Below are 57,060 nucleotides of genomic sequence, written 5' to 3'. Positions count from 1 at the left end.
GTCATTTTCGATCCCAACCTGGAGATCAATACCGACGATATTCACATCATCGACGATAATTTCGACCGCATCCCGGCCATCTACCGCGACCGTAAGAAGAGCGAGATCTTCGCCCTGTTCCAGTCCGCAATTGAGTTCGCCCGCATCATGGCGCGCCGCAATTACAAGCTGGTGGTTCCCCAGTATTACATGGGTCAGATCCAGTTCCTCATGCCCATCTACCTCTCGGGCGAGTTCAGCGGGTCGCCGGACTTCGCCCTCGTGCTGCAGAAGATGGGCAACGTCTACCGGGGCAACACGATCCTCACGCTGGACATGGCCTACCAGAACGCGCGGCTCATCGCCAAGCCCGATACGACCTGGCTGAGCCCCGACAAGTGTTAATCCGTGAAATGGCCGGCCCCTCCCGCAGCGCGCGGAGGGGCCGGCTCGCGCGTGCGCGGGGCCTGCGGCGGGTGCTGCTCAGCGCGCGAGGTCCGCCAGGTCCCGGGCCAGCTCCTGCCAGATCCGGTATGACTCGGCCAGGGTCTCGGGCCTCGCCCCCAGCGCGACCGCCGCCAGCAGCCGCTCCTCACACCGGGCGGGCTTCTGCGCGAAGCCGGCGATGTGGTGCATGGAGCGCTTACGGCTCGGGAAGTAGGTTCTGTTGAGGGCGAAGAGCGCCTGCAGGAAGTGGTCGAGGGCCAGGTCCAGGACGAAGTGGTAGAAGAGCACGTCCTGCCTGCAGACCGCCCGTTCGAAGTCCTCCCGGTCGTCCACGCGGGGGAGGTGGTAGTCCAGGACGGCGCGCGCCAGCTCATCGGGGTAGACTGCGACCGCGTCCGAGACCCGCCGGAAGAGCCCGTCGGGGTCATACAGCGGCTCCGTCGACCGGAGCATGGCCAGGCGCCCGACCGGGTAGTAGTAATCGTCGACCCGCCTCACCGATTCACCCCGCAGGGTGGCCCCGATCTCGGCCCATAGCGCATCGACCGTGAAGTACATCACCCAGGTCTCGACGCCGCACAGGCACAGGGCGTCGGCCACGCCCCACGGCCCGTCGACGGGCGCCTCGATGTGCACCCGGGAGACCGCATCCCCGAGACCCTCCAGCCGGACCCTGCGATCGTCCTGCCGGGGGATCTCGGTGCAGTAGACGAACAGGTCGATATCCCCCTCGCCGGGCTCCGGGAGGGGCCGGTCGCCGCCGCTCCGGCCCACCGCCCGGACGGCCGGATTTGCCGCAACCGCGCGCACCAGGCGCTCGAGGGATCGCCGGGAATCATCGTCGCTCAAGGTTGTCGCCCCCTGCATGCTCCTGCGCCTCCGCCGGCGGTGGCGCCGGTCCTGGCCGGCGTCCATTCACCGGCCCCGGTCGGGCCGTGTCGGTCCGGTCCCGGCAGTGCGCCGTCTCCGTCCATCTTAGGGCACGGCAGGTGTGCCCTGGCAAGACACCAAGGGCTCAAATCGGGAGGCGTCTGCGGCGCCGCCGGGCCTATGCAATCCTGCATGACGCCGGCAGGAACCGGCGGGGGCGGGAGCCAATATACATGAATGAATAGAGTGGATGCCAGACTCGTGCAAGGAGGGATCCGCATGGAACAGACCACGCGGCATGTCAGGCTCGTAACCGCGATCCCAGGACCCCGCTCCCGGGAACTGATGGCCCGCAAGGAGCGCGTGGTGGCCGACGCACTCTCCATCCACGTGCCGGTGGCGATCCAGGAGGGGCACGGGGCGCTGGTGACGGACGTGGATGGCAACGTCTTCATCGACCTGGCCGGCGGCCTGGGATGCATGAACGTGGGCCACTCGCATCCCCGGGTGGTCGCGGCCATTCAGGAGTGCGCGGCCCGGTTTACCCACACGGACTTCTCCGTCATCATGTACGAGAGCTACGTGCGGCTGGCCGAGCGGCTGGTGGCCAAGGCGCCGGGCGACTTCCCCAAGAAGGCCTGCTTCTTCAACGCCGGGGCCGAGGCGGTGGAGAACGCCGTCAAGATCGCCCGCAAGTACACCGGCCGCAGGGCGATCATCGCTCTCGAGGGCGCCTTCCACGGCCGCACCAACCTGGCCATGGCCCTCACCTCCAAGGTGAAGCCCTACAAGGAGGGCTTCGGCCCCTTCGCCCCCGAGATCTACCGGGTGCCGGCGCCCTACACCTACCGGCGGCCGGTGGGGATGAGCGAGGCCGAGTACGTCCGCTATTGCGGCGATGCGCTGGAGCGGGCGCTGACGACCCAGGTGGCCCCCGAGGAGGTCGCCGCGATCATCCTGGAGCCCGTGCAGGGCGAGGGCGGGTTTGTGCCGCTTCACCCCGACTACCTGGCCAGGGTGAGCCAGCTGGCCAAGCGGCACGGATTCCTGGTGATCGCTGACGAGATCCAGTCGGGCTTCGGGCGCTCCGGCACCTTCTTTGCCTGCGAGCAGCTGGGGCTGGTGCCTGACCTGATCTGCGTGGGCAAGTCGCTGGCCGCGGGCATGCCGCTCTCCGGCGTCATCGGCCGCGCCGAGGTGATGGACGCCCCCGGCGACTCCACCATCGGCGGCACGTACGTGGGCAATCCGGTGGCCTGCGCCGCGGCCAACGCCGTGCTGGACGTGATGGAGGAGGAGGGGCTGGCGGACCGGGCCCGGGCCATCGGCGACCTGTTGCGGCGCCGGTTCCGCGACCTGGCCGTCCAGCTGGAGTCCATACCCGGGTCTGGGCTGCAGGTCGGTGAGATCCGCGGCCTCGGGGCGATGGTCGGCGTGGAGCTGGTCACCGACAGGGCCACCCGTGAGCCGGCCACCAGGGCGGCCGGCGAGGTGGTGACGCGCGCCTGGCAGCGCGGCGTCGTCGCCGTGAAGTGCGGCATCTATGGCAACACGCTGCGCATGCTGGTGCCGCTGGTCATCACCGACGAGCAGCTGAACGAGGCGCTGGACATCCTGGCCCAGATCTGCGTGGAGATCGCCCGCGGGGAGTAGCGGGCATCAGCGGTACATCCAACTGGGCGGTCCCGCCGGCGCGGCGGGGCCGCCCACATCGTCTGCGGCAGTGCGACTGCAGAAGCCATCGAGGCTGAGGACACCTTCCCCTCAGCCCCGATGGCTTCTTGGCCAGAGCGCCTGTTCACTCGTCTGCACGGGCGATCAGGTTGCAGAGCTCCCCGACGGTCTCGACATCCACCAGCAGCTCATCGGAGAGCTCCACGCCGAACTCTGCCTCCAGCGTCTCCACCAGGCTCTCCATGCTGGTGTCGTACTCCTCTTCGAGGGCGGTGAGCGACGTGGCGTAGCCGATCCCCCCGTCCCCAACCTGTTCACGGATGAACCTTAACGCCTCGTGTCTCAGATTCATCGGTCCAAGTGGCACCTCCGGGGCGTATTCTCCCCCCTCCCCAACGGCCTATACGGTGGTACTTTGGTACGAAAATACGAAACGCGCCCAGTCCAAAGTGCCTGGATATACGGCGGAAAACATGGTAAAATGCCTGAAATAGCTCTTATCATCCGATTCTCATTCGTCAGGGGGGATACGAGGAGTGGAACGTCCGTATCTCAAGGCTTATCCGCAGAGTGTGCGCTGGGAGATCGACCTGCCGGAAGTTCCCGTGTACCAGGCACTCTTCGACAAGGCGGCCCGCTATCCGGAACGTACCGCACTCATCTTCATGGGCAAGCGGATCAGCTACCGCGACCTGGTGGGGATGGCGGACCGGTTCGCCGCGGCGCTGCAGCGGCGGTACGCCATCCAGAAGGGCGACCGCGTGGGGATCATCCTGCCCAACTCGCCGCAGAACGTGATCGCCACCGTGGCCTGCCAGCGCATCGGCGCGATCCCCGTCCAGTTCAACCCGCTCTACGTGGCCCGGGAGATTGCCTACCAGGTGAGGGACTCCGGCTGCCGGGTGATGATCACGCTGGACCTCTTCTGGCAGAAAGTGCGCGAGGCCGGCGGCGCCGAGGCCTACATCTGGACGGGCGTGCAGGACTTCCTCAACTTCCCCCTCAACTTCCTCTACCGCCTGAAGGCCAAGCCGCCGCGCATCCCCGCCTCCGATGCCGCCCACTTCATGGACCTGCTGCAGGAGAGCGCCGACGGCCTGCAGGTGCCGGCGGTCGACCCCAAGGAGGACCTGGCCGTCCTGCTCTACACCGGCGGCACGACGGGCGTCTCCAAGGGCGTCATGCTCACCCACTACAACATCACCTCGAACATCACGCAGATCCGCGAGTGGCTCAACCTGGATGAGAGCCGTCACCACACCGTGCTCTGCGCGCTGCCGATGTTCCACTCCTACGGCTTCACGGCGGCCGTGAACATGGGCCTGGCGCACGGATGCACGCTGATCCTGGTGCCCCGCTTCGACCCCGGCGACCTCCTCAAGACCATTGCCAAGTACCGGCCGACCCTGTTCCCCGGGGTGCCCACGATGTACATCGGTCTGTTGAACCACCCCGACATGGCCAAGTACGACCTGAGCTCCATCGAGCTCTGCGTGACCGGCGCCGCCGCCATGCCGGTGGAGCTGCTGCAGAAGTTCGAGCAGGTGACCGGCGCCACCATCATGGAGGGCTATGGCCTCACCGAGTCCTCCCCGGTCACCCACGCCAACCCGCGCGTCGGCACGCGCAAGCCGGGCAGCGTCGGTCTGCCCTACCCCTGCACCGACGTGCGCATCGTCGACCTGGAGACCGGCGCCGATCTGCCCCCCGGGGGGGAGGGGGAGGTCCTCATCCGCGGCCCGCAGGTGATGAAGGGGTACTGGAACAAGCCGGAGGAGACGGCCGAGACCCTGAAGGACGGCTGGCTCCACACCGGCGACATCGGCCGGATGGACGAGGACGGCTACCTCTACATCGTCGACCGGAAGAAGGACATGATCATCGCCGGCGGGTTCAACATCTACCCCCGGGAGATCGACGAGGTGCTCTACCAGCACCCGGCGGTGCTGGAGGCCTGTGCGGTGGGGGTGCCCGACGCCTACCGCGGCGAGACCGTGAAGGCGTTTGTGGTCCTGAAGCCCGGCGCCCAGGCCACCGAGCAGGAGATCCTCGACTTCTGCCGGGAGCGCCTCGCCGCCTACAAGCGGCCCCGGTCGGTGGAGTTCCTGCCGGAGCTGCCCAAGTCGACTGTCGGCAAGGTGCTGCGGCGCGTGCTGGTGGAGCGGGAGAAGCAGAAGAGCAAGTCCGCCGTGTCGTGACCGGCGGCCCGCGGGTGACGCAGCGCAGAACAGTCGGAGGCACAGGACCGGGTCCTGTGCCTCTGTACGCGGGAGGGCGCTTCGCCGGGGGCGGGGCGACCGCACGCTCCCGGAACTCACCGTGCCGTTCGGGAATATTATGCAACGTATTTCTGTAGTCTTTGCCCACTTAACAAGGAGCTAAATCTATGCCGAACGGCTCAGAGTTCCGGCGGGACGACGTGCTGACAACCGTCACCCAGGATGGTCAGGCCGGATGGCAGTTCGTGGTGACCTCTCCCGACGGAGCGGTGACCCTCGAATCAGGGCCCGGACTTCCGCCCATCGGCAACGGCTCCATCCGCCTCGCCACCGGGACGAACGGGGACTGGTCTGCCGAGATCCGGAACACCGCCTTCAACGGCGTTCCGCTCCGGGAGCTGACCGACCTGCGCTACTGGACGTATGGCGTCCAGAACAACGGGCAGCAGTGGCCCTATATCATCCTTCAGATCGACCATGACGGGGACGGCGACGTGGACGACCTCCTCTTCTTCGAACCCGGCTTCCAGACGCCCGGCTCGGGAAACCCGAATCTGCCGGACCAGGGGCTGCCGGTGCTGAACACCTGGCAGGATTGGAACGCCCTGGCAGGGGGCTGGTGGTCGGAGAACGGAATCGGCGGCCTGACCCCAGGCACGGGTGTAGGGCCCCTCTCGCAGTACCTCGCTGCCGAGCCGGACTCCACCATCGTCAACTCCGCCTCGGGTCTGGGCGGGGTTCGGGTGCTGCAGGGGTTTGCCAGTCCCGATGACGTCTTCCTCGGGTACGTCGATGCGTTCTCCATCCAGACCCGGGACGCGGGCATCACCACCACCTTCAACTTCGAGCCGTTCCTGACGCCTCCGTCCCCACCCCGACCGCGGCCCGGCGGGTTGGCTCTCGCCGGGGCCCGGGGCAGCTGGCCGCTCTTCACGTGCGAGAAAAGCCTTTGGTCCGTGCACCGGAGCAGGCCGTTCATCGTTCCCGGAGGCTTCATCGATGCGCGGCGCTAACATGCAGGAGTTTCCTGCGGCTCTTGCCGAACAATAAGGCCCAGGCCCCGCGGCCGCAGAGGGTTGAAGGACGGAAGGAGAGAGGTACGATGACCATTGCGGAGCTGTTCGAGAACCTGAAGGCGCAGATCGCGGCGAATCCCGCGAAGATCGCGAACCTGAAGGCCAGCTACCAGTTCGAACTGACCGGCGAGGGCGGCGGCGTCTACCACGCCACGTTCGACAACGGCACCTACGAGCTCGGCGAGGGGCCCCTGCCGAACCCGGGCTGCACCATCACGATCTCCGTCGCAGACTTCTTCGCCCTGCTCGAGCGCAAGCTGAATCCGATGGCGGCCTTCATGTCGGGCAAGCTGAAGGTCCGGGGCGACATGGGCATGGCGATGAAGCTCCAGCAGCTGATCGGCTGAACGGGCTGAACACGTGCCCCCATCCCGCGGGTGGGGGCCGTTTCGCGAAAGCATGATCCGTTAGGGAGTGACCCCCTTGCTCCACCTGCTCGCCCTGGTGATCGCGCTGGCGCCGGCGGCCGCCATGCTCTGGTACATCCGTCATCTGGACAAGTATGAGCCCGAACCGTGGACGCACATCGCCGGCGCCTTCGTCGCCGGCGTGCTGGTCACCGTCCCCATCTACTTCGCCGAGGTCGTCATCGACCGGGTGAACCCGTTCACCGGCTTCATGTCCACCGTCTATCTCTCCTTCATCGTGGCCGCCCTCACCGAGGAGACCGGCAAGGGGGCGGCCGCCTGGGCCGTGAGCTGGCGCCGGTCGGAGTTCGACGAGGTGATGGACGGCATCGTCTACTTCGGCGTGACGCACATGGGCTTCGCCGTGGCCGAGAACCTCGTCTACGTCTTCGCCGAGAACGACATCTTCGACGGCCTGCTGACGGCGATGGTGCGGACCACCACCGCCGTGCCGATGCACGTCATCGTGGGCATGATCATGGGCTACCACATGGGCGTCGTCCGCTTCGCCAGAACCCGGCGGGAGCGGGTGCTCCACGTCATCGAGGGCTGGGTCCTGCCCATCCTGCTGCACGGCTTCTACAACCTCGGCAGCCTCAACCAGACCATGGCGCTGGAGACCCTGACCGACCTGATCCGCTACGGCTTCGGCACGGCGCTGCTGTACGCCGCGGTGGTCGCCCTGTGGCTGGCGCTCCTGCCGCGGGTCCGCAAGGCGCAGCAGGCCTCGCCCTTCCGCCCGGTGGATGCCTTCCCGCTGATCGCGGCGGACGTACCCTGCCCCTACTGCGGCGCGGTCTACCCGCAGGGGGCGCACTACTGCCCCAACTGCGGCTCCGCACTGGGCTAGGCCGGGCTAGGCCTCGGCCACGCGCCGCTCCTGCTCCCAGATGACCGCGCCGGCCAGCAGGAGGGCGGCGGGAACGACGAGATACCAGGGCCGGTCGGGCACGACGACGCGGTAGAGCAGCACCCACGCGCCCACGTGGCAGGCGAGCCGCCACTGGGCGTGCCAGCGGAGGGTGGCGAGGTTGAGCAGCCAGGAGAGGAGAATCAGCCCCGCCAGGAGGAACGTCCCGATGCCGCTGGCGGCCGCCGTGGCCACGGTGCCCAGCGCGACCGCAGCGAGGAAGGCGAGCCAGCCCGGCACCGTGCTGGGAAAGCCCGCCCGGTAGAGGAGATCCCGCACACACATCACCCCCAGACAGGCTATTCGCACCGGCCCGCGGGCATGCCCCGCCGGGCCGGTGCGCATTGGAAGGCCCAGCAAGTCTTTATGGAGAATAGACCGACCATAGAGGATATTGTGCTGAGCGGGACGAATATAGCGAGGCAGAATATGAATGGACATTCATTCAAGCGCAGCATGGGGGAGCTGGGACGGGTCACGTCCAGAGAAGGGGAGGCACAGAAATGCTGCTTGCGACTCGGGAAGTCTACTGGAACATCTCGAACGGCTACCTGCTCTACCTGGTCCTGATCGCCGCCTTCGCCGTCTTCGCGTACGGCATGTGGCAGCGCGTCCGCCTGTGGCTCATCGGGAAGCCCGAGGTGCGCTGGGACCAGGTGCGGGCCCGCCTCCGGCGGGTGTGGCAGCACGTGGTGCTGCAGCGCCGGCTCGCGCAGAACCCGGTGGCCGGGCTCTTCCACATCCTGTTCTCCTGGGGCTTCGTCATCCTCTTCATCGGCACGCTGGTCGTCATGGTGCACGAGGACTTCCGCATCCGCATCATGCAGGGCCAGTTCTACCTCTGGTTCCAGTCGCTGGTCCTGGACCTGGCGGGCATCCTGGCTCTCGTGGGCGTGGTGATCGCCTGGGTGCGGCGCGCCGTGGTCAAGCCCCGGGCGCTTTCCCGAGTCTCGCAGCCCACGTCTCCCCTGGATGACTGGGTCTTCCTGGCCCACATCTTCCTGATCCTGTGGACCGGCTTCTTCGTGGAGGGCATCCGTATCGTGGCCACCGAGGACCCGTGGGGCGCCTGGTCGCCCGTCGGGCTCGCCCACGGCCGCGCCCTGGCCGCCTTCATGTCGCTGGAGGCCATGCTGGCGCTGCACCGCATCCTCTGGTGGTTCCACATGATCATCTCGTTCACGCTCATCGCCTACCTGCCGTTCTCCAAGATGATGCACATCATCACCGGGCCGGTGAACATCTTCCTCTCCGACCTGCGGCCGGCCGGGATCCTCAGCACCACGGACCTGGAGTCGGAGACGCCGGTGCTGGGCGCCGCCTCGCTCTGGGACCTCTCCTGGAAGGACCTGGCCGACCTCGACGCCTGCACGGAGTGCGGGCGCTGCCAGGAGAACTGCCCGGCCTTCCTGACGGGCAAGCCCCTCAACCCCAAGAAGCTGATCCTCGACCTGCAGCACCACCTGCACGAGAGGGGCCCGCTGCTGGCGCTGGCGGCCATGCGGGGCGAGCGGCCCACCGAGCAGCCCTTCGAGTCGGAGCTGGTGGGGCCGGTCATCGATTCCGGGGCGCTCTGGTCCTGCACCACCTGTCGCGCGTGCATGGAGGTCTGCCCGGTCTACATCGAGCACGTGCCCAAGATCGTAGAGATGCGCCGCCACCAGGTGATGCTCCAGGGGGAGTTTCCGCAGGAGCTGAACCTGACCTTCAAGAACCTGGAGCGGCAGGGCAACCCGTGGGGCATGGGCGCCCACACCCGCACGCAGTGGACCGAGGGGCTGAACGTGCCGCTGCTGGCCGACAAGCCCGACGCCGAGTACCTCTTCTGGCCGGGCTGCGCCGGGGCGTTTGACCAGCGCGGGCAGAAGATCGTCCGGGCCATCGTGCAGCTCCTGGACCAGGCCGGGGTCTCCTACGCCATCCTCGGCAAGGAGGAGAAGTGCACCGGCGACTCGGCCCGCCGGGCCGGCAACGAGATGCTCTTCCAGCAGCTGGCCATGGAGAACATCGAGACGCTCAAAGCTTACGGCGTGAAGAAGATCATCGCCCACTGCCCGCACTGCTTCCACACCTTCGACAAGGACTACCGGGAGATGGGGCTGGACGTGGAGGTCATCCACCACACGCAGCTCCTGGCCCGGCTCATCAAGGAAGGCAGGCTCAAGCCCAGCAAGGCCGTCGCCCAGACGGTGACCTACCACGACTCCTGCTACCTCGGCCGCTACGGCGGCGAGTTCCAGGCGCCGCGGGACATCCTGGCGGCCCTGCCCGGGGTGGAGCTGAAGGAGATGGAGCGGCACGGCAGCACGGCGATGTGCTGCGGCGCCGGCGGCGCCCGGATGTGGATGGAGGAGCACCACGGAACCCGGGTCAACGTCGAGCGGAGCCGTCAGGCCATCGCCACGGGCGCCACCACCGTGGCGACCAACTGCCCCTTCTGCATGACGATGCTCTCGGACGGGATCGCAGCCGAGGACAACAGCGAGCAGCTGCGCGTGCTTGACCTGGCGGAGATGCTGCTGGAGGCGGTGACGCCGGGAGGGGAACCGGCCGCCGAACAGGTGGTTGCGGAGGCCGGCGAAAAACGGTAAAGTGAAAGGATGAGGCGCCGTGGGGGGCACGGCGCCTCACACTTCGGGAGGGTTACCAGGAGATGCTGCCGATTCACCAGATTCCGGTGCCCACGCCCTTCCCGGGGCTGGGCCCGGTGTACGTGTACCTTGTCCGCCAGGATCCCGTCACGCTCATCGACGCCGGCCTGGGCCTGCCCGACTGCCGGGACGCCCTGCAGGCCGGTCTCGCCGCGCACGGCGTGGGCCTGCGCGACGTCCGCCGCATCCTGCTGACCCACGCCCACGTGGACCACTTCGGCCTGGCGGCCTGGATCCAGGAGGAGTCGGGGGCCGAGGTCTGGATGCACCCCGACGAGCAGGCCAAGGCCGAGGGGGCGCCGTGGTGGAGAGACTGCCTCGTGCGCACCATGGAGGAGGCCGAGGTCGACGCCGCCGTCATCGCGATGGCCAGGGAGTTCTGGCGGATGGAGCGGCTGGTGGGCGGCCCGGTCGCGGCGTGGCAGCCCCTGGCGGACGGCCAGCGCTTCCCGTTCGAGGGCGGCGAGCTCGAGGCCCTGCACCTGCCGGGGCACGCGCTGGGCCACACCGGGTTCCTGGACCGGGAGGCGCGCACCCTGATCGGCGGCGATCACCTGCTGGAAGGCGTGACGCCCAACCCGATCATGGAGCCGGTGCTGCCGGGCCATCCCGACGCCGTGCCCCACGACCCCGCGCGGGCGCTGACGCTGGCCCAGTTCCTGCGCTCCCTGGACCGGGTGGCCGGGCTCGACCTGGAGCGGGTGCTCCCGGGCCACGGGCCCGTCATCACCGACCACCGGTCGGTGGTGGAGCGCTACCGGACGAAGCACGCCCACCGGCTGGATGCCGTCCTGGAGCGCCTGGGCGCCGGGCGGAGCCCGTGGGAGCTGACCCGGGAGTTCTACCCCCGGGTGCAGGGGTTCGACCAGTTCCTGGCCTTCTCCGAGGTCATGGCCCACCTGGATCTGCTGGTGGTCCAGGGGCGGGCCCGGTTCGACAGGCTCTCCGGGTTCAGCCGGTACAGAGCCGCTATGTAGGGCCGCGGGCCGCCCCCGCCCCGACCGGTTGAGGTGAACTGCAATGGCTTCAGACAGACACGCGGCCGCGCTGCAGGTCGCCGCCGAGGCCGGCGTCGTCCTGCTGCAGTCCGGGGCGGACGTCGCCCGGGTGGAGGACACGGTCGCCCGCATCCTGCGCGCCTACGGGGCGGGCGAGCCCGACATCTACGCCACGCCGACCGGCATCTTCATCAGCCGCACCGACGAGGAGACCACCGTCGTGCGCCGGGTGCGGCAGCGCACCATCGCCCTGGACCGGATCAGCTCGATCAACGAACTCTCGCGCACCCTGGCCGGACAGCCGCTGGACCCCGGAGAGGCCCTCAGGCGCGTGCGGCAGATCGCCGGGCAGCCCTCGCCGCTGCCCGCCTGGATGGACGTGCCGGCCAGCGGCCTGGCTGCGGCGGCGTGCACGATGCTGGTGGGCGGAACGCTGCCTGGCGTGCTGCCCGCCTTTCTCGTCAACCTCGTCGTGCAGGGCGGCGAGCGCATCTGCCGGTGGCTGGGGCTGCCGGACGCCGTCAGCGACCTGATCGCGGGGGCCAACGCGGTCTTCGGCGCGACGCTGCTCAACCGGTGGCTCGGGGTTCCAGTGGGACCCGTGGTGGCCGGCGGCATCATGATCCTGGTGCCGGGGCTGGCCTTCACCAACGCCCTGCGGGACGCGATCGCGGGCGACCTGGTGAGCGCCACCGCCCGGGGCCTCGAGGCGTTCGTCAAGGTGACGGCGCTGGCCGCCGGGGTGGGATCCGCGCTCTTCCTCGTGGGGGGAGGGGCGATCCTGTGATCACCTATCCCTTCGCCTTCATCACGGCCGCCGCCATCGCCGTCTCCTTCCGCTCGCCCCGCGCCACCGTTCCCTGGGCGGGCCTGTGCGGGCTCATGGCCTGGGCCGGGTTCGACCTCTCCCGCCGGATGGGCGCCCCTGAGCCGGCGGCGATCTTCGCCGGTGCGATCGTGCTGGGCGTGCTGGCGGAGGCGCTGGCCCGGCTGCTTCACCGGCCGGCGATCCTCTTCGTCATCCCGGGCCTCTTCCCGCTGGTGCCGGGGATCATCGCCTACCGGGGCATGCTGATGCTGTCGCGCAGCGACCTTGCCGGGGGCGCCTGGCAGCTCGCGCGGGCGCTCCTCTACGCCGGAACGCTGGCTGCGGGCCTGACCGTCCCGACCGTGCTGTTCCGGCGCTGGGCCCGAAGGCGCTGACGCGGGGCCCGGGGGCTTCCCCCGGCCCCGGCGGGGGCAGGACAGACATGTCACGAAGTGGTATCTATCGTGCAGGAGGTGGTGGTGACCGTGGCAGAGGTTACCTTCTATACCTATCCGACGTGAACCTCGTGTCAGAAGGCCAAGCAGTTGCTTGACTCGAAGCCGGTGCGCGTCGCCGAGCGGCGCTACTTCAAGGAGAAGCCCACCCCGGAGGAGGTGCGGTGGCTGGCGGCCCGCCTGCCGGGCGGTGCGCGCGACCTGCTCTCCACCCGGAGCCGGCGGTACAAGGAGCTGGGGCTGGCGGAGCGCGACCTCAGCGAGGACGAGCTGATCGCCCTGCTGGCGGCGGAGCCCGGCCTCTGGCGCCGCCCCGTGGTCGTGCGGGGCGACCGGGTGGTGGTGGGCTACGACGCCCCCAGCCTCGAGGAGTTGCTGGAGGGGCGGGAATAACGGCGAAAGCGAGATGATGACCGTGGCCGAGCGGAGGCGCAGCAAGGGCGGGGCCGCCCTGGCGGAGGCGCTGAGGGAGCATCCGGTGATCGCCTCCGTGCGCGACGAGGAGCTGCTCCCGGAGGCGCTGGCGTCGCGCTGCCGGGCCGTCTTCCTGCTCTCCACCAGCATCGGGCGCCTGAGCGCCGTGGGGGATGCGGTGGCGGAGGCGGGGAAGCTCCTCTTCGTCCACCTGGACTTCATCGGCGGTCTGGGGCGGGACGAGGAGGCCCTGGAGTACCTGGCCGAAAAGGCGCGCCCGGCGGGGCTCATCACCACCCGGACGGGCCTGGTGCAGACCGCCCGGCGGCTGGGGCTCACGCCCCTGCAGCGGCTCTTCCTGCTGGACTCCCAGTCGCTGACCACGGGGATCGAGGCCGCCCGGTCCAGCCGGGCCGAGGTGGTGGAGGTGCTGCCCGGGATCATCCCCCGGGCCGTGGCGGCCATCCGGACCCAGCTGCCCAACACACTGATCATCGCCGGCGGGCTGGTGCGCAGCCCCAGGGAGGTGGGCAGGGCGCTGCAGGCGGGGGCGTCCGGCGTCTCCACCAGCAGCACCGCCCTGTGGAACCTGGAGCCAGCGGCGTTCGCGGAGGCCGTCCGCTGCGGCGGATGAGCCGTCCCCGAGCCTGAACCGGACCGCAGCCACATAAGCGTAAGGCGGACCCTTACGGGTCCGCCTGGCGCGCAGACGACGAAACACGTGATGACTTACGGAGGGGGAGCGCGACGTGGGGGAGACCGAACTGATGCCTGATCTGTGGGAGCCCTACCGGACTCGTCGGGAGGGCCGCCATCGCCTCACCAGCGTGGAGATCACCGTCTCCAACTGGTGCAATCTGCGCTGCCGCCACTGCGCCGTGGGGGACTCGCTGGTGGCGCAGGAGCCCGACCGCCTGCCGCTGGACCTGATCCTCAGGCGCCTGGACGAGGTGGAGGGGCTGCTGACGCTCAGCCTGACCGGCGGCGAGCTGAGCGGCTCGCTGGCGGCCCTCCGCTCCTTCGTGCTGCCGCTGCTGCAGTACGCCGGGGACCGGGGGCTGAAGACGCAGGTCAACACCAACCTGACCTTCGAGCTGGGGCGCTACGAGCTGATCGCCCCGTACGTGGACGTCTTCCACATCACGTGGAACTACCGCGACGTGGAGCACTTCCACCGCACCGTCTGGGGGCACGGGCGGCAGGACGTCTCGCCGGCCGCCTCGGAGGTGCTCTACACGCGCATCGTGGAGAACGCCCGGGCCCTGGCGGCGCAGGGGTGCTTCGTCTCGGCCGAGTCGATGGTGAACCGCGAGACCGCCGGTCACCTGGGCCGCATGAACCGCTTCCTCGCCGAGCTGGGCTGCCGCCGGCACGAGGTGCACCCGATGTACCCGTCCGACTGGGCGGCCGACCTGCCGGTGCTTCCCCTGGACGAGTTCCGGGAGGCGGTGCGCCGGCTCCTGGCCGAGCGCGACCCGGACCTGTGGGTGCTGTTCGGCACCTTCCCGTTCTTCCCGTGCAGCCCGCTGCCGGAGGACCAGGAGATCCTGGCCGCGGTGCGGAAGGCGCCCAACGTGACCGTGCGCAACTGCCCCGACGGGCGGAACCGGCTCAACATCGACGCGTTCAGCGGCGACGTGCGGGTGACCGACTTCGCCGCAGTGCCCCCGCTGGGGAACATCCGCGCCGACCGGCTGGAGGACGTCTTCGAGCGGTGGCAGCGCCACCCGCGGTTTGCGCCCTTCAACTGCTACTGCCCCGAGGCGGGCTGCACGGGCCCGAACCTGCTGGTGGCTGAGATGTACTACCCGGGCGTGGACTTCCGCACGCGCCGCGCGGCGCCGGTCACAGCCTGAACTGCCTCACCTGGTCCCGGAGCGCATCGGCGGTCTGGGTCAGCGAGCTCGCGGCCGCCGAGACCTCCTCGGCCGCCCCCGTCAGCTCCTCCACGGAGGCGGAGACCTCCTGGGCGGCCGCCGCGTTGGCGCGGGAGACATCCCCGATGTGTGCTGCGCTCTGAGCCACCTGGCTCACGTCCTCCGCCATCTGCTCGGTGGCCGCCGAGTTCTCCTCGCTGTTGGCGGCGAGGGCGTCGAAGGCCTGCGCGAGGCTCGCGACCCGCTCGTGGATGGTCCGCACGCCCTCGGCGATCTGCTCGACCTTGGCCGCACCGGCGTTGGCCGTCTGCAGAATGCCCTCCAGCGCCTGCCGGGCCTCCTGCGCCGTCTGGTAGCCCGCGTTGGCCTCGGAGGCGGTCACCTCCGTTGCCTGCACCGCCTGCTCGGTGCGCTCCCGGATGTCCGCGACCAGCCGGTCGATCTCCGCGGCGGACGCGGCCGAACGCTCGGCGAGGGTCCTGACCTCCTGAGCCACGACGGCGAAGCCCCGGCCGTGTTCCCCGGCCCTCGCCGCCTCGATGGCGGCGTTGAGGGCGAGGAGGTTGGTCTGCTCGGCGATCTCCGAGATGGTGGCGGTGATCTGACCGATCTCCCCCGAGAGCGCGCTGAGGTCGCTGATGCGCCGGGCGGTCTCCTCTGCCGCCTGCCGGATGCGCTCCATGCCCGCGAGGGCGACGCCGATCGCATCGGAGCCGGTGCGAGCCGTCGCCGCCGCCTCGGCGGAGGCCTGCGCAGCATCGTTGGCGTCGTGTGCGGCCTGGGTCAGCGCCTGCAGCACGTCCGTCGCCATCGCGGCGGCGCGCTGCACCTCGTCGGCCGACGTCGCGGCGGCGGAGGCAATCTGCCGCACCGCCTGCTGCAGGTCGATCACCCGGGCCTGGACCGCGCTGGCCTCCTCAGCCTGACCTGCTGCGCCGCCGGCCACCTCGGAGATCGCCCGCGCGACCTCCTCCGCCGCACGCGCCGACTCATCGGAGGCGACCGCCAGCTGCTGCGAGGTTTCGGTCACGGCATCCGTGTTGCGCTGGATGCCCTCGATCAGTGTCCGCAGGTCGACGACCATCCGGTTGACGGCGCGGCCGAGGTCTGCGATCTCGTCGTTGCCCCGCACGCGCACCTCGGGCACCGTCAGGTCGCCTGCTGCCAGCTGCTGCGCCACCGTGGCCGCCTGGCGCACAGGGCGGGCGATGCTCCTGGCGAGGAACCGACCGTACAGCAGGCTCAGCAGCAGGCCGACGGCGACAGCCACAGCCGCGCCCACCTGTGCCTGCTGCGCCCGCGCCATGGCGGCGTCGGCGGCATCCGCAGCCGCTCGGTCCAGGTTCACCTGGAGCTGTTCGGCCAGGTCCCTCACCTGCTGGCTGAGGGGCTCACCTCGGGTCCGCATGACCGACGCACCGCCGCCGGGGTTCCCTGCCGAGATCTTGGCGAAGGCATCCGCGGCCACCGCCTGGTACTTGGCGCTGTTCTCCGCAATCAGGTCGACCACCTTGATGTGGTTCGGATCGTCCAGCGCGGCCCGGAGGGCCGCAAGCTCCTCTTCCAGCAGGAGGGTGGCCTCTTCGTAGTCGGTTCGGAACAGAACGTCCTGGTACAGCGCATACCCCCGCGCCCCCGACTCCTGGGCGTTGAGGGCGGCGATGACGTTCGCCATGTGTGTGGCTGCGGGCTGAATGCGCTCGACTACCGAGCGGTACTGGCCGCTGACTGCCTGCAGCGAAAGCGTGACGTAGACGGCAACAAGCGAGATGGCCACCGCCACGGCTGCAAAGGCGGCGGCCAGCTTGGCGGAAAGTGTGAACCGCACGTTGGCACCTCCTGCAGTGTGGGCTTCTCAGAAGCGTACACGGATCTGGCGCTGACAGTTATGTAAAACGTCTTACCAAAGTGCGAAGAGACCCCCCTTGCTGGGTTGATTTGGACCTCATGGAAATGCTATCACATATCTAATGGTTTGGCTATCACAATGCTGAAGTTATTGCGCGATCACGCGACAGGAGGCCGGGGGCTCTGGAGAGCCCCCGGCCCCGGGGATTAGCGGATCCTGTTGCGTGAAGGGTCTGGGAAGGAATGGTAGCGAACCGTACCGCCGTTCAGCCAGTGCGTCAGCGGCTCTAGCCAGGGGCGCCAGCGAATGTACTGCCCGACCTCGCTGGTCGGTACCCACTTCACCCCGGAGATCTCGCCGGGGGCGGGCGTGATGGAGCCACCGAGCAACGTCGCCCCGAAGAAGAACTGGACCAGATGCTCCCTGGCCTCATAGTTGCGGAACTCGGTGATGAAGGCGAGGTCGCCGATGGCCACCTCGAGTCCCGTCTCCTCGAGCACCTCGCGCGCCGCGGTCTCCTCCAGGAGTTCCCCGGGCTCCCAGTGGCCCTTGGGTAGGCCCCAGTGACCGCGCCGGTTCCGGACCAGGAGGATCGCGCCCTTGTTCAAGACGAGGCCGCCGGCGGAGAGGTGTCGTCGCAGGTGTTGCATGGCACACACCCCTCCATCTCTGTCGGGCCCTGTTTCGACCATGATACTACCCTGCGCACGGCGGAGCAAGTCGAACTGTTTGCCGCCGCGCCTTCAGGCGCGCCAGGTTAATAGTAAAGTCCCTGCACTGTACGGTTGGCGAAAGGATTGCCGGGTTTCTGGGCGAATCTTGCAGAGACGGGTTGAGCAACCGATAACGCAAGGGAGTGGGTTCCGTACATGCAAGTGTTCATGCGCCTCAGGCGCTTCTACCTTCCGTACCTGGCGTGGGGGCTGGGTTCGGTGGTGGCCATGGCGGTGCTCACCGCCGTCGGGCTGGTGCGTCCGTGGCTGCTGGAGCAGCTGATCGACCGGGTGATCAAGGGGCGGCAGTTCGCCGAGCTGCCCTACTGGGCCGGCGCCGTGCTGGCGGTGGCTCTGGTGCGGGCCGTACTCAACTTCGGCCGCCAGTATCTGGGCCAGGTCTTCGGCCAGAACGCGACGATGGACCTGCGCAACGCCCTGTACGACAAGCTCCAGTACCTGCACTTCAAGTTCTACGACAACGCCCACACCGGAGACCTGATGTCGCGCGTGACCGCGGATGTCGAGGCCTTCCGCATGTTCCTCTCCTTCGGCTTCGTCCACCTGATGGACGTCTTCTTCATGACGATCTTCTCGCTGGTCGTCATGCTCTCCATGTCGGTGAAGCTCACGCTGGTCACCCTGCTGGCCATGCCCTTCCTGCTGGTGGTGGTGATGCGCTTCGAGCGGCAGGTGCACCCGGCCTTCACCCGGGTGCGGGAGGCGCTGGCCGGCCTCTCCACCGCCACCCAGGAGAACCTGAGCGGGATGCGCACCGTCAAGGCGTTCGCCCGGGAGCGGTACGAGGTGGAGAAGTTCGCCGCCCACAACGAGGAGTACCTGAGGGCGAACCTGAACACCTCGGGGCTCTGGGCCCGCTTCTTCCCCGTGATCGAACTGCTCTCCAACCTGGCCCTCACGCTGATGCTCTCCTACGGCGGCCTGCTGGTGATCCGGGGCGAGCTCTCGCTGGGCGAGCTGGTCGCCTTCAACAGCCTGATCTGGTACTGGATCTGGCCCATGCGGGAGATCGGCTACCGCATCAACGAGCTGACCCAGGCCGTGGCCTCGGGTGAGCGGCTGCTGGAGGTACTGGACCACCCCGTAGCCGTGCAGACGGCGCCCGATGCGGTGCGGCTGCCGCGGATGAAGGGCCACGTGCGCTTTGAGGGGGTCACCTTCCAGTACGATACGCCCCGGCCTGACACGAAGGAGATCACCGACCACCCGGCGCTCGTGGACATCGACCTGGACGCCCCGCCCGGAAGCGTGATCGGGCTGATCGGCGGCACCGGCTCCGGCAAGTCGACGCTGGTCTCCCTGATCCCCCGGTTCTACGACGTGACCCGGGGCCGGGTGACCGTGGACGGGGTGGACGTGCGCAAGCTGGACCTGGTCGACCTGCGCAGCCAGATCGGCATCGTGCTGCAGGAGACCTTCCTCTGGTCGGCGACCATCCGGGAGAACATCGCCTACGGCCGGCGGTCGGCCACGATGGAGGAGATCGTGGCGGCGGCCAAGCTGGCCCGGGCCCACGACTTCATCATGGAGCTGCCGCAGGGCTACGACACCATCGTCGGCGAGCGGGGCATGGGCCTATCGGGCGGGCAGAAGCAGCGCATCGCCATCGCCCGTGCGATCCTTAACAACCCGCGCATCCTCATCCTCGACGATGCCACGGCGTCGGTGGACATGGAGACCGAGCACGAGATCCAGGCGGCCCTGCGCAATGCGATGGCGGGGCGCACGACGTTCATCATCGCACACCGGCTCTCCTCGCTGAAGCACGCCGACGAGATCCTGGTGCTGGACGCGGGCCGGATCGTGGAGCGGGGCACCCACGAGCAGCTGCTGGACATGGGCGGCGTCTACCGCGCCATCTACGACATCCAGTTCCGCGACCACGAGGAGCAGCAGGCCCGGAAGGCTGCCGGGGACGGGGGGTGCCGCTGATGGGGATGGGTGAGTACCGCACCGCCCGCGAGCTGCACCACCGGGGGCGGCCCGAGCGGAGCGAGAACGCAGACCGGTTCTACTACAAGGAAGAGCAGATCTTCGAGAAGCCCTTCGACTGGAACCAGCTGAGGCGGCTGGGCGGCTACGTGCTGCCCTACACCCGGCAGGTGCTCCTGGCAGGCCTGGCGATGCTGGCGGCGACGGTCACCCGGCTGGCGGTGCCCTGGCTCATCGCTCAGACCATCGACGCGGCGCTGGAGGAGGAGGTCCGGTTCACCGTCTGGACCCGCTGGCTGGAGCCCTTCGGGCGCACCGAGCGGCTCGCGCTGCTGGTGGGCGCGATGGTGGCGGTCCACCTGGTCAACTGGCTGGCCAACTACGCCCGGATCCGGCTCACCAACTGGGTGGGCCAGCGGGCGCTGTACGACCTGCGCACGCGCATCTTCACCCACGTGCAGTCGCTCTCTCTGCGCTTCTTCGACACCCGGCCGGCCGGGTCGATCCTCGTCCGCATCACCAACGACGTCAACTCGCTGCAGGACCTGTTCACCAACGGCATCATCAGCGTGCTGCAGGACCTGCTCACGCTGGTGGGCATCATCGCGATCATGATGTCGATGCACCTGCAGCTCTCGCTGGTGGTCTTCCTCTTCCTGCCGCTGATGATCGTCGTGACCGGCCGCCTGCGCACCCAGGTGCGGCACGGTTGGCAGCTGGTGCGCATCAAGCGCTCCCGGCTCACCGCCCACCTGGCGGAGGCGATCCAGGGCGTGCGGGTCACGCAGACCTTCTGCCAGGAGGAGCCCAACAAGGACTTCTTCAGCGACATGAACGCCGACAACCGCTACACCTGGCTCGCCGTGCAGCGGCGGAACGCCTGGTTCAACCCCATCGTGGAGATCATGGCAGCGCTGGCCACCGCGGCGGTCTACTGGTACGGCACGCGGGTGCTGCAGAGCGGGGCCATCACCGTGGGCGTGCTGGTGGCCTTCGCCACCTACGTGGGCCAGTTCTGGGAGCCGATCAACCGGCTGACGCAGATGTACGGCAACATCCTGGTGGCCATGGCCTCCAGCGAGCGCATCTTCGAGTACCTGGACACGAAGCCGACGGTGCCGGAGAAGCCGGACGCCCGGCCCCTGCCGCCCATCCGGGGCGCGGTGGAGCTGGACAACGTGGTCTTCGCCTACGAGGAGGGGCGCACGGCGCTCAGCGGCGTGTCGCTCAAGGTGGAGCCGGGCGAGACCGTGGCGCTGGTCGGCCACACGGGCGCCGGCAAGACGTCGATCATCAACCTGCTCTCCCGCTTCTACGACGTGAACGAGGGCGCCGTGCGCATCGACGGCATCGACGTGCGGGACGTGACGCTGGAGTCCCTGCGGCGGCAGATCGGCATCGTGCTGCAGGAGACCTTCATCTTCAGCGGCACGATCATGGACAACATCCGCTTCGGCCGGCTGGACGCCACCGACGAGGAGGTCATCGCCGCCGCGAAGGCCGTGCGCGCCCACGACTTCATCATGCGGCTGCCCCAGGGGTACCAGACGGAGGTGCGGGAGCGGGGCTCCCGGCTCTCGATGGGCGAGCGTCAGCTGCTCTCCTTCGCCCGGGCGCTGCTGGCTGACCCGCGGATCCTGGTGCTGGACGAGGCCACGGCCTCCATCGACACGCAGACGGAGGTGCTGATCCAGGAGGCCCTGGCCCGGCTGCTGAAGGGCCGCACCTCCTTCGTGATCGCCCACCGGCTCTCGACGATCCGGAACGCGGACAAGATCGTGGTGCTGGATCACGGCAAGATCGTCGAGATGGGCACCCACGACTCGCTCATGGCCCGGCGCGGCGTCTACTACGGGCTGATCCAGGCGCAGTTCAAGTTCTTCGAGGCGGGGTAGGGGGAGTGGGAAGACGGCAGGCTGTCGGTGGCGGTAGTTGAGGATTGAACGGCAAGGATTTGAGCCACCCCACGTCTGGGCGGTGGCTCAAATCCTTACCATTGGGTGCTGGGACGGGGCCTCAAGGGTCCGTGAGGGGCCGGAAAGGTCATTGACACTCTCAGGGACCCGGGGTAGAGGGGCGATCAGCCGGCGCCGGCGAGGTCGTTGAAGATTGAACGGCAAGGATTTGAGCCACCCCACGTCTGGGCGGTAGCCCAAATCCTTACCATTGGGTGCTGGGACGGGCCTCAAGGGGTCGTGGGGGAGGCCGGAAAGGGCATTGACACTCTCAGGGACCCGGGGTAGAGGGGCGATCAGCCGGCGCCGGCGAGGTCGTTGAAGATTGAACGGCAAGGATTTGAGCCACCCCATGTCCGGGCGGTGGCTCAAATCCTTACCATTGGGTGCCGGCCGAGGGCTGGGACGGTGCCCGAAGGGCCGTGGGGGAGGCCGGAAAGGGCAGTGACACTGTCACGGACTCGGGGGGGAGGGTCGATCAGCCGGCGCCGGCGAGGTCGTTGAAGGTTGAACGGCAAGGTTTTGAGCCAGTACCCACACCCAGCGTGGCTCAAACCCTTGCCGTTTACGCTTGAACTCATGCACCCGTGTACGGAGGGCCCCTTCAGCCCCCATCCTCGCCGGGCGGTAGGGAACGGTATGCGCCAGCGCTCGCCGATCGGGACCCGGTCGCTCTCGTACGTGTGGATGCGGCCCCCGAAGGGTGCCAGGACCCGGTCGGCGATCCGCACGGCGACAGCGGGGTTGGACGTCCGGTAGAACTCGGCGGCCATGTCGGCAAGCTCGGGGTCCAGTTGCCGGATGCGTGCCAGCAGCCGCTTGGGCTTGTCGGCCCAGGCACGGTTGAGGGCGCAGAACGCCTCCAGCACCTGGGGTACGAGGAGACCGGCGAGCAGATGCGCCTCCGGCGAGCCGGGGGGCACGTCCTCGATGTCCTGGGCCAGGTCGGTCAGCCGGTACCGCCAGGTGGCTGCCTGCCACGGCGTGAGGGGCTTGGGGCCCTCCTGCCAGAGCTGCCGGGCCCGTGCGGCCAGCGCCTTGCCCACCCCGGAGCGGTCCAGCAGCAACTGGCCGGTGGCGAAGGCGTGGATGGCGACGGCGTCACCTTCCTCCAGGCGCTCCCGCATCTTGGGCGCCGGGTTGAAGAACAGCTCCACCTGCACGCCGTCCACGACCCGGCCCGCCCTCCAGTACTCCCGGCCGGAGGTGACGACGTAGAAGTCCAGATCGGAGGTCGCCTGGCCCTCGCCCCGCTGCACGGAGCCGAAGAAGAGCACGGCATCGGTCCCGGGGAGGGCCTGAAGCTCTTCCAGGACCGTCGCCAGCGCCCTCTCATGCCTGTTCATCGCCACTCACCTTCCACTTCGGCTCCCTCACCCGGCGGCCACGCCGGACGGGTGCACGACCTTTCTGGCAATGACGGTCAAGGTCTGCCGGATGTTCCGGGGAAGGCGGCGGCCGTACACGGAGGCGGCTGCCGTAAGGTGAGGCGGCGGTTGAAAGGGGATGCGTCGGGCGTAAGGCGACGTGGCAGCTGTAAGGTGAGTCGGCGACCGTAAGGCAAGGCTAAGGTCGTTAAGCAAAGCGGCGGACGTCAAGCGAAGCGGCGGTTGAAAGGGGATGCGTCGGCCGTAAGGCGACGTTGCGGCTGAAAGGTGAGTCGGCGACCGTAAGGCGAGGCTACGGTCGTTAAGCAAAGGGGCGGACGTCAAGCAAAGCGGCGAACGTCAAGCGAAGCGGCGAACGTCAGGCGAAGCGGCGGGCATCAAGCGAGGTAGCGGTTGAAAGGGGATGCGTCGGCCGTAAGGCGACGCGGCGGCTGAAAGGTGAGTCGGCGACCGTAAGGCGAGGCTACGGTCGTTAAGCGAAGCGGCGGACGTCAAGCGAGGCGGCGGTCGTAGGGGGAGGTGGCGACCGTAAGGGGAGGCAAGCTGCCGAGTACCCTGGAGGGTGGTGATACGCCAACCGTTTGGCAGGCGGCCCGCGAACTACCGGGCACCCGGGCGTCATCTTCGTAACAGAGCGTGAAAGGAGCGATGCCAGGTGTACGAGTACAAGGTTCTCAAGCTGGCCACCGCCGAGGAACTCGAGGATACGCTGAATGCGTACGCCCGGGACGGCTGGCGCTGCAAGTTCCAGTATGTCGTTGAGGGGTTCGGTGGGTTCACGACGCTGGTGGTCACGCTCGAACGGAAGGTCGGCGCCGGTGAGGACTGCGAGTGACCACGGCGCTCTTCGGAGACATGAACGAGGGCGGCCCCGTCAGGTGTGGCGGGACCGCCCTCAATCCTTGCACGGCCTGTCAGCCTGTCCGGACCTGTCTCAGGGCACGGATGACCGATGGCTTCTCGCCTTGCGGCCCTACCCGCCGCGTTACCCCAGCATCATCCGGGCCATCAGCACTGCCCCGGAGGCGGGGCTGGCGGCGCTCGCCACGACCCGGGCGGCGGGCGCCAGTTCGGCCAGGCGGCGGATCAGGGCCTCCCGCACGGCTGCCACGCTCTCCAGCACGCCGCCGGTGGTGGCCACCACCGGCTCCGGCAGGGCCAGGCGGCGGAGGAGCGCCGCAGCCAGCTGCGCCAGGTCCCGCCCTGCCTGCGCCAGGATCTCGCGGGACACCGCGTCGCCCTCGCCGGCCGCCTGCACCACGACGGGTACCAGCGCGGCGATCTCCGTCCGGGCGGCGGCCGGGTCGGCGTAGACCCGGGGAACCGCCTGGGAGAGCTGCTGGAGGTTCCAGGCGGCGCAGATGCGGTCGCCCAGCACTGTCGCCGGGCCGGTGCCGTCCAGGGCGGCGAGGCCCGCCGCCAGTGCTTGGCGGCCGATGGTGAAGCCGCTGCCCTCGTCGCCGAGGATCCAACCCCAGCCGCCTGCCCGGTGCAGCCGGCCCCGGTCGTCCAGCCCGTAGGCGATGGAGCCGGTGCCTGCGATGAGGATCGCACCGGGCTTTCCCTGCAGCGCACCGGCCAGCGCGATGCGGGCGTCGGTTACCACCTGGATGCGCGCCGCTGCCGGCAGGGCCAGCGCTGCGGCGAGGGCCCCGGCCAGCGCTTCCTGCGTCTCGGGCTGGCCCGCACCTGCGAGCCCCGCGCAGACCGCTCCCACGTCGTCAGGGGTGCGGCCGGCGGCCTGCAGGGCGTGCCGGACGGCCTCGGCCACGCTGACCACCGCCCTCTCCTGGCCCACCACCAGGGCGTTGGCCGGTCCCCCGGCGCCCTCGCCCAGGATGTTGCCCGAGAGGTCGGCCGCAAGGCACCGGGTTCGGGTTCCCCCGCCGTCGATTCCGAGCACAACAAGGCGTTCTGCCATCGCGCAAGTCCTCCCATTCCGCGGGTGTCGCGCGCCGGCGCCGCCCGCCGGGCGCCACGTGCCGGCGCTGATCGTCCGTCACCGGGCGTCACGTACAAGGGTCCGTACCAGCCTCCGGGCGTCACGTACAAGGGTCCGTACCAGCCTCGGGCGTCATGTCCCAGGCAGTTCGACGACAGCCTGGAGTCCACGTGCAAGGGTGCTCGCCGCCCGCCGGGCATCACGTGCCGGCGCTGCTCGTCCGTCACCGGGCGTCACGTACAAGGGTCCGTACCAGCCTCGGGCGTCATGTCCCAGGCAGTTCGACGACAGCCTCGAGTCACCTGCAAGCGTGCTCAAGCGCCGCCGGGCGTCGCGATCCACGCTGCTCACGGGCGGCCGGGCCTCGTGTGTCGGGATGCACGCCCGCCACCGGTCGCCCCTTGCCGGGGCTGCCCGCCGGGCGAACGAGGCCGGGGGCTGCAGCGGCAGCCCCCGGCCCTGTGGAGCTGTGCGCCTACTTGACGAAGTAGAGTTCGCCGGCGCGCAGCTGCTTGGCGAGCATGGTGTTCAGGTTGCCGTACCAGAAGAAGCTGTTCTGCGGCACGCCGAGCTCGCCCTCGGCCAGGCTCAGCTTGGTGTCGTAGATGCGGAACGGGGCGGTCTTCTCAATGAGCCCCACGAACGGCACCAGGTCGCTGGTCAGGGTCATGAGCTCCTGGGTGAGCTGCTTGATCTCGGCCTCGTCGGTGGCCTCGTAGAGGTCGGCCAGGATCTTGGTGACGTTGTACTCCTTGCCGGTGCTCGGGGCGACCAGGATGCGGTCCTGACCGGGCTCGAGCTGCGGCATGTTCATGCGGGTGGCGTACGCACCCAGGTAGGCCGCGTTGTAGACCTCCCACGGGTGGGCGTAGGTCGACATGCTGGGCACGAAGTAGCAGGCGATCTGGTGCTGGGCCTTGTTCATGTAGTCCACCATCGCGGCGAACTCCATGGGCTTGAACTCGACCTCGAAGCCCTGCTCCTTCAGCATGGTGGCGTAGGCCTCAGACGGGTACATCAGCGAAGGCCAGGAGCCGATGGTCGAGATCTCGATCTTGACGACCTCGCCCTTCTCGTTGGCCCACTTGCCATTGACCTTCTTCCAGCCGATGGAGGTCAGCAGCTCCTCGGCCTTGGCCGGGTTGTAGGAGTAGTCGGGGAGCGTGTCCACGAACCCTGCGTTGGTGTAGGCCGGGATCAGCGAGGGCAGCATGCCGCTGGCGTGCGGGTCGCTGATGAAGCTGCCGGGCTCGGCCAGCGTGATCAGGGTCTCGCGGTCAAGCAGGTAGGCGAACGCCTTCCGCACGACGGGGTTGTCGAAGGGGTACATCTGGTAGTTGAACAGGTAGCCGATCTGCGAGAACTCGGGGACGTAGATGGTACGGAGCGTGTTCTTGAACTTCTGCTCGACCTGCTTGGTCATCTCGGGGCTCAGGCCGCCGTTCTCGACCGTGAAGGCCTCCTGCAGCACGGCGGTGGCAAAGGACTCGCCGCCGGCGGAGCGCAGCGCCCGGACCTTCGGGATCTGGACGTCCATGTAGTAGTGGGGATTGGCCTCGAAGACGGCCTCAGCGCTGGTGACGCCGGTAAGGATGTACGGGCCGGAGAACAGCACATCCTTCAGCGGGTCGGGCTTGTACTCGCTCAGGCGCTTGTTGATGTCGTCGATCATCGCCTGGCCGGCCGGGTCGAACTTGTAGCGGCCGGTGGCCTCGTCGAAGACCCGGTACTGTTCGATGTAGGTCTTCAGGTCGGCGGCCAGCTCGCCGTAGTGCTTCTGCGGCGTCATGATGAAGCTGGGCAGCACCAGGTTCAGGTTGAGCGGGCTCTCGTTGACGAACTTGACGACGATGGTGCTGTCGTCGACCTTCTCGATGGACTCGGCCACCTGCCAGATGGTGGTCTTGGCGGCGCCCAGGTAGAACATCGTCATCACGTCGTCGACGGTCAGCGGGCTGCCGTCGCTCCACTTCAGGTCGCTGCGGAGCTTCATGGTCAGGGTGTTGCCCTCGGCCTTGAAGCTCTCCAGGGCGGCCGGACGGAACTCGCGGTTGGGCAGCGGCGAGTAGTCGGCCAGCGGCACGAAGAGCAGCGGCTGCACCGACCAGTTCAGGCCGGCGACGTCATCGTACGGGTTGCCGTGGAACGCAGGGGGCGGCTCGATGTTGACGAACGTCGTCAGGGTCTTCGTCGTGTCAACGTCGCCGGTCAGCTTCAGGGTGTTGGGTTTCGTCGTACCGGGGGAGGGTTCCTGAGTCTGGTTCTGACCCGGGGTCTGCTGGGGCGGGGTCTGCTTCTGGCCGCTGCACGCAGTGACCAGGAGCATGCTGAGGATCAGTAACGCGGCTGCAATCCTCTTCACTTTTCTATCCTCCCAGTGCGCAGTGTTATAACGAGGTGCGGCTGGGGGCCGCCGCCTCATTAGCATGGACGCAGGTGCCGGGCATCATCACCCGGCCTCGGCCGGTCCTCGCGGCTAGTTCAGGTCCTTGCGCATGCAGGCCCACTCGTGGACGATCCGGAAGCCGGCCGATTCGTAGATGGTCCGGGCCACGTTGGTCTTCCCGGTGAAGAGCGACATGAAGGTCGCCCCGATGTCCCGCAGGCCCTGGCACAGGCTCGAGAAGAGCACGGAGCCGGCGCCGCCGCCGCGGAAGTCGGTGTGGATGCCGATGCCGGCGAAGTAGCCGCGGCCGCTCTCCTGCACGAACAGGGGCCCGGCGAAGCCGCCCACACGGCCTTCCCGCTGCACGATGAGCAGCGGATAGGGGTTGGGGCTGTGCACGTTGGACATGACCTTCTGCCGCCAGTCCTCGTTCTCGAGGTTGGTGAAGAGCTCGTCGAGCCCGTAGTGCTTGCGCGGGTCGTAGTAGGTGACCGTGATGCCTTTCTCCTCCAGCGCCCGCTTGCGCTCGGCGATCTTCGGCTCGAACTGGAAGCCCTCCAGCTCGCGGTAGTAGGAGTACACCCGGTACGTCTCCGTGTAGCCGTTCTTCAGGAAGAAGGGCAGGGCGGGCGACTCGGCGTCGACGCCGGGGGCGTTGGGGTGGTCGTGGCCCGGCGTGCCGGGGATGAACCACTCCAGGTTGATCGGGTTGAAGAAGTTGAGGATGATCCTGTTCACGCCGGGGTACTGCCGCAGCCTGGCCTCGAGCTCGGCGAGCATGCGGCTCCCCACGCCGCGGCGTCGGGAACCCGGCTCCACCAGGACGAACGTGACGTAGCCCATGTCGGCGCCCAGCTTGTGGTAGGCGTTGCCGAAGCCGACCACGCGGCCGTTCTCCTCGGCGACCAGGTTGCACTTGACCTCCCCTTCGTCCGCGGCGACGAACAGGGCCTCGAACCGCTCCGGGGTGAGCGGTTTGTGCAGGATGTCGCGGCTCTCCGCTGCCTGATTCCAGAGCGCGTGTGCCGCCTGCAGATCGGCGGCCGCCATGTCCCTGATCATGCTCATCTCTCGGCTCCTTCTCTTATCGGTTGATCCGCTGCAGGAACCTGACCGCCGGCCAATAGAGCAAGGCGATCAAGAGGTTGAACCCAATGACCAGCGCGTAGAGCGTCCGGGTTCCGGCGTCCCGCGGCCCGAGGGCGAGCCCCAGGACGGCGATGATCAGAACGGTGATGGCCACCGCTGCGATGAGGCGCAGGAACTGCAGCGCCGTCTCTACTTCCCTTCCCGGCCCCCGGCCCTGATCTTTTCCACCAGATGGCATGCCACCATGCCTCCCTCATACTCCCGGAGACCGGGCTCCTCCCGGGCACACACCTCCTCTGCGTAGGGGCAGCGCGGGTGGAACTTGCAGCCCGGCGGGGCGTTGACGACGCTGGGCATGTCGAAGGAGCGCAGCGGCAGCTGCCGCAGGCGTTCGCCCCGCAGGGTCGGATCGGCCTCGGGCACCGCGGCGATGAGGGCGTGGAAGTAGGGGTGCGCCGGGTGGTCCAGGGCCGCCTGAATCTGGTTCATCTCGACCATGCGCCCCAGGTACATCACGGCGATGCGGCCGTGGTGGGCGATGTAGCGGGCGGTGCCCAGGTCGTGGGTGATGTAGACGAAGGAGATGCCGTACTTCTTGTTGGCGCGGGCCATGAGGTCCAGCAGCGAGATGCGCAGCGACACGTCAACCATCGAGACGGGCTCGTCCGCGACGATGAGGCTCGGCTTCACCGAGAGCGCCCGGGCCAGCAGGATGCGCTGGCGCTGCCCGCCCGAGAGCTGGTGCGGGTACTTCTCCAGGAACTGCTCGGGGGGCGTCAGGCCGATCTCGCCGAAGAGGTTGTAGAGCTCGTCCCACGCCTGCTGCCGGTTCCGCACCAGCCGGTGCTGCAGCAGCGGCAGGGAGAGGGACTGGAAGATGGTGCGGTTGGGGTTCAGCGCCGCGTAGGAGTCCTGGTGGATCATCTGCACGGCGAGCCGGTACTCCCGGTACTCCTGCCGGGTGAGGCTCCGCAGGTCCTTGCCCTTGTACAGGATTCGCCCTTCCGTGGGCTGATAGATGTCGGTGATGACCTTGCCGAGGGTGGTCTTGCCGCAGCCGCTCTCGCCCACGACGGCGATGATCTCGCCCGGGGCGATCTTCAGGTTCATCCCGACCAGTGCGCCCACCCGCTCATTCCGGTTCCGCTCGCTGCGGAAGTAGACGCTTACGTTCTCCAGTTCGATGAGGTTCACTGGCGAAACACCTTCTCCCAGCTGTAACAGCGAGTGTACTGATCGGGGTTGCTGCCGTACATCCGGAGCGTGCCGGCGCGCTCGCCCTCGCAGATGCCCTGCGCCTTGGCCCAGCACCGCGGTGCGAAGCGGCAGGCGTCGGGCAGGTTGGCCAGGTCGGGCGGGTTGCCCGGGATCGCCTTCCGGCGGGTGACGTCGTCCCGCAGCGACGGGATGGCGGTCATCAGGCCGGCGGTGTAGGGGTGCGTCGGCCGCTTGAAGAGGTCGAGCACGGGGCCGTACTCCACCACCTCGCCGGCGTACATCACCACGAGCCGGTCGACGATGGAGCCGATGATCGAGACGTCGTGGGTGAGGAAGACCATCGTCAGGCCATAGTCTTTCTGGATCTGCTTCAGGATCTCGAGGATGTACCACTGGGTGATGACGTCCAGGGCGGTCGTCGGCTCGTCCAGGAAGATGATGTCGGGGCTGAGGATCAGGCTGAGCGCGATGATGCACCGCTGCTTCATCCCGCCGGAGAGCTGGTGCGGGTAGCAGTCCAGCACCCGCTCCTCAAGCCGCACCCGGCTCAGCAGGTCGCGGGCCTTGGCGAGGATCGCCTCTTCCTTCATGTCGGGGTCGTGCGCCCAGGCGGTCTCCAGGAAGTGCTCCTTCACCCGCAGCGAGGGGTTCATCACGTTCTGCGCCGCCTGGAAGACCGAGGTGAGGTTGGTCCAGCGGTGCTTCGCGAACTCCTCGGGGGTCAGGGTGCGCAGGTCGACGGTCTGGCCGTCCCGCTGGTGGTAGATCACCTGGCCGGAGGTGATCTTGCCCGGCGGCTGGATGAGGTTCAGGATGCCCGACACCAGCGTGGTCTTGCCGGAGCCGCTCTCGCCGATGATGCCGATGATCTCGCCGCGGCGGATGGTCAGGTTGACGCTGTCGCAGGCGCGGATCTTGCGTCCATGTAGGGCGAACTCTACGGTGAGGTCTTTGATCTCGAGAATCGGGTCTGCCATTCTTCCACTCCTCTAGGCCCGCAGGCGGGGGTTGAGCGCCTCGTCCAGCCCGCTCGCAAAGAAGTAGGAGCCCAGCTGGAAGAGCATGAGGCAGACGACCGGCGCCAGGAAGTACACCATCGACGCGGACCCCATCAGGGCCCCGGTCTGGGAAATGGCCACCTGGATCATCACGCCCCAGTGGTTGCCCTGGAAGGGCACGAGTCCCAGGATCATGAGACCGACGCTGGAGGTGATGGCGCCCTTCATGATCGAGATGAAGTTGACGGCGATGTACGACACCAGGTTGGGCAGTACGTCGTAGATGATGATGTTGAACTTGCTCAGCCCCAGGATGCGGCTGGCCTCGATGAACTCCCGGTGCTTCAGGTTGAGCACCTGGGAGCGGATGGCCTTGGCCAGGCCCGCCCAGGACCAGAGGCCCAGCACCAGGCCGAACACCAGGGGTTCGGTGATGCGGATGACCATCGAGAGGATCATGGTCACGGGGAAGCTGGGCATCGTCAGCACCACGTCGGTGATGAGCATCAGGATCCGGTCCACGATGCCGCCCTGCAGGCCGGCGACGATGCCGATGACGGCGGCGATCAGCACCGCGAAGAACCCGGCGTAGGCGGCCACCAGGAGGACCTCCCGGGACCCGAGGATCAGCTGCAGCAGCGTGTCCTTGCCGGCGAGGTCGGTGCCGAGCCAGTGCGCCGCCGAGGGCGGCTGCAGGCGGTTGGCGTAGTCGGACTTCAGCTCGGGGATGAACATCGGCCCGAAGATGGCCATCAGCAGGAAGGAGAGCAGGATCAGGAAGCCCGTTCGGGACAGCGGGTTCCGCCAGATGACGCTGAAGAACGCCCGAAGGCCGGATACCCTGTTCGTGCGGCGACCGTTCACCATCATCTATCTCTCCCTCAGGCGTGGGTTGAGCACGGCGTAGAGTTTCTCAGCCAGGAGCCCGGAGAGCACGACCACCACGATCATGATGAAGTACATCCCCTGCATCAGCGGGTAGTCACGCCGGGTGATCGCCTGGTTCAGGTAGTAGCCGACCCCGGGGTAGAGGAAGAGGTTCTCGATCAGCGGCGAGCCGCCGAACATGAAGCCGAACGAGATGGCCAGCGAGGTGATCATCGGGAGCACGGAGTTGCGGCCGACGTAGTGGACGAGGATGCGCCGCTGCGAGAGGCCGCGGGCGGTGGCGTAGGTCACGTAGTCCTCGCCCAGCACCGTCAGGGCGTTGGCCCGCATGCCGATGGTCCAGTTGGCCACGGTGGTCAGGAAGTAGGCCATCACCGGCAGGATAGCGTGCCGGATGACGTTGGCGATGAAGGCCATGTTGAATCCCGGGGTAACCTCGGCGCTGTACGGGCCGCGTGCGGGCAGCCAGCCGAGGGTGACGGCGAAGAGGAAGATCAGCAGGTACGCGACGATGTAGTCGGGGATCGAACCGAAGATCGATTGCCAGACGTTGAGGGCCGCGTTCATCCACCGTTTCCGCTTCCAGGCGATGAAGATGCCTGTCAGCACCCCCACGCTGAAGGAGAGCGTGAGCGAGATGGTCAGCACCAGCAGGGTCCAGGGGAGCGCGCCGAGCACCAGCTGCAGCACCGGCTTGTGGTAGGCCAGCGAGGTGCCCAGGTTGCCGCGCAGGACGCCGCCCAGGTAGTTGACCAGCCGCTGCATGACCGGGATGTCAGGGTCGTAGTTCAGCACGCTCTTGGCCTTGGCGTAGGCCAACTCCATCTCGAGATTCTCCGTACGGGCAATCTCCGCTGCCAGGGTTTCCACCGGATCGCCGGGCATGTTCTGGATGACCAGGAACATGCAGATAATGGCGAACAGTATGGTTACCAGCGATACTACTAGCTTTTTCAACTTCACATCCACCTTTGCCGCGTGGTCCGAACGGAGGAGGTCGCCGTTGAGATTCCCCTTCGCTTGGTTGAATTCCTTCTGCCGAGAGAGGAAAATGTATATACCACTCGAACACAAAAATGGGTGGTACGATATAGCCCTTCCGGTTTGCGTCACAGCACCGTCGAGCCCGTACAAAAGGAGTTGCTCTGTATGTCACTGGCTGCAAGGGCCGGAGAGCTGTTCATGATCGGTTTTCGCGGCGCCGCACCCGAGGATGTGCCGGAGGGTTTCCTCCGCGCCGAGGGCGTGGGCGGCGTCATCCTGTTTGCCCGCAACCTGGTCTCGCCTGAGCAGGCGCGGCGCCTGACCGACCGCATTCAGTCCTGCAGCGCCGGGCTGCCCCTGCTGATCGCCACCGACCAGGAGGGCGGCATCGTGCTGCGGCTGAGCGCCACCCCGTGGCCGGGCGCCATGAGCCTGGGCGCGGCCGGCTGCACGGCGCTCACCGAGCGCGTGGGCGCAGGCATCGCCCGGGAGCTGCGGGCGATGGGGATCAACATGAACCTGGCCCCGGTGTTAGACGTGAACGTCAACCCCGCCAACCCGGTCATCGGCGTGCGCTCCTTCGGCTCTGACCCCGGGCGGGTGGCCGAACACGGCGCCGCCTACATCCGCGGCCACCAGGCGGAGGGCGTGCTGACCACGGCCAAGCACTTCCCCGGCCACGGCGACACCGCGGTGGACTCCCACCTGGCCCTGACCCACGTGCCGCACGGGATGGAGCGGCTGGAGGCCGTGGAGCTGCTGCCCTTCCGGCGCGCCATCGCCGCGGGCGTCGATGCCGTCATGACGGCCCACGTGGCCTTCCCCGCGGTGGAGCCAGAGCCGGACGTGCCGGCCACCATCTCGCCGGCGGTGCTGACGGGTCTCCTGCGGGAACGGCTGGGCTTCGACGGCCTGATCATCACCGACTGTATGGAGATGAAGGCGATCGCTGACCACGTGGGCACCGCCGAGGGGGCCGTGCGGGCCATTGCCGCCGGCGCCGACCTGGTGCTGGTCTCCCACCGCGAAGAGGTCCAGCGGGAGGCCATCGCCGCGGTGCGCAGCGCCATCGAGAGCGGCCGCATCCCCGCGCAGCGGGTCGAGGAGGCCCTGCGGCGCGTGCGGGCCGCCCGGGAGCGGGTGGCGCGGCACGGCCAGGCCGGCGACCCCGCCGTCGTCGGCGGGCCGGATCACCGCGCGCTGGCCGCCGAGGCCGCCGCGGCCGCCATCACCGCGGTCGGAAACCTGGATGACGTCCTCCCCGTCCGGCCGGAGCGGACCCTCCTCCTCGCGGTGGACCCCGCGCCCGTGGTGGAGGTGGAGGAGCGGGAGCCCACTGGTTCGCCCGTCCTCCGGGCTGCCGCCGAGCTCGCGCCCGGCATGCGGGCGGCGGGCGTGCGGCGCGAGCCCGGACCCGGGGAGGTGGAACGGCTGGTGGCCGAGTCTGCGGAGGCCGACCTGGTCGTGGTGGCCACGTACCTGGCGCAGCGGTTTCCCGGCCAGGTCGCCCTGGTCCGGGCCCTGGTGGCCGCCGGCCGCCGGGTGTTGCTGGTGCCGCAGCGCGGGCCCTACGACCTGCTCGCGGTCCCCGGTGTGGCCGGCGCCGTGGTGATGTACGAGGACCATCGGCTCGCGGCCGAGGCGGCGCTGCGCTGCCTGTTGGGACAGGCCCCGGCGCCCGGCCGGCTGCCCGTTGCACTTTCGCAGTAGGGGGGAGCGGCCGTGTGCGCGGTTGACCCGGCCCGCCTGGAACGGGCTTTCGCCGTGCTGGCGCGCGGGGTGGAGCAGGGCGCCTTCGCCGGGGCCGTGGCCGCCGTGGGCGGTCCCGACCAGCTGGTCGTGCGCGCCTTCGGGCACGCCGCCCTGCGGCCCGAGAAGATCCCCATGCGCACCGACACGCTCTTCGACCTGGCGTCGCTCACCAAGGTGGTGGCCGCACTGCCGGCCGTCCTCCGGCTGGTGGAAGAGGGGGCCTTCTCCCTGGACGCCCCGGTCCATGCCATCTTGCCGGAGTTTCCCGACGAGCGCGTGACGGTCCGCCACCTGCTGACGCATACCGGCGGCCTGCCCGCCTGGCGGCCGCTCTACCTGGACTGCCGGGGCTGGGACGAGTACCTGCGTGCCATCGGACAGGTCCCGCTGGAATCCGCCCCGGGGACGCGGGTGGTCTACAGCGACCTGGGCTTCATCCTGCTCGGGGGCATCGTCGTCAGGGTGACCGGGCAGCCGCTGGCCGATTTCTGCAAGTCGGCCGTCTTCGACCCTCTGGGGATGGCCGAGACCTGCTGGACCCCCCGGGTCGACCGCAGCCGCATCGCAGCCACCGAGGAGGGAAACCGCACCGAGTACGGCATGGCGGGGAGCCGCGCCGCCGAGTTCGGACGGTGGCGGCGGGGGATATTTTGGGGCGAGGCCAACGACGGCAACGCTTTCTACGGTCTGGACGGCGTGTCGAGCCACGCCGGGCTCTTCAGCACGGCGGCCGACCTCGCCGCCTACGCCCGGGCCTGGCTGCGCGGCGGCGCCCCGATCCTCTCGCGCGCGGCCGTCGCGCTGGCCACCCGGAACCTGACGCCGGGGCAGGCCGAGGCCCGGGGACTCGGGTGGCAGAAGCCGCCTGCGGACCCGCTTCCGGCGCGGTCCCACTCCTGCGGCGAGCTGCTCTCGCCCGCCAGCTTCGGCCACACGGGCTTTACGGGCACGTCGCTCTGGATCGACCCCGAGCGGCAGCTGTTCGTCATCCTCCTGACCAACCGGCTCCACCCGGTGCCGCGGCGCGCAGGGCCCGATCTCTTCGCCCTGCGCCCCGCCTTCCACAACGCCGTGGCCGCGGCCTGGGATTGCGCAGATGAAGGGGGTGAGGCGCCTGAGACGCCTTGAGGGGATCGCAGCCAAACCGGAGCGCCTCGTGATCGGCCTGATGTCCGGCACCTCGGTGGACGGCATCGACTGCGCCCTGGTGCGGATCCGGGGCGGCGGGCCGGGTGTGCAGATCGCCCCGGTCCACTTCGCCACGTATCCCTTCGACCCGGCCGTGCGGGCGGAGATCTTCCGCCTCTTCCGGCCGGAGACGACCGACGTCGTCTCGGTCTGCCAGATGAACTTCGTCCTGGGCGAGGTTTTCGCCGATGCAGCCCTGCGGCTGATGCGGGAGGCCGGCGTGCGCCCGGAGGAGGTGGACCTGATCGGCTCCCACGGCCAGACGGTCTGGCACGAGCCCAACCCGGTCGACCGGGCCGGCGCCGTCTCCCGCAGCACCCTGCAGATCGGCGAGCCGGCCGTGATCGCCGCCCGCACGGGCGTGGTGACGGTCGGCGACTTCCGGGTGCGGGACGTGGCCGCGGGCGGCCAGGGGGCGCCGCTGGTGCCCTACCTGGACTGGTGCCTCCTGCGGGACGGGCGGCTGAGCCGCGCCGTGCAGAACATCGGCGGCATCGGCAACGTGACCTACCTGCCCGCCGGCTGCGCCCTGGAGGAGGTGGTCGCCTTCGACACCGGCCCGGGCAACATGCTGATCGACGCCCTGACCAGCCACTACTTCGGCCGGCCCTTCGACGAGGGGGGCGCCATCGCCGCGCAGGGCCGCGTGCTGCCAGACCTGCTGACCGAGCTGATGGCGCACCCGTACCTGGCGGCGCGGCCGCCCAAGACCACCGGCCGGGAGCTGTTCGGCGTGCAGTTCGCGTCGGGGCTGTTCGGGCGAGGCGAGCCGGCCGACCTGGTGGCCACCGCCACGGCCTTCACGGCGCACTCCATCGCCGACGCCTACCGGCGGTTCCTGGGCCCGGTGGACGAGGTGATCGTCGGCGGGGGCGGCGCCCGCAACCCGGTGCTGATGCGGATGCTGGCCGAGGCCCTGCCCGGCGCCCGGGTGACCGCCCACGAGGCGGTGGGCATCAACTCCGACGCCAAGGAGGCCATCGCCTTCGCCCTGCTGGCCAACGACTGCGTCCTGGAGCTGCCCACCAACGTGCCCGGCGCCACCGGGGGCGGGCGGGCCGTGCTGGGGAAGATCTGCCTGTGAGGGGATCCCGCCCGGTGCGCTTGCGGGATGACCATGCGCCCGGCAGTCAGCCTGCCGCAGGGCCCGTGAGTGCCTGAGCTTTCCATTCACCACGTACGAGGAGGAGCTTGTCATGGCTGAACCAAGGGAGATGCGGATTCTGACCATCGGGGCTCATGCGGCCGACCAGGAGCTGGCCGCCGGGATGATCGTGGCCAAGTACACCGCCGCCGGCCACAAGGCCTTCATGCTCAGCCTGACCCCGGGCGAGAAGGGGCACCCGACCCTCTCTGCCGAGGAGTACGCCGAGCAGAAGAAGCGGGAGGCCGCCGAGTGCGCCCGGAAGCTGGGCGCGGAGGCGATCTTCCTGAACTACAAGGACGCGGAGCTGCCGTACAACGACGAGGTCTCCCTCGAGGTCTGCGACATCATCCGCGACATCAAGCCCGACGTGCTCATCACCCACTGGCAGAACTCGATGCACCGCGACCACCGGCACGCCCACAAGATCGCCATGGACGCCTACTTCTTCGCCGCCCTCAAGCGCATTGAGCGGTCCAAGCCGGCCCACTGGACCCGCCGGGTCTACTTCTCCGAGAACTGGGAGGACATGGAGGGCTACGAGCCGGACATCTACGTCAACATTCCCGAGCCGATCTTCGAGCAGTACTGCGACGCCCTCTCCAGCTTCGCCCTGTGGAACGGCGCGACGGGCTGGCCCTACGCCGACTACTACAAGTCGCTGGCCCGGATGCGGGGCTGCCTGGGCGGCGGCCTGAACTGGAAGTACGCCGCCACGCTGATGGTGCCCAAGGGCGGCCTGCGGCAGTACGCCCCGGGCGACCGGCTGCCGTTCGAGCTGTAGTCAATGCAGGACTGCCAGGGCGATCCTGCCCTGGCAGTCCTGGCCTTCATCTGATGACCGCCGCTGCCACGGCGTTGTGGAACCGGGGCCGCAGGCGGAGGATATGATCGGTGCGGCCGAAGTGCACCCGGTTGGTCAGCAGGGCGACCACCAGGCGCCGGTGGGGGTCGATCCAGAGGCTGGTGCCGGTGAACCCCGTGTGGCCGAAGGAGCCGGGGCTGAACAGGTCGCCGCAGCTCAGGCCTGCTGAGTCCTCCCGGGCGACGATCCAGCCGAGGCCCCGGTGCTCCTGCCCCGGCAGGTGGGGCGTCTGGTCGCGGGTGGCCGCGGCCACTGCGGCGGGCGACAGGACCCCGGCGCCGCCTTCCAGCCACATCTGCCCGTAGGCCGCGACCTCCGGGGCGGTGGCGAAGAGGCCGGCGTGGCCCGCCACGCCGCCCAGCGCCGTGGCGTTCTCGTCGTGCACCTCGCCGCACTGGTGGCGGCCCAGCCGCTCCCGGTACTCGGTGGCCGCCGCGGAGCGGGCGCGGTCTCCGGAGGGCAGGTAGCCGGCGTGCACGAGGCCGAGCGGCCGGTGGACCTGTTCCCGTACGAACCGGTCCAGCGGCTGGCCGCTCACCTTCGCCACCAGCTCGCCCAGCAGGATGAACCCGAGATCGCTGTAGATGATCCGGCTGCCCGGCGGCGCCTGCAGCGGCACCGAGGCGAGGCGGGCGATGCGCTCCGCACGGCTCCCGGCCGGCTCCCGCAGGACCGGGCTGCCCGGGGGGAAGCCGGCGGTGTGGGTGAGCAGGTGGCGGATGCGGATCTCCTCGCGCCCCTCCCCGCGGTACTCGGGGAAGAACAGGTGCAGCGGGTCGTCGAGCCGGATCTCGCCGCGGTCGATCAGCAGCAGGACCGCGGGCAGGGTCGCCATCACCTTGGTGAGCGAGGCCAGGTCGAAGAGGGTGTCGGGCGCCATGGGGCGCCGCGCGGGGTGCACCGCCGCCCAGCCCAGGGCCCGGTGCGCCGCCACGGCGCCGTCCCGGGCGATCACGGCCACCGCTCCCGGCAGCTGCCCCGCGGCGATCTCCGCCTCCAGCAGGCCGAAGGCCCGCTCCAGCCGCCCGGGATCGAAGCCCGCCTCCGCGGGGCCCGCCGGGCGCAGGCCGCGGGGCCAGCGGGTGGCCTGCAGGCCGTCGGCGAAGGGTACTCCGGTCATCGTTCCGTCAACTCCTCACACGGCGGACGCAGGCGGCCCGCCTCAGTCAGATCTATGCAGAGACGAGGGATAGCGAATGGCAAGGGTCAGACTCGGCAACGAGGTGCTGCTCGCCGACCGCAGGGACCTGCTCAGGGGGTCCCGGGTGGGCATCGTGACCAATCACACCGGCGTGAACAGCCGGCTGGAGTCCATCATCGACCTGCTGGCGGCGGATCCCGAGGTGCAGGTGACGGCGCTCTTCTCGCCCGAGCACGGCATCCGGGGCGACGCCGCCGCGGGCGAGAAGGTCGGCAGCTCGGTGGACCCGGTGACCGGGCTCCCGGTTCACAGCCTGTACGGCGAGACCCGCAAGCCGACGCCGGAGATGCTCCGGGACGTCGACGTGCTCCTCTTCGACCTGCAGGACGCAGGGGTGCGGTTCTACACCTACACCTGGACCCTGGCCTACTGCATGCAGGCCGCCGCGGAGAACGGCAAGCGGCTGGTGGTGCTGGACCGCCCGAACCCCATCGGCGGCGTGCAGGTGGAGGGCGGCGTGGTGCAGCCCGGGCTGGAGTCCTTCGTCGGGCTCTACCCCGTGGCCACCCGCCACGGCCTCACCCACGGCGAGATCGCCACCTGGATCAACGACCGGTTCGGCATCGGCTGCGACCTCACCGTCGTGCCGGTGGACGGCTGGCGGCGCGCCATGTGGTGGGACGAGACGGGTCTGCCCTTCGTCCCGCCCAGCCCGGCGGCCAACGGCCTGGAGATGCTCACGCTCTACCCCGGCCTCTGCTTCCTGGAGGGGACGAACCTCTCCGAGGGCCGGGGCACGGCGCTGCCGTTCCAGGTCTTCGGCGCACCGTGGCTGGATGAGCGGAAGACCGTCGCCGAGCTCAGCCGGCGCAACCTGCCGGGGGTCCTGTTCCGGCCCACCTACTTCACCCCGTGGACGTCCAAGCACAAGGGCGAGCACTGCCGGGGCGTGCAGATCCACGTGGTCGACCGGGCGGCCGTGCGCCCCGTGGCCCTGGGCGCCCACGTGGTCGAGGCCGTACGCAGGCTCCACCCCGGCAAGTTCGAGTGGGTCTCCTGGGGCCGCATCCGCTCCCTCGACCGGCTGAGCGGCTCCGACCTGCTCTACCGGGCTGCGGAGGGGGAACTGCCCCTGGAGGACGTGCTGGCGCGGTGGGAGGAGGAGTCCCGCCGGTTCGCCGCCGAGTCGGCCGCGTACCATCTCTATCGGTAGCCCACCTGACCGGGGCTGCCTGGCGCCGACCGCCGGGCAGCCCCGCCTTCACCCGCCGCCGCGGGCCGCTCAGCCCAGTTTCTGCAGCTCCTGCCGCCAGGCGCGGAAGGGCTTCATGCTCATCTCCTCCAGGCCGCCCGGCCGGTTACGCTGCAGCCAGAGCTCCCGGTGCTCGTAGGCGACCTCGTCCAGTTCCCGGACGAGCTGCTGCACCTTCCCCGTGGCCGGCCGCTCTCCCCTCTGGACGCCCTGCAGGGTGCGACCCAGGTCGCAGAGCAGGAGCAGGAGGCGCACGCTGTTGCGCATCTCCCGCATGACCAGGGGGCCGTCGGCCGTGCGCAGGTCCGCCCGCTCGAGGCCGGCCGCCGCCTGCCGCACCGCCTGCTCCTGCGCCGCGAAGTCGCACTCGGCGAGCGGCTTCCACGTGCGCCACGCCGCGGCGCTGTGGAACAGCCGCCCCAGGGCGGTGGAGTTGTGCAGGAGCGGCCCGGCGGCCAGGTAGGTGTTGCCGAGGTCGTGCAGCACGTCGCCGATGGCGCCGGCGGCATCGCGGAAGAGCAGCTGGTTGAGGAAAGGCCGCACATCGCGGTCCCGGTTGGCCGTGAACGCCCAGCTCACCCCGGCGCCGTAGGCCACGGGCAGGTAGACGACCGGCTCGTAGTCCTGGTGGCCGTAATCGCCCCAGATGGTGTTGAGGTAGCCCGCCGCCCCGTGCTTCAGCCCGCTTTCCGCCGCATTCCGCATGTTGCCCAGGGCGTTCTCGGTCCGCCCCACCAGCGACATCCAGGTCGACGTGCCGGGGCACACGTAGAACGGCACGCCCGCCCGCGCGTACTCGGCGCAGTGGGCGTCGAAGGGGTGGTCCGCCTCGTAGCCCCACTCCAGCGCGATGACGTCCTTGGGCAGCTGGGCCACCGCCTCGGGGTACTTGATGATGATGTCGCCCCAGAACTGCATCGTGCGGCCCCGCTCGGCCACCAGGCGGTAGATCTTCAGCAGCTGCTCGAGGTAGACGGCATGCTCTCCCCGCTCCGCCACCGCCTTTTTCGAGCGGCCCTGGCCCAGGTCGAAGGTCTCGTCGCAGCCAACATTGAAGTACTGGCTGGTGAAGTGCGGCAGGAGCTCGTCGTAGAGCCCCGCCAGGAACGGGATGACCGAGGGCTCGGCCGGCGAGAGCGAGAACGGCTCGTCCCGGCGGCCGCCCCAGGGCAGCTCGAACCCGTCGGGCGCCTCTGCCATGTGCTGGTAGCGGGGGTGGATCAGCCAAGGCGTCATGTGGCCGAAGGAGTTCTGGTTGGGCACCAGGTCGATGAACCGCTCCCGGCAGTACCGGTCGAGGAGCATGATCTGCTCGCCGGTCATGGGCGAGTAGGCCTGCCAGACCTCCCGGTGCTCCCGGTAGGCGAAGGTGTGCTCGGTGTAGAGCTGGAACTCGTTGACCTTCAGGTCGGCCAGCAGGTCCACGAAGCGGAAGAGGCGCTCCATCGTGGGCACCTTGCCCCGGCTGATGTCCAGCATCACGCCCCGCCGGGCGAAGTCCGGATAGTCGTCGATCTGAAGCTCCGGCACCTCCCGGCCGGTGGCCAGGATCTGCTTCAGCGTGGCCAGGCCGTACGCGGCGCCCTGCGGCGTGGCGGCATCCAGGCGGATGCCCTCGGGCGCCACCGCCAGCCGGTAACCCTGCGGGTGGGTCACCGCGCGGTCGCCGACCAGAACGGCCACATGGAACCGCTCCTCCAGGCCCCTGGGGCTCGCGGTCAGGCGCACGGCGACGCCGACACCGGCCGAGACGGACTCCTGGAAGCTGCGCAGGACGGGGAGGAGCTCCTGGTGGTGGCCGGCGACGACCACCCAGAGTTCATCAGGGACCCGTACGGCCCGCTCGCCGCAGGTCAGCTGGCGCGGGGCCGGTACCAGTGCGGGGCTGTGCAGCATGGGATACACCTCCACAGATGGGGTCGGGAGCCGGCGCAGGCACGCGTACCTCTGGCAGCATGCGGAACTGATAATCGGTTCATCCGGCGGGAGGGTTTCGGTCCTCGCTGTCAAACAGGAACGGGGAAGATGTATATACCAGTTCTGTTCACGCAGGGTGAATCCTGCCGTACGGCAACCGTCGCAACCACATCGGGCCATTCTGTGCAACGGAGGCTGCGAACATGCGCTATTTTCTCGGCATCGATGCCGGTGCCACCAAGACCTATGCGCTCCTGGGCGACGAGTCGGGCCGCCTGATCGGCCTGGGCAAGGGCGGAACGGGGAACCACCAGTCACAGGGCGGGCTCCCGCTCGCGATGGCCTCGATCGCCCGGGCGGTGGAGGAGGCCCTCGCGGCGGGCGGCCTCGCCCCCGGCGAGGTTCACCACGCCGCCTTCTGCCTGGCGGGGGCGGACCTGCCCTGCGATTACGCGATGCTGGAGGAGGCCATCCAGGAGCGGTGGCCGGACATGCGATTCTCCGTCCACAACGACAGCTTCGCCGGCCTGCGGGCGGGCCTGACCGGCCGGTGGGGCGTCGTCTCCATCTGCGGCACCGGCACCAACCAGGCCGGTATCGGCAAGGACGGCCGGGAGGTGCAGGTGGGGGGCCTCGGCGGCCTCTTCGGCGACTACGGCGGCGGGGCCGACCTGGGTCGCGCCGCGGTGGCGGCGGTCTTCCTGGCTGCGGAGCAGCGCGGCGTGGAGACGGCGCTCACCGGGCCGGTGCTGGCGGCCCTCGGGGCGGCGGACGTCGACGACCTGCGGGAGAAGCTGTACCGGGGCCAGATCGAGCGCGGGCGGATCTTTGCCCTGGCGCCGCTGGTCTTCGAGGCGGCCAACCGCGGCGACCAGGCCGCGCAGGAGGCCCTGATCGAGATGGGCCGCCGGATGGGCCGGTCGGTGGGCGGCGTGATCCGCCAGCTGAACCTGTGCGACGAGGAGGTGGAGGTGGTGCTCGCCGGCTCCACCTGGAAGGGGAACAACCCGCTCCTCGTCGACGCCTTCCGGCTCGAGGTGCACCGGGTCGCCCCGCGGGCGCGCCTCATCCGGCCCCGCTTCGAGCCCGTGGTGGGCGCCTGGCTCCTCGCCCTGGAACGGGCGGGGCTGGAGGCGACGGATTCCGTCTGCGAGCGGCTGGCCGCCACCATGCCGCCCGATCTGCCGCTGAATCAGGAAACGAACGTATAGGGAGGGGTCTCGGTGAAGACGCTGAAGGTCGCCGTCATCGGCGGCGGTTCGAGCTACACCCCGGAGCTGGTCGACGGGTTCATCCAGCGGCGGGAGGCGCTGCCCCTGGCCGAGCTGCGGCTGGTGGACGTGCCCGAGGGGCGGGAGAAGGTGGAGATCATCGCCGGGCTCACCCGGCGCATGCTGGACCGGGCGGGAATGCAGGCGAGGGTGTCGGTGCACTTCGACCGGCGCGCCGCGCTGGAGGGGGTGGACTTCGTCGTCTCCCAGTTCCGGGTGGGCGGCCTGGACGCCCGGGCGCTGGATGAGCGGATTCCGCTGAAGTACGGCGCCCTCGGCCAGGAGACCACCGGGGCTGGCGGCTTCTTCAAGGCGCTGCGCACCATCCCCGTCATCCTGGACGTGTGCCGGGACATGGAAAAGGTGGCGCCCGGCGCGTGGCTGATCAACTTCACCAACCCCGCGGGCATCCTGACCGAGGCGGTGCTGCGCCACAGCCGCGTCCGCGTGCTGGGCCTGTGCAACAACCCGATCAACATGACGATCGCCGCGGCCAACATCCTGGGGGTCGAGCCCTCCCGGGTCTTCCTGCAGTTCATGGGGCTCAATCACCTGGTCTGGGCCAGGGTCTACCTGGACGGCCGGGACGTCACCGCCCGGGTGCTGGAGGCGATGGCCCCGGCGGCGGGCACGCCCGCCAACGTGGCGGCGCTCCCCTACGACCGGGAGTTCCTCCTGGGGATGGGCTACATGCCGTGCCCGTATCACCGGTACTTCTACATGCTCCCCGAAATGCTGCAGAAGGAGATCGAGGCCGCGGGCGGCCAGGGCACCCGGGCCGAGGTGGTGAAGCGGACCGAGGCCGAGCTGTTCCGGAAGTACAGCGACCCGGGCCTCGACGTCAAGCCGCCCGAGCTGGCCAAGCGCGGCGGGGCCCACTACTCGGAGGCCGCGGTCTCCCTGATCGATGCGATCGCCAACGACCGGCGGGAGGTCCACGCCGTCAATACCCGGAACAACGGGGCCCTGGCCGACCTGCCCGGCGAGGCGGCCGTCGAGGTCAGCGCCCTGGTGGGCGCCCACGGGGCCGTCCCGCTCACCGTCGGCCACCTGCCGCCGCAGCTCAGGGGGCTGCTGCAGCACGTGAAGGCGTACGAGGAGCTGACCATCGCGGCGGCGGTGAGCGGCGACCCGTCGCTGGCGCTGCAGGCGCTGGCCGCCAACCCGCTGGTCCCCTCGGTGGCGGTGGCGAAGCAGCTCTGGGCCGAGATGTCCGCCGCCCACGCCCGCTACCTGCCGCAGTTCGCGGGCAGATAGAGAGGGGGAAAGCCCCCGCACCCCATCTCGGCGGCCGTCCGGATTATCCTGCACTCCCCAGAATGGTCACAGGGACTGACCATATGGGGGGTGCTTTTCTTAATGCCTCGAAAGCACGTGAGGCGGAGTAAGAGTATGAACACCGCGAATTCACAGGAAAGAAGGAGGATTATTGCACGAGTCGTCAAACATGTATATACCATTTGCGTGGCAGACCCAGCCAGGGAGGACTGAGAGGATGGCCCTCTCCGAAACGCTGCGGAAGGTGTGGCGGAGCTACTACCTCCGGCGGGTGGTCAAGGCGCTCCTGACCATCTTCGTCGTCACGACGCTGACGTTCTTCCTGATCCGCCTGATGCCGGGCAACCCCCTCGACATCTACATATCCCAGCAGCTGGCCCAGGGCGTTCCGCTCATCGAGGCGCAGCAGATGGCCGCCGCCCTCTACCAGATCGACCTCGACAAGCCGCTGTGGCTCCAGTACCTCGACTACATCTGGAGCCTGCTGCACGGCGACTTCGGCATGTCCATCGTGTCCACCCGCACGCCCGTCAGCGACCTGATCCTGCGGTTCCTGCCCTGGACGCTGTTCGTCGTCTCCGTCTCGCTGGTCACCAGTTTCGTGCTCGGCATCCTGCTGGGCACGGTGACAGCCTACCGCCGCAACACGCTGCTGGACCATGTTCTGACCTCGCTCGCGTCGATCATCTCGGCGGTGCCCAACTACATCGTCGGCGTGCTGATCATCGTCTACTTTGGCGTGCGCTGGAAGTGGTTCGACGTGGCCGCGGTGCGGGGCTCGCTCTCCCCCGGCGTCCACCCGGAGTGGTCGTGGGCCTTCCTGAGCGATGCGCTCTACCACGCCGCCCTGCCCATCATCACGTACGTGGTCACCACCGTGGGCAACTGGATGCTGGCCATGCGCTCCAGCACGATGGCCACCCTGGGCGAGGACTACGTGATGGTTGCCCGGGCCCGGGGCCTCAGTGACCAGCGCATCGCCACCGCCTATGTGGGCCGGAACGCCGTGCTGCCGCTCTTCACGTCCCTGGCGATCTCGATCGGCTTCGTCGTGGGCGGGTCCACGCTCATCGAATCGGTCTTCACCTACCAGGGTATCGGGATGAAGCTGTCCTCGGCCCTCACCTCCCGCGACTACCCGGTGATGCAGGCGATCTTCATCATCATCTGTACGAGCGTGGTCGCCGCCAACCTGCTGGCTGACCTGCTCTACGGCCTGCTGGATCCGCGGATCCGCATCGAGGGGAGGTAGCGTGCTGCGATGGCCCTCCGGAATCTCGGCCACGGGCTCCTACAGTCGCTGCGCATCATGGCCCGCAACAAGGTGGGTTTCGCCGGCTTTCTCGTCACCCTGCTCATCGTGGTCGTCGCCTTCACGGCGCCGCTCTTCGTCGCACTGGACATGACGGCCAATATCGACCAGATCTACCAGCCGCCCTCCCTGAAGCACCCGCTGGGCACCGATTACCAGGGGCGCGACATCTTCCGCCAGATCCTCACCGGCGGGCGCGAGGTGATCTACGTCGCCGCCCTCTCCGCCTTCCTGGTGGTGCTCATCTCCATCGTCCTGGGCTCGCTGGCGGCGCTGATGGGCGGCTGGGTCGACAGCCTGGTCAACGCCGCCGCCGAGCTGGTGCTCACCATCCCCCACTTCCCGCTGCTCCTGGTGCTGGCCGGCTTCGTGCGGCTGAACTCCCCGGCCGGGCTGGCCGTGATCCTCGCCCTCATCGGCTGGGGGACGCTCACCCGGACCATCAGGGCACAGGTGCTCTCCCTGAAGGAGCGCGACTACGTTCAGGCGGCGCGGGCCCTGGGCCTGCCCACGAGCCACCTGCTGTTCCGGGAGATCATGCCCAACATGATGAGCTACCTGCTGACCCAGTTCGTCCTGACCATGACGCAGGCCATTTACTCCCAGGTGGGCCTCATCTTCCTCGGCATCATCCCCCTGGCCACACACAACTGGGGCGTCATGATCAACCTGGCCTGGAACCAGGGTGCCATCTACGGATCCAGCTCCGTGTGGTACCTGATCGCCCCGATCACCGTGATCGTCATCCTTCAGTTCGCGCTCATTTCGATGAACCGTTCGCTGGAGGAGCTCTTCAATCCACGCCTGCGAAGTGGGGAGTAGCCGTATGTCGGAAGTCGTGCTCTCCGTGCGCAATCTGAGGCTCGAGTACCAGAGCCGCCGGGGGAAGGTTCAGGCACTCCGGGGCGTGAGCTTCGATCTCTACGCCGGTGAGACCCTGGCGCTCATCGGTGAGAGCGGCTGCGGCAAGTCCACCCTCGGCTTCGCCCTGATCGGACTCACCCCGGGCACGGCCCGCATCACGGGCGGCTCGGTCACCCTGGCGGATGCCGGCGGAAGGCGGGATCTGCTCACGCTCCCGGAGGCGGAGCTGCGCCGACTGCGCTGGTCGGAAGTGGCGCTGATGCTCCAGGCGGCGATGGGCGCATTCAACCCCGTGATCCGCATTCAGGACCACTTCCTCGACACCGCACGGGCCCATGGCCTGACCGACCGGGGCGAGGTGCTGCGGAGGGCCCACCGCATGCTGACGGCCGTGCACCTGGACGCGGACCGCGTGCTGCGCGCTTACCCGCACGAGCTGTCGGGCGGGATGCGGCAGCGGGTGCTGCTGGCCCTGGGGCTCCTGCTGCGGCCCCGGATCGTCATCCTGGACGAGCCGACCACGGCCCTGGACATCCTGACCCAGCGGACGATCATCGACCTGCTCCGGGAGCTGAAGCGGGAGTTCCAGTTCACCCTGATCTTCATCTCCCACGACCTCTCCCTGGCCGCCGAGCTGGCCGACCGGGTGGCCACCATGTATGCCGGGCAGCTGGTGGAGATCGGCGAGGTGCACGCGATCTTTGAACGCCCCCACCACCCGTACACCCGCGGCCTCATCCGGGCGGTTCCCACCCTCAGGGGGGAGCGGGAGGAGCTCACCTCCATTCCGGGGTCGCCGCCCGATCTCGTCAACCCGCCTCCGGGCTGCAAGTTCCATCCCCGCTGTCCGTACGCCGACGGCGCCTGCCGGTCCGCGGAGCCGGCGCTCAGCGCCGTCGACGGGCACCTGGTGGCGTGCCACCACTGGCAGCGGGTACTCGCTGACGCCGAGGGGAGGTAGCGCCCGTGGCCCTGTTGGAGCTGAAGCGCGTCAGCCGCTGCTTCCAGCAGAAGCGGCAGGTGGTGCGGGCGGTGGACCAGGTGAGCCTGGCCATCGCCCCCCGGGAGATCGTCTGCCTCGTGGGTGAATCGGGGTGCGGCAAGACGACGACAGGCAAGCTGGCTGCCGGCCTCCTGGAGCCTTCCGAAGGGAAGATCCTCTTCGAGGGGAAAGAGGTCGCGCACCTTCAGGGGGCTGAGTTCGCGCGGTACCGCCGGGCGGTGCAGATGGTGCACCAGGATCCCTTCTCATCCCTCAACCCGGTGCGGACCATCTACCAGACGCTGAGCGCCCCGCTGCTCTACCACCGCCTGGCCGCCGACGAGCGGGCGGCGCGCCGCCGGGCGATCGAGCTCCTGGAACTGGTCGACCTCACCCCTGCGGAGGAGATCCTCGACAAGTTTCCGCACCAGCTCTCGGGCGGGCAGCGGCAGCGGGTTGCCGTGGCCCGGGCGCTCACGGTGAACCCGCAGTTCATCGTGGCCGACGAGGCTGTCTCCATGGTGGACGTCTCCATCCGGGCCAGCCTGCTGAACATGCTGCTCCGGTTGAACAGGGAGCTCGGTGTCAGCTTCCTCTTCATCACCCACGACCTGGCCCTTGCCCGGTACTTCGCCCGGGAGGGGCGCATCGGCGTGATGTACACGGGGCGCCTGGTCGAGCTGGCCCGAACCCCGAACCTGATCCGTCAGCCGCAGCACCCGTACACGGCGGCGCTGATATCGGCCATCCCCGAGGCAGACCCCCGCATCACCCGCACCAAGGAGCGGATCCGCCTTCGCAGCGACGACGTTCCCCGGCTGACCGACCTGCCCCCGGGATGCCACTTCCACCCGCGCTGCCCGGTCTGGGTGGAGGGGAAGTGCGACAGGATGCAACCGGCGCTCGCACCGCTCCTGCCCGATCACGCGGTGGCCTGTCACGCCCCGCTGGACGGACGGGCGCCGGAACGGACGGAGGTGTAGCCCGTGCCACCGGAGATGGGAAAGCTTGCGTTCCAGATCGCCACCTGGATCATCCTGGTCGCGGCGGTGCTCCTCTGCTTCCTGGAGCGAGGCACCGCCGAGCGGGTGATCACCGAGTTCTCGCTGGCGCTCGGCCTGATTATGGCCGGCGCGGTCTGGTGGCTGACCCGGGGTTCCCGCAGACGCCCGGAGGGCGGCTGGGAGGAATAAAGACTCAGTGAACGGAGGGTGTGGAATGCGGAAGCGGTTCCTTTCGGCGGTGGCGATGGCGGCCGTGCTGGCCCTGGTGCTCTCGGCGTGCGCCGGCAAGCCTTCGGATGCGCCCTCTCCTGGTGACGGGGGGGCCGGCCAGGGAGGGGCCCCGGCGGCCAGGGAAACGGTGCTCCACGGCGCATGGGCCTACGAGGTTCCCCCCAAGAGCCACTTCAATGTGTTCGTGACCGGTGTGCTCAACTTCCCCGGCGGCCCGTACGCCAACCTGATGACGAGCCCGCTGGCGCTCTACTACTGGCACGACAACTCCTGGGAGAAACAGCTCGCGACCGACTGGAAGGTCGATGAGGCCAACCGGACGCTGACCGTCAGCCTGCGCCAGGGGGTGAAGTGGTCGGACGGGACCGAGTTCAGCGCCCGGGACGTCGCCAACTACATGTGGATCGGCCGGGCGAAGAACTACACCGTGTGGCGGTACGTGGAGAGTTTCCGGATCGTCGACCCCTTCACCGTGGAGTTCAAACTGTCTGACCTCAACCCCGTGGCGATATACTACATCCTGCGCATGAACCCGCAGCCGACCTCGGTGTACGGCGAGTGGGCCGACCAGTTCGCACAGCTGTACGAAAAGGGCCTGACGAACCAGTCCGACGAGGTCAAGAGCCTCCTGGCGGAGTTCGACGCCTTCCGCCCGGCGGACTACGTGGCGTCGGGGCCGTTCAAGATGGATGTGCAGAACATCACCGAGGCGCAGGTCACCCTGGTCAAGCGGCCCGACGCCTGGAACGCCGACCTGGTCAAGATCGACAAGATCGTGATCTTCAACGGTGAGACGGCGACCGTGACCCCGCTCGTGCTCGACAAGAAGATCGACTTCGTCACCCACGCCTTCCCGCCCGCCACCGAGCAGCAGTTCATCAACATGGGCCTGCGCATCATCCGCTTTCCGTACTACACCGGCCCGGCCATCTTCTTCAACAACGACATCTACCCGTTCAACGTGAAGGAGTTTCGTCAGGCCCTGGCGTATGCGATTGAGCGGACGCAGGCCGGCACGGTGGCGCTGGGCCGGTCCGGCATCGCCGTGGAGTACATGGCCGGCATGGCCGACAACATGGTGAAGACCTGGATGGACCCGGCCGACATCGCCAAGCTCAACAAGTACGAGCACAACCCGGCGAAGGCCGAGGAGCTGCTGAAGGGGCTGGGGTTCACCCGGGGCGCGGACGGCGTCTGGGTCGACGACAGGGGCAGGCGGCTCGAGTTCGAGTTCTCCGTTCCCAGCGATTTCGCTGACTGGAGCGCCGCCGCCGAGAACGTGGCCCAGCAGCTGAACGCCTTCGGGATCAAGACGTCCATCCGTGGCACCGTGTGGAGTCAGTACACCACTGACATGAACGCGGGCGCGTTCCAGTTCGGCTTCCTGCCGTGGGGCAGCAGCACGCCGCACCCGCAGTTCGCCTACCTGGCCAACCTGGTCACCTACAACGGAGGCGGCGTGACCATCAACCCCGTGCCCGAGAGGCCCGGCCAGAACTTCCCCGTCGTCCAGCGGTGGAGCGGCGGCGAGATCAACTTCCAGGAGTTGGCCATCCAGTCTGCCGTCGGCAGCGAGGCACAGCAGCGGCAGACGGTCACGACGCTGGCCCTGGCCTTCAACGAGCTGCTCCCGGTCATCCCGGTCTTCGAGCGCTACTCCAACGCCCCGATCCTTGACGGCGTCAACGTGACCGGGTGGCCGCCCGACGGGGACCCGATCCTGACCAACGGCAGCGCCGACTCCTTCCTGACGCCGCTCATCGTTACTGGCCGGCTCAGGGGCGTGGATCAGTAGGTCTGTCGCCGGCGGGCGGCGTGAGCGCCGCCCGCCCCTTGCTGGGCAGGCTGCGAGGCAGCTCTGCGTCATCGTGGAGAGAGGGAGTGAGTGCATGGAGTACCAGGAGCTGTTCGAACTCGTCCGTACCCGCCGCTCGATTCGCAGGTACCGTCCCGATGACGTGCCCGACGAGATGCTGCAGCGGGCCATCGAGCTGGCCACCTGGGCGCCCAGCGGGGGCAACTTCCAGCCCTGGCGGTTCACGGTGGTCAAGAACCGGGAGCTCATCGGCAAGCTGGCTGACGCGGTGGAGTCCCGCAGCCGGCTGATGGCCTCCTGGCCGGAGTCGGAGCCCTACCGGGCGCACGCGGACCGCTGGGTGGTGACCAGCGCCTTCTTCCGGCACGCGCCCGCCTGCATCGCCGTGCAGGTGGGGGCCTACCAGTCCGTGGCCGACAGGCTGCTGGCCGCCCGGGGCGAGGGCGATCCCGCCGCCCGGGAGATGATCGAGTGGCGCCGGTTCGGCTCCTCCCGCATCCAGACCATCGGCGGGGCGATCATGCTGCTGCTTCTGGCGCTGCACCAGCAGGGGCTGGGCGCCTGCTGGATGGCCGGGCCGCTGCAGGCGAAGGCCGAGATCGAGCGGCTGCTGGGCGTGCCTGAGGGCTGGGACTTCGTCGCCCTGGTGCCGGTGGGCTTCCCCGCCGAGGAGCGGGAGGGCGCTCCCCGGAAGCCGCTCAGCGAGGTGGTGGAGGTCATCCGGTAGCCCCTGTCACCCCGTATGCCCTGAAGCCTGCCCGGGAAAAATGTTAGGGCAGGCTTCATGTACGGGTACGGGGAGTGAGGGCGTATGGGTACGCGTGGCCCGGGCGGGGGGCGGGGGAAGCGCCTCCGGGCGGGTGCCCTCCGGGGCCGCCGGCGGATCCCGTGGCACCGCAGGGCCGGGCGGCGTACCGGATGGCTGGCGGCCCTGCTGGGCCGGGTGAGGCGGCGCTGGCGCTCCTTCTGGCACTGGGAGGTCCTGCGCGCGCTGAGGGACCGCTACCCGGCGCTGGGCCGGGCCCGGTTCCCGGCGCAGGGCGAGCTGCGCCACTTCCCTCAGCGCAGCTGGCAATAAGACCAACAACCCCCCTGGCCGCTCGGCCAGGGGGGCGGTGCTTTCTCAGAGGTTCCCGTGCAGGGCGTAGGTGCGGACCTTCTCCAGCTCGCGGACGACCAGGTTCTTCCCTTCGGGGGTGTGCCACCAGTTGTCCCGGGTGATGTCGGTGCGCCGGTCGGGGCAGCAGGTGATGACCGTCTCGCGGGGGATATAGTTGGCGATCGTGCGCTTTGCGCGGCGCATGTGGTGGGGAGCGCTAACCAGGAGGACGTTCCGGATGTTCTTCCAGCCGATGCTCTTCTCGATGCGGTCGACGGCGTAGCGAACCTGTTCGATGGTGTTCAGGGATTCGCACTCCACCTCGATGGCCTCCGCCGGCACGCCCAACTCGACCATCCGGTCGCGGAGCCGTTCCGCCTCGCAGACGCCGATACCCCGCTTGTCGCCCCCTGCGATGAAGACCCGGGGCGCCATGCCCTGGTGGTACAGCTCGGCCGCGCGTTCGGCCCGCTCGAGTCGCTTGCCGCCGAAGACCAGGATCAGATCCCCGGGCGTGGGCTCATCCTCCACGAACAGGTACTCGGAGATCTCCCGGAGCGACATGCCTTCGTACAGTCTCAGACTCATGTGGCATTCCTCCCTGGCGCGTGATCGTTCTGGCGCCCGCTCTCCCCACCTGGCCCCTTCAGTCTCGCCGCTGAACCCCCGCCGGGCGCCGTGAAGCGGGGCGGCGAAAGGCCAAAAATCGCCTTTGCTTCGCAATCAGTCACGCCACGTCGGACGGCCTGGCCACAGGCCCGGCTCCGCACAGGCATCTGATTCCGAGACAAAGGCGATCTTGCAGGCACGCTTTGCAATTTTGGGCAGGCCGGCGCGCGGCCCGTCCCACCAGTCGCGCGGGTCGAGGCTCGCGCGCGGCGCAAGGAGAGGAATCACCAGCGGGGCACTCCAGCGGCTGGTCGGTGCGCAGCGCAACGGCCTTCACCTCCTCGCTCGATGACAAGTTATTCGCCACCCGAGGCGAAATCCCCTGTCGCGTCTCGCGGTACGAGGATACTCTTTTCTCTATTGTACCCTCGGATTTCAGGTCTAGTGCCAAATTACCGCGCATGCCCTAGTGCGCATCCTGCGCGCCCCGTAGGCGCGGGTCTACGCGCCGCTGGCCAGGCGCCGGGCCGCGGCAATCAGGACGCCGGCGGCGGCGTCCACCTCCTCCGGGGTCGTGAACCGGCCCACGCTGAGCCGCACCGCCCCCAGCGCATCGCCGGCGTCGAGGCCCATCGCCAGCAGCACCGCGCTGGGCTCGCTGACGCCGGCGTGGCAGGCCGAGCCGGTGGAGGCCGCCACCTCGGGCGCGGCCGCCAGCAGGTCGTTGCCCGCAAGCCCCGCGAAGCGCAGGTGCAGCGTGTTGGGCAGGCGCGGCGCACCCTCGCCGGTCACCCGTACCGGAAGCGCGGCGGTGAGCCGGCTCTCCAGCCGGTCCCGCAGCTCCGCCAGGCGGCGGGACTCGCCGGTGGCCAGCTTGAGCTGGGCGATCTCGCAGGCCCGGCCCAGGGCGACGAGGTAGGGCACGTTCTCGGTGCCCGCCCGTCGCCCTTCCTCGTAGTCGGCGCCGTGGATCAGCGGGTGGAGCGCCACCCCGCGCCGGACGTAGAGCGCCCCGACGCCCTTGGGGGCGTAGAGCTTGTGGCCGGCCACGGTGAGGAGGTCGCAGCCGATCTCGGCCACGTCCACGGGGATCTTGCCGCAGCTCTGCGCTGCGTCCACGTGGAAGAGCACCCCCGCTTCCCGGGCGATGCGCCCCACCTCCGCCACCGGCTGGATGACCCCGGTCTCGTTCTGGGCGTGCAGGAGCGAGATGAGGATGGTATCGGGCCGCAGGGCCCGGCGCACGGCCTCGGGGTCGATGCGCCCCCGGCCGTCGGCGGGCAGCACCGTCAGGGCGAAGCCGTACTGCCGCTCCAGGTAGCGGCAGGCCTGGAGGGTGGCCGGGTGCTCGATGCCCGAGGTGATGATGTGACCCCGGCCCCGGGCGAGGGCCACGCCCTTCACCGCCAGGTTGATGGACTCGCTGGCGCAGGAGGTGAAGACGATCTCACCCGGGCCGGCCCCGATCAGGCCGGCCACCTGCTCGCGCGCGGCCTCCACCGCCGTCCGGGCCACGCTGCCCAGGGCGTGGTCGGAGTGGGGGTTGCCGAAGTGGTCGGTGAAATAGGGCATCATGGCCGCCACCACCGCCGGGTCCACCGGCGTGGTGGCGTTGTAGTCGAGGTAGATCGGCTGCGGCATGGGCGAGTACCTCCTTGCATGTTGGGAGCGGGCGGCGCCCTGCGGCCCCCGCTGTAGGGGCGCCTACGGTCTCCAATGCAGGTCTGGGTATGAGTGAAACTGTTCGTTTGCCTCATACCAAGTGCCTATTTCACTTGCTAGACTGAAGATAGTTACGAACTGTGACGCGCGTCACATACAGGGTTGGAACTTGAGTCAAGCGGCAGGATGCCGGGAAAGGATGAGAAGCGTTGGGCGTGACGATGCTGAGCCGGATCCAGTTTGCCTTGACGGTCGGTTTCCACTTCGTCTTCGTGCCCCTGTCCATCGGCCTGATCCTGTTCACCGCCATCATGGAGACACTCTACGTCCGCACGGGCGACCCCAAGTACAAGACGCTGACCAAGTTCTGGGGTCGGCTGTTCACCATCAACTTCCTCCTCGGCGTGGTGACCGGCGTCGCCATGGAGTTCCAGTTCGGCACCAACTGGTCCCGGTACTCGGAGTTCATGGGCGACATCTTCGGTTCGCCGCTGGCCGTTGAGGCCCTCATGGCGTTCTTCCTCGAGTCGACCATGCTGGGCATCTGGATCTTCGGCTGGAACAAGCTGTCGAAGAAGATGCACCTGCTGGCCGGCTGGCTGGTCGCCATCGGCACGCACCTCTCCGCCGTCTGGATTATCGTCGCCAACGGCTTCATGCAGAACCCCGTGGGCTACGTGCTGCGCAACAACCGCGCGGAGCTCGTGAACTTCTGGGAGGTCCTGTTCAACCCGTACGCCTGGTACACCTACGTCCATACCATCTTCGCCTGCTACAGCGTCGGCGCCTTCTTCGTGCTGGCCGTGGCGGCTTACCACCTGCTGCGCAGGCGGAACGTCGACATGATGAAGGCCAGCCTGCGGATCGCCACCGTCTTCGCTATCATCGCCACCCTGGGCAACGCCATCACCGGCCACTTCAACGGCCAGAACGTCGCCCTGCGGCAGCCGACCAAGTTCGCCGCCATGGAGGGCGTATGGGAGGGCGGCCAGGGCGTGGGGTTCCCCCTGTTCGCCATCCCGGACTCCGCCAACGAGCGCAACGCCGTTGAGGTGGGCGTGATTCCGGGCCTGACCAGCTTCATGGCCTTCAACAGCACCGACGCCCACGTGCCCGGCCTGAAGGACTTCCCCGTGGACGAGCGGCCGCCCGTCGGCCTGACCTTCTGGTCGTTCCGGGTGATGGTGGGCCTCGGCGTCCTGATGCTGGTCCTCGCCGCGCTGGCCTGGTGGCACAACCGCAAGGGCACCCTCATGGAGCGGACGACGCTGCTCAAGTTCCTGCTCTGGTCGATCCCCATCCCCTACATCGCCACCAACCTGGGCTGGATGGTGGCCGAGGTGGGGCGGCAGCCCTGGACGGTCTACGGCCTGATCACCACCGCCGACTCGGTCTCGCCCGTGGCCCTCGCTGACGTGGTCATCAGCCTCGGCCTGGTGGTCATCTTCTACGCCATCCTTGTGGGCCTGGACATCTACCTCCTCGTCCGCTACGCCAAGGCCGGCCCCGAGGCCATGGACGAGCGGCAGGCAGCCGTGGCAGACTAACCGGCCGGTGCGCAAAGGAGGTATGACGGATGTCCCACGAAGTGCTGCAGGTGATCTGGTTCGCCCTCTGGGGCCTCCTCTGGGCGATTTACTTCGGGCTCGACGGCTTCGACCTCGGGTCGGGGATGCTGGCGGGCATCTTCCGCAAGGACGAGGAGCAGCGCCACCTGATCGGCGCCCTGGCGCCGATCTGGGACGGCAACGAGGTATGGGTGATCACCGCCGGCGGCGTCACCTTTGCCGCCTTTCCCAAGCTCTACGCGACCATGTTCAGCTCGCTCTACGTGCCCCTGTTCCTCATCCTGTTCGGCCTGATGTTCCGTGCGGTGGCCATCGAGTTCTACCACCACATGGACTATGACCGGGCCTGGCAGCGCATCTGGGGCTGGGTGCTGTCCGTGGCCAGCCTGATCGTGGCCCTGCTCTTCGGCGTGGCCTTCGGCAACATCTTCCAGGGCATGCTGCTGGATGCCCAGGGCTACCACGGCACGATCCTCAGCCTGCTCAACCCGTACGGGCTGCTGACCGGCGTGCTCTTCGTCGTTGCCTTCCTGATGAACGGCGCCACCTGGCTGGCGCACAAGGCGCCCGATGACGGGCTCCGGGCCAAGGCCCACACCTTCGCCGCCCGCATCTGGCCGGTGGTGCTGGTCGTGGCCGCGGGCTGGCTGGTCTACACCCCGTTCGCCACCAACCTGATGGGCAACTTCCTGAAGGTTCCCGTCCTCTTCCTGGTGCCGGCGCTGGCCGTGGTGATGCTGGTGCTCACCTGGGTCTACCTGCAGAAGGGCAACCACCTGTTCTCGCTGCTGGCCGGCTCCCTGACGGTGGGCCTCACGGTGATCGCCGGCGTGATCGGGCTCTTCCCGAACATGTTCCCCTCCAAGCTCGACCCGGCTTACAGCCTGACGGCGTTCAACTCCTCCAGCAGCCAGTACACGCTGCAGTTCATGTTCATCGTCGTACTGGTCTTCCTGCCCTTCGTCCTGCTCTACCAGGTCTGGGCCTACAAGCTCTTCGGCCGCAAGGGCACGGGCAGCGAAGTGGAGCACTACTAGTCCTGTCGACTGCCAGATACGGCGCAGGGCTCCCCCGGCGGGAGCCCTGCGCCGCTTCTCTACTACTTCGCTTCTCCCTCCTGGCCTCTCCCGGGCCAGCCCTCGTTATGAGATGCCGAGCCTTCTCATCTGGTAGTACAGGGCGCTCCGGGAGATGCCCAGGCGCTTGGCGGCCAGCGACCGGTTCTGCCCCGTCTCCTTCAGCGCCGCCAGGATCGCGGCGCGCTGTGCCTCGCGGGCCGCCGAGGGCAGGTCTGCGGCGGGGGCGGACCAGGCTCCGCTCTCGCCGGCCTGCTCCGGCGGCTCCTGCGGTCTGCCGTGCCAGGCCCCTCCGCTGCCCGGCGGCTCCGGTGGCCGGCCGCGCCCGATGGTCGGCGGCAGGTACTCGGCCTTGATCATCCCGTCGTCGCTGAGCACCACCAGGCGCTCGATCACGTTGCGCAGCTCCCGGATGTTGCCGGGCCAGGAGTACTCCATCAGTGCGGCCATCACGCCGGGCTCGATGCCCTGGACCGGCCGCTTGTGGCGGAGGGCGAACTCCCGGGCGAACTGGTGGACCATGTCGGCCAGGTCCTCCAGCCGCTCGCGCAGCGGCGGGATCTCCAGGGTGACCACGTCCAGCCGGAAGTAGAGGTCCTCCCGGAAGGTACCCTGGCGGAGCATCTCCTCCAGGTTCCGGTTGGTGGCGGCGATGATCCGCACGTCCGCCACCCGGGGCCTGTCGCTGCCCAGCCGGTAGAAGCGCCGGTCCTGGAGGACCCGGAGGAGCTTCACCTGGGTCTCCGCGGGCAGCTCGGCCACCTCGTCCAGGAAGAGCGTGCCGCCCTGGGCCTGTTCCAGCTTCCCCGACTTGCCCTTCTGGTCTGCGCCGGTGAAGGCGCCCCGCTCGTAGCCGAACAGCTCGCTCTCGAAGAGCGCGG

General features: G+C 68.8%; 51 protein-coding genes and 1 pseudogene (2 of these 52 running past the window's edge). 33 read left to right on the top strand and 19 right to left on the bottom strand.

Annotated features, from left to right (window positions below):
• Positions 1-384, top strand: the 3' end of a protein-coding gene (locus J2Z79_RS04550; RefSeq protein ID WP_209465681.1) for a DUF3825 domain-containing protein. Its footprint begins 720 nt before the window's first position; only the last 384 of its 1,104 coding nucleotides appear in the window; the start codon falls outside the window, past its left edge; it ends in the stop codon at positions 382-384.
• 78 nt (positions 385-462) lie between these two features.
• Here J2Z79_RS04550 and J2Z79_RS04545 read toward each other — a convergent pair whose 3' ends face one another.
• The gene (locus J2Z79_RS04545) at positions 463-1,275 is read right to left on the bottom strand and encodes a DUF4037 domain-containing protein (RefSeq protein ID WP_209465680.1); all 813 of its coding nucleotides are present in this window, start codon (positions 1,273-1,275) and stop codon (positions 463-465) included.
• 300 nt (positions 1,276-1,575) lie between these two features.
• Here J2Z79_RS04545 and gabT point away from each other — a divergent pair, with 300 nt between their 5' ends.
• Entirely contained in the window at positions 1,576-2,949 is a 1,374-nt protein-coding gene (gabT, locus tag J2Z79_RS04540) for a 4-aminobutyrate--2-oxoglutarate transaminase (RefSeq protein WP_209465679.1), read from the top strand.
• Positions 2,950-3,094: 145 nt separating this feature from the next.
• On the opposite strand, the gene J2Z79_RS04535 is transcribed toward gabT, so the two are convergent.
• On the bottom strand, positions 3,095-3,322 hold the full coding sequence (locus J2Z79_RS04535) for a phosphopantetheine-binding protein (protein WP_209465678.1): 228 nt from the start codon (positions 3,320-3,322) through the stop codon (positions 3,095-3,097).
• Between the two features lie 184 nt (positions 3,323-3,506).
• Here J2Z79_RS04535 and J2Z79_RS04530 point away from each other — a divergent pair, with 184 nt between their 5' ends.
• The 4 genes from J2Z79_RS04530 (at position 3,507) to J2Z79_RS04515 (ending at position 7,522) form a co-directional block, all read left to right on the top strand.
• Complete coding sequence (locus J2Z79_RS04530; RefSeq protein WP_209465677.1) at positions 3,507-5,168, top strand: long-chain-fatty-acid--CoA ligase; 1,662 nt, start codon at positions 3,507-3,509, stop codon at positions 5,166-5,168.
• A 188-nt stretch (positions 5,169-5,356) separates the two neighbouring features.
• Positions 5,357-6,202, top strand: a complete 846-nt coding sequence (locus J2Z79_RS04525; RefSeq protein WP_209465676.1) for a hypothetical protein — start codon at positions 5,357-5,359, stop codon at positions 6,200-6,202.
• Between the two features lie 89 nt (positions 6,203-6,291).
• Positions 6,292-6,612: an SCP2 sterol-binding domain-containing protein gene (locus J2Z79_RS04520; protein ID WP_209465675.1), complete on the top strand. Its 321-nt coding sequence runs from the start codon at positions 6,292-6,294 to the stop codon at positions 6,610-6,612.
• A 76-nt stretch (positions 6,613-6,688) separates the two neighbouring features.
• Complete coding sequence (locus tag J2Z79_RS04515; protein ID WP_209465674.1) at positions 6,689-7,522, top strand: PrsW family glutamic-type intramembrane protease; 834 nt, start codon at positions 6,689-6,691, stop codon at positions 7,520-7,522.
• A gap of 6 nt (positions 7,523-7,528) precedes the next feature.
• On the opposite strand, the gene J2Z79_RS04510 is transcribed toward J2Z79_RS04515, so the two are convergent.
• On the bottom strand, positions 7,529-7,861 hold the full coding sequence (locus J2Z79_RS04510) for a hypothetical protein (RefSeq protein ID WP_209465673.1): 333 nt from the start codon (positions 7,859-7,861) through the stop codon (positions 7,529-7,531).
• Positions 7,862-8,085: 224 nt separating this feature from the next.
• Here J2Z79_RS04510 and J2Z79_RS04505 point away from each other — a divergent pair, with 224 nt between their 5' ends.
• From J2Z79_RS04505 to yfkAB, 7 genes and pseudogenes are all read left to right on the top strand, one after another.
• Positions 8,086-10,173 (top strand): heterodisulfide reductase-related iron-sulfur binding cluster, encoded by a 2,088-nt coding sequence (locus tag J2Z79_RS04505; protein WP_209465672.1) that lies wholly within the window; start codon positions 8,086-8,088, stop codon positions 10,171-10,173.
• Positions 10,174-10,235: 62 nt separating this feature from the next.
• Positions 10,236-11,210 carry an MBL fold metallo-hydrolase gene (locus tag J2Z79_RS04500; protein ID WP_209465671.1) on the top strand — a complete coding sequence of 325 codons (975 nt, stop codon included), beginning with the start codon at positions 10,236-10,238 and terminating at the stop codon, positions 11,208-11,210.
• A gap of 43 nt (positions 11,211-11,253) precedes the next feature.
• Positions 11,254-12,018: a threonine/serine exporter family protein gene (locus J2Z79_RS04495; protein WP_209465670.1), complete on the top strand. Its 765-nt coding sequence runs from the start codon at positions 11,254-11,256 to the stop codon at positions 12,016-12,018.
• Complete coding sequence (locus tag J2Z79_RS04490) at positions 12,015-12,434, top strand: threonine/serine exporter family protein (RefSeq protein WP_209465669.1); 420 nt, start codon at positions 12,015-12,017, stop codon at positions 12,432-12,434. Before J2Z79_RS04495 ends, J2Z79_RS04490 begins: the two co-directional genes overlap by 4 nt.
• Positions 12,435-12,572: 138 nt before the next feature.
• Positions 12,573-12,887, top strand: a pseudogene (locus tag J2Z79_RS04485) (ArsC/Spx/MgsR family protein); the annotation flags it as partial.
• Positions 12,888-12,909: 22 nt separating this feature from the next.
• Positions 12,910-13,542: a glycerol-3-phosphate responsive antiterminator gene (locus tag J2Z79_RS04480; RefSeq protein WP_209465667.1), complete on the top strand. Its 633-nt coding sequence runs from the start codon at positions 12,910-12,912 to the stop codon at positions 13,540-13,542.
• Positions 13,543-13,675: 133 nt separating this feature from the next.
• Positions 13,676-14,764, top strand: a complete 1,089-nt coding sequence (yfkAB, locus tag J2Z79_RS04475) for a radical SAM/CxCxxxxC motif protein YfkAB (RefSeq protein WP_245302116.1) — start codon at positions 13,676-13,678, stop codon at positions 14,762-14,764.
• Here the strand turns inward: yfkAB and J2Z79_RS04470 are convergent.
• Positions 14,754-16,613, bottom strand: a complete 1,860-nt coding sequence (locus J2Z79_RS04470) for a methyl-accepting chemotaxis protein (RefSeq protein ID WP_209465665.1) — start codon at positions 16,611-16,613, stop codon at positions 14,754-14,756. The genes yfkAB and J2Z79_RS04470 overlap by 11 nt on opposite strands.
• Before the next feature lie 227 nt (positions 16,614-16,840).
• Positions 16,841-17,284 (bottom strand): NUDIX domain-containing protein, encoded by a 444-nt coding sequence (locus J2Z79_RS04465; RefSeq protein WP_209465664.1) that lies wholly within the window; start codon positions 17,282-17,284, stop codon positions 16,841-16,843.
• Positions 17,285-17,503: 219 nt separating this feature from the next.
• Between J2Z79_RS04465 and J2Z79_RS04460 the strand changes: the two genes are divergently transcribed.
• Together J2Z79_RS04460 and J2Z79_RS04455 are read left to right on the top strand one after the other, a co-directional pair.
• The gene (locus J2Z79_RS04460; RefSeq protein ID WP_209465663.1) at positions 17,504-19,300 is read left to right on the top strand and encodes an ABC transporter ATP-binding protein; all 1,797 of its coding nucleotides are present in this window, start codon (positions 17,504-17,506) and stop codon (positions 19,298-19,300) included.
• The gene (locus J2Z79_RS04455; protein ID WP_209465662.1) at positions 19,300-21,195 is read left to right on the top strand and encodes an ABC transporter ATP-binding protein; all 1,896 of its coding nucleotides are present in this window, start codon (positions 19,300-19,302) and stop codon (positions 21,193-21,195) included. Before J2Z79_RS04460 ends, J2Z79_RS04455 begins: the two co-directional genes overlap by 1 nt.
• Positions 21,196-21,623: 428 nt before the next feature.
• Here the strand turns inward: J2Z79_RS04455 and J2Z79_RS04450 are convergent, their stop codons facing one another.
• Positions 21,624-22,601: a nucleotidyltransferase domain-containing protein gene (locus tag J2Z79_RS04450; RefSeq protein ID WP_209465661.1), complete on the bottom strand. Its 978-nt coding sequence runs from the start codon at positions 22,599-22,601 to the stop codon at positions 21,624-21,626.
• Between the two features lie 697 nt (positions 22,602-23,298).
• Between J2Z79_RS04450 and J2Z79_RS04445 the strand changes: the two genes are divergently transcribed.
• Positions 23,299-23,478 (top strand): DUF4177 domain-containing protein, encoded by a 180-nt coding sequence (locus J2Z79_RS04445; protein ID WP_209465660.1) that lies wholly within the window; start codon positions 23,299-23,301, stop codon positions 23,476-23,478.
• 150 nt (positions 23,479-23,628) lie between these two features.
• Here J2Z79_RS04445 and J2Z79_RS04440 read toward each other — a convergent pair whose 3' ends face one another.
• The 8 genes from J2Z79_RS04440 to J2Z79_RS04405 form a co-directional block, all read right to left on the bottom strand.
• Positions 23,629-24,564, bottom strand: a complete 936-nt coding sequence (locus J2Z79_RS04440; protein ID WP_209465659.1) for an N-acetylglucosamine kinase — start codon at positions 24,562-24,564, stop codon at positions 23,629-23,631.
• 496 nt (positions 24,565-25,060) lie between these two features.
• The gene (locus tag J2Z79_RS04435) at positions 25,061-26,947 is read right to left on the bottom strand and encodes an ABC transporter substrate-binding protein (RefSeq protein WP_209465658.1); all 1,887 of its coding nucleotides are present in this window, start codon (positions 26,945-26,947) and stop codon (positions 25,061-25,063) included.
• Positions 26,948-27,061: 114 nt separating this feature from the next.
• Complete coding sequence (locus J2Z79_RS04430; protein WP_209465657.1) at positions 27,062-28,039, bottom strand: GNAT family N-acetyltransferase; 978 nt, start codon at positions 28,037-28,039, stop codon at positions 27,062-27,064.
• Positions 28,040-28,055: 16 nt separating this feature from the next.
• Positions 28,056-28,298 carry a hypothetical protein gene (locus tag J2Z79_RS04425; RefSeq protein WP_209465656.1) on the bottom strand — a complete coding sequence of 81 codons (243 nt, stop codon included), beginning with the start codon at positions 28,296-28,298 and terminating at the stop codon, positions 28,056-28,058.
• Positions 28,250-29,254, bottom strand: a complete 1,005-nt coding sequence (locus tag J2Z79_RS04420; RefSeq protein WP_209465655.1) for an ABC transporter ATP-binding protein — start codon at positions 29,252-29,254, stop codon at positions 28,250-28,252. Before J2Z79_RS04420 ends, J2Z79_RS04425 begins: the two co-directional genes overlap by 49 nt.
• Complete coding sequence (locus J2Z79_RS04415; RefSeq protein ID WP_209465654.1) at positions 29,251-30,255, bottom strand: ABC transporter ATP-binding protein; 1,005 nt, start codon at positions 30,253-30,255, stop codon at positions 29,251-29,253. Before J2Z79_RS04415 ends, J2Z79_RS04420 begins: the two co-directional genes overlap by 4 nt.
• A 12-nt stretch (positions 30,256-30,267) precedes the next feature.
• Complete coding sequence (locus J2Z79_RS04410; protein WP_245302114.1) at positions 30,268-31,143, bottom strand: ABC transporter permease; 876 nt, start codon at positions 31,141-31,143, stop codon at positions 30,268-30,270.
• Between the two features lie 3 nt (positions 31,144-31,146).
• On the bottom strand, positions 31,147-32,127 hold the full coding sequence (locus tag J2Z79_RS04405) for an ABC transporter permease (RefSeq protein WP_342589412.1): 981 nt from the start codon (positions 32,125-32,127) through the stop codon (positions 31,147-31,149).
• Between the two features lie 186 nt (positions 32,128-32,313).
• Between J2Z79_RS04405 and nagZ the strand changes: the two genes are divergently transcribed.
• The 4 genes from nagZ (at position 32,314) to J2Z79_RS04385 (ending at position 37,016) form a co-directional block, all read left to right on the top strand.
• Positions 32,314-33,858: a beta-N-acetylhexosaminidase gene (gene nagZ, locus J2Z79_RS04400; RefSeq protein WP_209465651.1), complete on the top strand. Its 1,545-nt coding sequence runs from the start codon at positions 32,314-32,316 to the stop codon at positions 33,856-33,858.
• A 12-nt stretch (positions 33,859-33,870) separates the two neighbouring features.
• Positions 33,871-35,028, top strand: a complete 1,158-nt coding sequence (locus tag J2Z79_RS04395) for a serine hydrolase domain-containing protein (protein ID WP_209465650.1) — start codon at positions 33,871-33,873, stop codon at positions 35,026-35,028.
• The gene (locus J2Z79_RS04390) at positions 35,006-36,172 is read left to right on the top strand and encodes an anhydro-N-acetylmuramic acid kinase (protein ID WP_342589411.1); all 1,167 of its coding nucleotides are present in this window, start codon (positions 35,006-35,008) and stop codon (positions 36,170-36,172) included. The genes J2Z79_RS04395 and J2Z79_RS04390 overlap by 23 nt, the downstream gene beginning before the upstream one ends.
• A 112-nt stretch (positions 36,173-36,284) precedes the next feature.
• Positions 36,285-37,016: a PIG-L deacetylase family protein gene (locus J2Z79_RS04385; RefSeq protein ID WP_209465648.1), complete on the top strand. Its 732-nt coding sequence runs from the start codon at positions 36,285-36,287 to the stop codon at positions 37,014-37,016.
• A 46-nt stretch (positions 37,017-37,062) separates the two neighbouring features.
• Here J2Z79_RS04385 and J2Z79_RS04380 read toward each other — a convergent pair whose 3' ends face one another.
• On the bottom strand, positions 37,063-38,217 hold the full coding sequence (locus J2Z79_RS04380) for a serine hydrolase domain-containing protein (RefSeq protein ID WP_209465647.1): 1,155 nt from the start codon (positions 38,215-38,217) through the stop codon (positions 37,063-37,065).
• Between the two features lie 76 nt (positions 38,218-38,293).
• On the opposite strand from J2Z79_RS04380, the gene J2Z79_RS04375 reads away from it, so the two are divergent.
• On the top strand, positions 38,294-39,451 hold the full coding sequence (locus tag J2Z79_RS04375; protein WP_245302112.1) for an exo-beta-N-acetylmuramidase NamZ family protein: 1,158 nt from the start codon (positions 38,294-38,296) through the stop codon (positions 39,449-39,451).
• Between the two features lie 69 nt (positions 39,452-39,520).
• Here J2Z79_RS04375 and J2Z79_RS04370 read toward each other — a convergent pair whose 3' ends face one another.
• Entirely contained in the window at positions 39,521-41,386 is a 1,866-nt protein-coding gene (locus J2Z79_RS04370; RefSeq protein WP_209465646.1) for a beta-N-acetylhexosaminidase, read from the bottom strand.
• 224 nt (positions 41,387-41,610) lie between these two features.
• Between J2Z79_RS04370 and J2Z79_RS04365 the strand changes: the two genes are divergently transcribed.
• The 10 genes from J2Z79_RS04365 to J2Z79_RS04320 all read left to right on the top strand — a co-directional run bounded on the left by J2Z79_RS04365 (position 41,611) and on the right by J2Z79_RS04320 (position 51,243).
• Positions 41,611-42,618: an N-acetylglucosamine kinase gene (locus J2Z79_RS04365; protein ID WP_209465645.1), complete on the top strand. Its 1,008-nt coding sequence runs from the start codon at positions 41,611-41,613 to the stop codon at positions 42,616-42,618.
• A gap of 12 nt (positions 42,619-42,630) precedes the next feature.
• The gene (locus tag J2Z79_RS04360) at positions 42,631-43,935 is read left to right on the top strand and encodes a 6-phospho-beta-glucosidase (protein ID WP_209465644.1); all 1,305 of its coding nucleotides are present in this window, start codon (positions 42,631-42,633) and stop codon (positions 43,933-43,935) included.
• A gap of 238 nt (positions 43,936-44,173) precedes the next feature.
• Positions 44,174-45,208, top strand: coding sequence for an ABC transporter permease (locus tag J2Z79_RS04355; protein WP_209465643.1), 1,035 nt, complete (start codon positions 44,174-44,176; stop codon positions 45,206-45,208).
• 9 nt (positions 45,209-45,217) lie between these two features.
• The gene (locus J2Z79_RS04350; RefSeq protein ID WP_209465642.1) at positions 45,218-46,090 is read left to right on the top strand and encodes an ABC transporter permease; all 873 of its coding nucleotides are present in this window, start codon (positions 45,218-45,220) and stop codon (positions 46,088-46,090) included.
• A 4-nt stretch (positions 46,091-46,094) separates the two neighbouring features.
• Complete coding sequence (locus J2Z79_RS04345) at positions 46,095-47,093, top strand: ABC transporter ATP-binding protein (RefSeq protein ID WP_209465641.1); 999 nt, start codon at positions 46,095-46,097, stop codon at positions 47,091-47,093.
• Between the two features lie 5 nt (positions 47,094-47,098).
• Positions 47,099-48,097: an oligopeptide/dipeptide ABC transporter ATP-binding protein gene (locus J2Z79_RS04340; protein WP_209465640.1), complete on the top strand. Its 999-nt coding sequence runs from the start codon at positions 47,099-47,101 to the stop codon at positions 48,095-48,097.
• Positions 48,098-48,100: 3 nt separating this feature from the next.
• Positions 48,101-48,307 (top strand): hypothetical protein, encoded by a 207-nt coding sequence (locus J2Z79_RS04335; protein ID WP_209465639.1) that lies wholly within the window; start codon positions 48,101-48,103, stop codon positions 48,305-48,307.
• Between the two features lie 25 nt (positions 48,308-48,332).
• Positions 48,333-50,144, top strand: a complete 1,812-nt coding sequence (locus tag J2Z79_RS04330) for an ABC transporter substrate-binding protein (protein WP_209465638.1) — start codon at positions 48,333-48,335, stop codon at positions 50,142-50,144.
• Positions 50,145-50,238: 94 nt separating this feature from the next.
• Positions 50,239-50,892, top strand: a complete 654-nt coding sequence (locus J2Z79_RS04325) for a nitroreductase family protein (protein WP_209465637.1) — start codon at positions 50,239-50,241, stop codon at positions 50,890-50,892.
• Positions 50,893-50,976: 84 nt separating this feature from the next.
• Positions 50,977-51,243, top strand: coding sequence for a hypothetical protein (locus tag J2Z79_RS04320; RefSeq protein WP_209465636.1), 267 nt, complete (start codon positions 50,977-50,979; stop codon positions 51,241-51,243).
• Between the two features lie 45 nt (positions 51,244-51,288).
• Here the strand turns inward: J2Z79_RS04320 and J2Z79_RS04315 are convergent, their stop codons facing one another.
• Both J2Z79_RS04315 and J2Z79_RS04310 read right to left on the bottom strand, forming a co-directional pair.
• Entirely contained in the window at positions 51,289-51,852 is a 564-nt protein-coding gene (locus J2Z79_RS04315; RefSeq protein ID WP_209465635.1) for a YdcF family protein, read from the bottom strand.
• A 522-nt stretch (positions 51,853-52,374) separates the two neighbouring features.
• The gene (locus J2Z79_RS04310) at positions 52,375-53,514 is read right to left on the bottom strand and encodes a cysteine desulfurase family protein (protein ID WP_209465634.1); all 1,140 of its coding nucleotides are present in this window, start codon (positions 53,512-53,514) and stop codon (positions 52,375-52,377) included.
• A gap of 236 nt (positions 53,515-53,750) precedes the next feature.
• Here J2Z79_RS04310 and J2Z79_RS04305 point away from each other — a divergent pair, with 236 nt between their 5' ends.
• Together J2Z79_RS04305 and cydB are read left to right on the top strand one after the other, a co-directional pair.
• On the top strand, positions 53,751-55,082 hold the full coding sequence (locus J2Z79_RS04305) for a cytochrome ubiquinol oxidase subunit I (protein WP_342589415.1): 1,332 nt from the start codon (positions 53,751-53,753) through the stop codon (positions 55,080-55,082).
• Between the two features lie 29 nt (positions 55,083-55,111).
• A complete protein-coding gene (gene cydB / locus J2Z79_RS04300; protein WP_209465633.1) occupies positions 55,112-56,140 on the top strand; it encodes a cytochrome d ubiquinol oxidase subunit II in 1,029 nt (342 codons plus the stop codon).
• 105 nt (positions 56,141-56,245) lie between these two features.
• Here the strand turns inward: cydB and J2Z79_RS04295 are convergent, their stop codons facing one another.
• Positions 56,246-57,060, bottom strand: the 3' end of a protein-coding gene (locus J2Z79_RS04295) for a sigma-54 interaction domain-containing protein (RefSeq protein WP_245302110.1). The gene runs 976 nt beyond the window's last position; only the last 815 of its 1,791 coding nucleotides appear in the window; its start codon lies beyond the right edge, outside the window — the gene reads right to left on this strand; it ends in the stop codon at positions 56,246-56,248.

This window comes from Symbiobacterium terraclitae (genome assembly GCF_017874315.1).
Lineage (GTDB): Bacteria > Bacillota > Sulfobacillia > Symbiobacteriales > Symbiobacteriaceae > Symbiobacterium > Symbiobacterium terraclitae.
Note: the sequence above shows the minus strand (reverse complement) of the source record. Positions and strands in the feature narration are given on the sequence as shown.

Coding starts and splice junctions, on each gene's coding strand:
- gabT (WP_209465679.1), top strand. CDS start 1,576: ATGGAACAGACCACGCGGCATGTCAGGCTCGTAACCGCGATCCCAGGA.
- J2Z79_RS04535 (WP_209465678.1), bottom strand. CDS start 3,322: ATGAATCTGAGACACGAGGCGTTAAGGTTCATCCGTGAACAGGTTGGG.
- J2Z79_RS04525 (WP_209465676.1), top strand. CDS start 5,357: ATGCCGAACGGCTCAGAGTTCCGGCGGGACGACGTGCTGACAACCGTC.
- J2Z79_RS04520 (WP_209465675.1), top strand. CDS start 6,292: ATGACCATTGCGGAGCTGTTCGAGAACCTGAAGGCGCAGATCGCGGCG.
- J2Z79_RS04505 (WP_209465672.1), top strand. CDS start 8,086: ATGCTGCTTGCGACTCGGGAAGTCTACTGGAACATCTCGAACGGCTAC.
- J2Z79_RS04500 (WP_209465671.1), top strand. CDS start 10,236: ATGCTGCCGATTCACCAGATTCCGGTGCCCACGCCCTTCCCGGGGCTG.
- J2Z79_RS04495 (WP_209465670.1), top strand. CDS start 11,254: ATGGCTTCAGACAGACACGCGGCCGCGCTGCAGGTCGCCGCCGAGGCC.
- yfkAB (WP_245302116.1), top strand. CDS start 13,676: ATGCCTGATCTGTGGGAGCCCTACCGGACTCGTCGGGAGGGCCGCCAT.
- J2Z79_RS04465 (WP_209465664.1), bottom strand. CDS start 17,284: ATGCAACACCTGCGACGACACCTCTCCGCCGGCGGCCTCGTCTTGAAC.
- J2Z79_RS04460 (WP_209465663.1), top strand. CDS start 17,504: ATGCAAGTGTTCATGCGCCTCAGGCGCTTCTACCTTCCGTACCTGGCG.
- J2Z79_RS04455 (WP_209465662.1), top strand. CDS start 19,300: ATGGGGATGGGTGAGTACCGCACCGCCCGCGAGCTGCACCACCGGGGG.
- J2Z79_RS04450 (WP_209465661.1), bottom strand. CDS start 22,601: ATGAACAGGCATGAGAGGGCGCTGGCGACGGTCCTGGAAGAGCTTCAG.
- J2Z79_RS04440 (WP_209465659.1), bottom strand. CDS start 24,564: ATGGCAGAACGCCTTGTTGTGCTCGGAATCGACGGCGGGGGAACCCGA.
- J2Z79_RS04430 (WP_209465657.1), bottom strand. CDS start 28,039: ATGAGCATGATCAGGGACATGGCGGCCGCCGATCTGCAGGCGGCACAC.
- J2Z79_RS04425 (WP_209465656.1), bottom strand. CDS start 28,298: ATGCCATCTGGTGGAAAAGATCAGGGCCGGGGGCCGGGAAGGGAAGTA.
- J2Z79_RS04415 (WP_209465654.1), bottom strand. CDS start 30,255: ATGGCAGACCCGATTCTCGAGATCAAAGACCTCACCGTAGAGTTCGCC.
- J2Z79_RS04410 (WP_245302114.1), bottom strand. CDS start 31,143: ATGGTGAACGGTCGCCGCACGAACAGGGTATCCGGCCTTCGGGCGTTC.
- nagZ (WP_209465651.1), top strand. CDS start 32,314: ATGTCACTGGCTGCAAGGGCCGGAGAGCTGTTCATGATCGGTTTTCGC.
- J2Z79_RS04385 (WP_209465648.1), top strand. CDS start 36,285: ATGGCTGAACCAAGGGAGATGCGGATTCTGACCATCGGGGCTCATGCG.
- J2Z79_RS04380 (WP_209465647.1), bottom strand. CDS start 38,217: ATGACCGGAGTACCCTTCGCCGACGGCCTGCAGGCCACCCGCTGGCCC.
- J2Z79_RS04375 (WP_245302112.1), top strand. CDS start 38,294: ATGGCAAGGGTCAGACTCGGCAACGAGGTGCTGCTCGCCGACCGCAGG.
- J2Z79_RS04370 (WP_209465646.1), bottom strand. CDS start 41,386: ATGCTGCACAGCCCCGCACTGGTACCGGCCCCGCGCCAGCTGACCTGC.
- J2Z79_RS04365 (WP_209465645.1), top strand. CDS start 41,611: ATGCGCTATTTTCTCGGCATCGATGCCGGTGCCACCAAGACCTATGCG.
- J2Z79_RS04355 (WP_209465643.1), top strand. CDS start 44,174: ATGGCCCTCTCCGAAACGCTGCGGAAGGTGTGGCGGAGCTACTACCTC.
- J2Z79_RS04350 (WP_209465642.1), top strand. CDS start 45,218: ATGGCCCTCCGGAATCTCGGCCACGGGCTCCTACAGTCGCTGCGCATC.
- J2Z79_RS04345 (WP_209465641.1), top strand. CDS start 46,095: ATGTCGGAAGTCGTGCTCTCCGTGCGCAATCTGAGGCTCGAGTACCAG.
- J2Z79_RS04330 (WP_209465638.1), top strand. CDS start 48,333: ATGCGGAAGCGGTTCCTTTCGGCGGTGGCGATGGCGGCCGTGCTGGCC.
- J2Z79_RS04325 (WP_209465637.1), top strand. CDS start 50,239: ATGGAGTACCAGGAGCTGTTCGAACTCGTCCGTACCCGCCGCTCGATT.
- J2Z79_RS04320 (WP_209465636.1), top strand. CDS start 50,977: ATGGGTACGCGTGGCCCGGGCGGGGGGCGGGGGAAGCGCCTCCGGGCG.
- J2Z79_RS04315 (WP_209465635.1), bottom strand. CDS start 51,852: ATGAGTCTGAGACTGTACGAAGGCATGTCGCTCCGGGAGATCTCCGAG.
- J2Z79_RS04310 (WP_209465634.1), bottom strand. CDS start 53,514: ATGCCGCAGCCGATCTACCTCGACTACAACGCCACCACGCCGGTGGAC.
- cydB (WP_209465633.1), top strand. CDS start 55,112: ATGTCCCACGAAGTGCTGCAGGTGATCTGGTTCGCCCTCTGGGGCCTC.